Raw genomic sequence first — 55,682 nt, forward strand, 5'->3', positions numbered from 1 at the left:
GCGCCCGCCCCAGCGGCGCCGGCCGCCCCGGCGCCCGCACTGGCTCAACCGAATCCGGCCGTGCGCCCGACGGCTGCCACCAGCGGACTGCCCGAGGTGAAGACGCTGGCCGTGCTCGGCGGCGTGATCGCCATGGCGCTGGCCGCGGCCGGCTCCGGCGCGGTGAGTTTCCAGAGTGCCTCCGCCGCACAGGCGCGCATCGACGCCGCACGCGCGGAATTCTTCGGACCGAGGGCCTGAGGGGGCGCGAGATGACCGAGAGCCGGATTCAGACGGGCCGCTCCTACCGCCGCGTCGCCGCCGCCGTCGACGCGGTGTGCGCCGTCGCCGCCGATTTCGACGCCACCACCCTGGAAGAGGTGGTCCTCGCGATCGCGGCCGAACGCGGCCGCATGATCGAAATCGCCGATGCTCAGCTCGGTCCGGGCGTCTGCGGTCAGCGCCGCAGCTATCCGGACAAGGACGTGATCGTGCTGGCCGCGGCCCTGCCCAGCCGCGACCACACCCTCGCGCACGAACTGGGCCATGTGGTCTTCGACCACCCGGGTGAACCGGCCGCCGAGGTGACGCTCGAGGCCGGCGACGATCTGATCGCGTACATGCTGTCCCAGCGCGCGCATCAGCAGATCGTCGACGACGGGCAGGACGAACAGTACGAGTGGGAAGCCGAAACCTTCGCCGGCATGCTGATGACCCGCCTGCGCGTCTTCAACAACCGCGGCGCCGGTGTCTCGGTGCTCCGATTCGACGAGGCCCTCGGATGACGGAGGGGCCCGGAGGCGGCAGCTTGCGTAACCACGGAGGGCCCCTCGGTCATCCGACGAAGGCGCGGATGACGGAGGGGCCCGGAGGCGGCAGCTTGCGTAACCACGGAGGGCCCCTCGGTCATCCGACGAAGGCTCGGATGAATTGCGGTCGTTCGACGAGAGGGACAGGGTAGGTATGACGTTCTGGTTGACGGCCCTGCTGGTGTGGATGGCGGCCGGCGCCCGCATCGGTCGCGTCCTGGTGAAGCCCGCGACCACGGCCCGGGTGGCGATCGTGATCGCGGTCGCGGCGGTGGCCGCCGCGGCCACCCTCGGCATCCCCGAGATCGCGGTCGCGGTGGATCACGCACTGCCGCAGGGCATCAACGGCGCAGCGCTGGCCGACCGGCTGGTGGTGGCGACCTGGCTGCTGTTCGCGGTGGCCACGTCGGTGGTGGCGGCCGCCGCCTGGCCGGTGGTCTCGCGTCGAAATCTGCGCCAGATCGCCTGGATGGTCTACGGTTTCGGCGCGCTGGTCATCGCCGCCACCATCGGGTGGTCGATGGTGTTCGGCTGGGTCATGACCCTGCTCGGCTGCGCCTTCATCGCTGTCACCGGTCTGCGCAATCTGGACTGGACGGCGCTGGGACGCGGTATCGCGCTCTACACCACCGGCACGGTGGTCGCGGGTGTGCTTGCGGCGCTGTCGATTCGGCGGCTGGCGATCGGTGAACAACCCGTGCGGCCCGGCGATCCGGGCTGGTTCTGGCCGGCCTGGCAGCTCGCGAGCCTGCTGATCGCGGTCGGCGCGGTATGGATCGTGATCGAGCTCTGGGTGCGGGCGCGCCTGCTGCTGCGCCAGATTCGGGCCCTGCATCGCACGTTGATCAAGCGCTTCCCCGAGGTGGTGGCGCACGAGCAGACGGTGTCGGCCACCCAGCTCAGGGCTTCCGATCAGGTCGCGCAGATCATGGACGCGCTGTATCTGCAGACCGGCGGCGGCATGGAGCTGGCGGCGGCCGGTGTACCCGCCCGCTCGGTCACCGACCGCGCCGAACGGGTGGCCCGCTGGGCCCGCAATCCGCTCGGTGACGACATCGTCGACGCCCGTTGGATCGCACCGCCGGAGGGACTGAGCCCGCGCGGTTGGGTGCAGGCGATCGCCCGCGCCTTCGAGCGCACCGCGACCGACCGGAAATCGGCGGTCGCACAGGCGGATTGATCATCGACGCGACCGGACCGATTGGGCGGCGGTCCGTCTCAGGTCACAAGACAACACAGTGCGGTTCCGAGTGCCGCACTGTGTTGCCTTGTCCAACTTGCTATTCCGTGCCGTCCGGTGGAACCTCGGGCAGACCCTCACTCGCCCGGAGCTTTTCGGCCATCGAAGTCAGGAGGTTCTGCGACTCTTCGGAGAGATCGAACGCCCTGCTCGACAGCCGACGCAGTCCATAGCCCTGCAGCTGGGACAGCAACTCCAGATCATGGTCGATCTTGGCGGCGTAGATGTCGTTGAAGAAGTAGTCCGGTTTGACCTTGAAGAACTTTGCCAGTGCGGCAACCGTCTCATCTGAGGGGTTCGTCCGCTGACCCGACCGCAACTGCGAGAGATACGGTTTCGAGATCGGATGCCCGGAGGCGGTGAGCGCTGCCGCCACCTCGGCATTGGTGTGCGGCTTACGCCCCGGGGGATGCACGGTTTCGAACAGCTTGTTCAGCCGCGCCGCGAAATCAGCCACTGTGAGCCGCCCAATTCCCTTCGCTGTACTAACAGTCGTTATCTCGGATACGTATCATTGATATTAGCGGCTGAGTAACTGAAAACCTACGCCTGATTCAGGATTTCCTTGAAGCTTCCAGGTCGGCCGTCCGGGAACTGTTCAGCGTCGGCACGTTTGCGGGGCAACGCGCCCTCACTGGTCGAGGGGCAGTACGCTCCGGTTCTGGCCCGTCGAACGAGTCTCGTTCAACGGGCCATTGATAACCGGAAGATAGCTGACATCTCATCCGTTTGTCTGTATCGCAGTTTGTGTGGCGTACGACACGTCCAGGGGCTGTGAGGATGAACGTTCAACTAGGGAGGAAATCTGTTCGGTATTACAACCGCTCGATGATTGTCCCGGTCGCAAGTGCGCCACCGGCGCACATGAGGACCATTGCAATCGACTTGTCGGAGCGTTCGAGCTCGTGCAGGGCGGTGGTGATCAAACGTGACCCGGTGCTGCCGACCGGATGTCCGATCGCAATCGCGCCGCCGTTGACATTGACCCGATCCATATCCGGCTTGTGTACCGACGCCCACGACAGCGGGACCGAGGCGAAGGCCTCGTTGATTTCGAAGAGATCGATATCGGCGATGCTCATGCCCGACTTCTCCAGCAGGCGCGTGGTCGCCTGCACCGGACCGTCCAGGTGGAACTCCGGCTCGGCGCCGACGAGGCACTGGGTGACGATGCGAGCCCGCGGCTTCAGTCCGGCACGCGCCGCGGCCTGTTCGTCCATGAGCAGCACCGCGGCCGCGCCGTCGGAGATCTGTGACGAGGTGCCGGCGGTGTGAATTCCACCCTCCAGCACCGGCTTCAGCTTCGCCAGGCTCTCCCGGCTGGTCTCGCGCAGACCCTGGTCGCGGTTGACGTCGAGCGTCTCGCCGGTGAGGGTGCCCTCCTTGTCGACCTGCGGCGCGCCGGCGATGGTCAGCACCTCACGGTCGAAACGCCCTTCCGCCCAGGCCTGGGCGGCCAAACGCTGTGAGCGCACGCCGAATTCGTCGATGTCGTCGCGGGTGATGCCGCGCCGCTTGGCGATTCGCTCGGCCGCCTCGAACTGATTGGGCATATCGATATCCCAGCTCGCGGGGCGGCGGGGGCCGGCGTTCTCGCCCACGTTCGCGCCCAGCGGGACGTGGCTCATGGATTCGACGCCGCAGGCGACGCCGATGTCGATCGCGCCCTGGGCGATCTGCCCGGCGATCAGATGGTTGGCCTGCTGGGCGGAACCGCACTGGCAGTCGATGGTGGTCGCGCCCACCTGCCAGGGGAGTCCGGCGTGCAGCCACGCGGTGCGGGTGACGTTGTTGCTCTGCTCGCCGACCTGCATGACGCAGCCGCCGATGACCTGTTCGACCAGCGCCGGATCGAGCTGTGCGCGCTCGAGGACGCCGCGCTGGGCCGCGCCGAGCACCTCGGCGGCGTGCAGGCCGGCCAGCCAGCCGTTGCGTTTGCCGATGGGGGTGCGCGCGGCCTCGACGATGACGGGGGTGCCCATAACTTCAACCTTTCGAACAGGATCCGTATCAGCACAGAAACTGGAACAAGTTCTGTGGATGTACTGAGGGCGGACTATGGCTTCTTTACTACTGATACCACCTATGCTGCAATGAAGGTAGAACGTGTTTCAGTTAGTCGAAGGAGACAACTGGTGGTTGACACCCATGTAGCTCCGAACCTCCCCGAGGGGTTCGACGCCACAGATCCCGACATGTGGGCCCGCGGCATTCCCGTCGAAGAGTTCGCGGAGCTGCGCCGGGCCGCGCCGATCTGGTGGAACCCGCAGTCTCCGGAGGTCGGAGGGTTCCACGACGACGGCTTCTGGGTCGTGTCCAAGCACGCCGATGTCAAGGAGGTCTCGCGGCGCGACGATTTCTCCACCTACGAGAACACCGCGATTCCCCGCTTCAACGACGACATTCCGCGCGAGGCCATCGAGCTGCAGCGCCACATCCTGATCAACAAGGATGCGCCCGAACACACCAAACTGCGCAAACTGATCTCCAAGGGTTTCACCCCGCGCGCGATCAACGGCCTGCGCGCGGAGCTGTCCGCCCGCGCCAAGTCGATCGTCGACGCGGCCGCGGCCAGCGGCGCCGGCGACTTCGTCACCCAGGTGGCCTGTGAGCTGCCGCTGCAGGCGATCGCCGAACTCATCGGCGTCCCGCAGGAAGACCGGATGAAGGTCTTCCAGTGGTCCAACGAGATGACCGGCTACGACGATCCGGACAGCGATGCCGACCCGGCCGCCTCGTCGATGGAGATTCTCGGCTACGCCTGGCAGATGGCCGAGGCCCGCAAGGCCCAACCGGCCGAGGACATCGTCACCACCCTGGTCAACGCCGATATCGACGGTGAGGCGCTGACCTCGGAGGAGTTCGGCTTCTTCGTCATCCTGCTGGCGGTCGCCGGTAACGAGACCACCCGCAATGCCATCACCCACGGCATGATCGCGTTCCTGGAGAACCCGGAGCAGTGGGAGCTCTACAAGCGCGAGCGGCCCGCCACCGCCGCCGACGAGATCATCCGCTGGGCCACTCCGGTGAGCTCGTTCCAGCGGACCGCGCTGGTCGACACCGAACTGTCCGGGGTGCAGATCAAGAAGGGCCAGCGCGTCCTGCTGATGTACCGCTCGGCCAATTTCGACGAGGAGGTGTTCGAGAATCCGTACACCTTCGACATCACTCGCGATCCGAATCCGCACCTGTCCTTCGGTGGCACCGGCGCCCACTTCTGCATCGGCGCCAACCTCGCGCGGCTGGAGATCGACCTGATCTTCAACGCCATCGCCGACCACCTGCCCGATATCACCAAGCTCGGCGACCCCAAGCGCCTGACCTCGGGCTGGCTCAACGGCATCAAGGAATTCCAGGTCGACTACAAAACGAAGGCCTGATTCGCGCGCTGAAACACGAACAGGGCGGGCACCCGGTGGGTGCCCGCCCTGTTGTTCGTGCGGCGGTCTCACTGCTTGCGCATGGTGCCCATCGCGCGATCGGTTTCCCAGAAGGCCCGCAGCGCCACGATCTTCCCGGCGTCGTCGACCTTGTAGGTGAACACGCCCTCGGCGTCGATGACATGTCCGCCCAGCTGGGTGCGGATCAGCCCGGTGAAGGCCACCTCGCTGCCGCAGGCGAAGGAGTCGCCGAAGACGAAATCGATGGATTCGGTGGGGGCGATCGCCTTGTCCCAGAACGCCGCGATGGCGTCGCGGCCGCGATGGCCCACACCCTCGGGATCGAAGACCGAGGGGCCGATCGGATCCTCGACGATGCCGTCGGCGGCGAACAGCGCCAGCCACGCCTCCTTGTCCCGGGCGCGCACCGCGGCCTGTGAGGCCCGTCCGGCGAGGCGCGCCGGATGTTCGGTGGTGGTTGTGGTCATCTCGGACTCCCGGCTCGGTGGTTTCGGTGAATTTGCTGATGGAATTGCAAATGTGCTTTCCGCCGGCAATCCGGTGAACCGGAAATGCCGGCGGAATTGCGTGTCACCGTGGTTCCGAGCCCACTACCCACATCGAGAAGTACTGTGATCCGCCACCATAGGCATGGCCGAACGCTTTTCGGGCGCCCTCGACTTGGTAATCGCCCGCCCGGCCCATTACCTGCTTGGCCGCCTCCGCGAAGCGGATCATCCCGGACGCGCCGATCGGATTGGAACTCAACACGCCGCCCGAGGGGTTGACCGGCAGCTTCCCGCCGATCTCGGTCTCGCGCGCGTCGACCAGCTTCCAGCCCTCGCCCTCGGGAGTGAAGCCCAGGTTCTCCAGCCACATCGGCTCGAACCAGGAGAACGGGACGTAGATCTCGGCCGCGTCGATCTCCTCGAGCGGATTGGTGATCCCGGCCTGCTTCCACAGCGCGGCCGCGGCGTCGCGTCCGGCCTGCGGGTTGACCTGGTCGCGGCCGGAGTAGGCCAGCGGTTCGGTGCGCATGGCCGTGCCGTGCACCCACGCGACCTTCTTACCCGATGCCTCGGCCGCCTTCGCCGAGTCCTCGTCGCCGATCACGATCGCGCACGCGCCGTCGGAGGACGGGCAGGTCTCGTCGAAACGCACCGGGTCCCACAGCATTTGGGACGCGAGTACCGATTCCATGGTGATATCGGGCTGGCGCAGATGCGCGAACGGATTCTTCGCGCCGTTGCGGCGATCCTTCACCGCGACCATCGCGCCGATGTGCAGGGGAGCGTTGGCCCGCCGGATGTACGCGCGCACATGCGGTGCGAAGTACCCGCCCGCGCCGGCGCCGACCGGCATCGTGAACGGCACCGGATTCGACAGGGCCCACATGGCATTGGATTCGGACTGCTTCTCCCAGCAGATCGCCAGCACCCGGCGGTACACGCCGGCCTGCACGTGGTTGGTGGCGACCACGCCGGTCGAACCGCCGACCGACCCCGCGGTGTGCACGCGCAGCAGCGGTTTTCCGGTGGCGCCCAAGGCATCCGCCATGAACAGCTCGGGCATCATCGAGCCCTCGAACAGATCCGGCGCCTTACCGACGATCACCGCGTCGATATCGGCCATGGTCAGATCGGCATCTTCGAGTGCGCGATCGATTGCCTCGCGGCACATACCGGCCATCGAGACATCGGTCCGTTTCGTCACGTGATGGGTTTGTCCCGTGCCGAGTACGGCGGCTTGATTGGTCATCGTCCAGCCTCCAGGATGGCCACCAAGTTCTGCTGCAACGCCGGACCACTGGTGGCGTGTGCGAGGGCTCGCTCGGCGGTGCCGTTCATGATTTCGTTGGCCGCGTAGCCGATTCGTTCCAGACCGGCGGCGAACATCGGGTTGCCCGCCAGCGCACCACCCGAGGGGTTGATGCGGGTGGACTCGCTCAGCCCGATGGCCTGCTTCAGGATCAGCTGTTCGTGGCTGTAGGTCGCGTGCAGTTCGGCGACATCGAATCCGCTCGCATCCCCGCCGAGCACCGCCTTGGCCGCGGCCGCGGTGGAAGGGGAGGTGGTCAGATCGCGCGCGCCGAACATCGGGGTGTCGATGCGGTGCGCCATACCGGTCAGCCAGGCCGGCCGCTCGCACAGCTCGCGCGCCTTGTCGCCGCGGGCCAGCACGATCGCGGCGGCGCCGTCGGTGATCGGCGCGATGTCATGTTCGCGCAGCGGATTCGCGACATAGGGTGCGGCGAGCCGCTTCTCGATCTCGGCGTCGTCGGCGGCCGAGACCGCGGCCATATCGCGTTCGGTCCAGTTTCCGGCGTCGAGCCCGGCCCGGGCCTGCAAGCCGGCCACCGATACCGCGTCCGGCCACAGCGGGGCCACCAGGTACGGATCCATCTGCATCGTCAGCACCTGCCGCAGCGTGCCTGCCGACGGCTTGCCGAAGCCGTAGACCAAGGCGGTATCGGCCTGTCCGGAGCGCAGTTTCACCCACGCCTCGTACAGCGCCCAGGCCGCGTCCATTTCGACGTGCGATTCGTTGATGGGAGGCACGGCGCCGATCGAGTCGATCGCGGAGATGAACGAGAAGGCGCGTCCGGCAAGGTAATCGGAGGATCCCGAGCACCAGAAGTCGATATCGGACACGCCGATGCCGAGCTTGTCGTACAGCTGCCGGAAGCACGGGACCAGCATTTCGACACCGTTGGTGGTGCCGTAGGTTTCACGGACATGCGGGGCGTGGGCGAAGCCCACCACCGCGATATCTGTTGCGTTGTCGCTCAAGGTGTTTCGCTCCTAGAGGTGGTGCCGGTAGCTGTCGTAGTCCGCGTCCGGCTCGCCGTTGGGCTCGAAGTGGTCCACGTTCTCCAGCGTGTAACCCCACTCCTCGCGCGGCTTCCACACCGCCTTCACGCGCATACCCATGCGGACTTCGCTGGGGTCACAGCCCAGCACCCGGTGCAGCACCGGAATATCGGCGCCGTCGAGCAGTACGTACGCGGTGACGTACGGCGGCTTGATCTTCTGGCCCATGAACGGCACGTTCACGATGCAGAACGTGGTGATGGTGCCGGTATCGGGCAGATCGACCATCTCGTCGGTCGGGCGGCCGTCGATCGGGTCGGCGCCGCGGGGCGGGAAGTACACCTTGCTCTCGGCGTCGGCGCGACCGCCGATCAGGCGGCCCTCGACCAGAGCCTTCAGATACCGCGTCTCCGTCGGCGAGGCGGTGTGCTTGTACCGCAGGTCGATCGGGGTGACGATGCCGGTGACCGGCTCGGCCGCATCGGCATCCGACGAGGTGGAACCGGCTGGGGCCGAAGAGGTCTCGCCCGGTTCGACGCAGGCGATGTCGTGGATGCTGCCGCTGCGTTCGGCGGCCCAGCGCACCCGCACGCGCAATCCGCTGCGCACCTCGTCGGGAGACGACACGTCGAGGGCATGCAGCACCGCGGTGTCGGCGCCGTCGAATTTCACCAGCGCCCAGGCGAAGGGGCGGTCGAACGGCTGGCCGGGCAGCGGATCGGCGACCCAGCTCCAGCTCTGCACCGTGCCGACATCGGAGACGTCGACGAAGTCGGTCAGCCGCTCCGCGGTCACCGGATCGAATTCCGCCGGCGGCACGATCACCCGGCCGTCGCTGCCGCGGACGCCGACGATCCGGCCCTCGCGCAGTCCGGTCAGGAACCGGCCGATGGTCGGTCCGACCGATCGGGTGTAGTCGAACTTCATCCGCAGTTCGGCGCTGAGTACCTCGGGTGCGGGTTCCGCTTCCGGACCGCTGCCTTTCGCGATTACGCCGGTCATGGTGTTCCCATTGGTCACGATATCGAGTAGAACAGGTTCTTATTCTGGTGGCAAGAGCTACCTGGAAAGGTGTCCGGCGACGGGCTCGGCGGAAGGAGTCGACGATGCGGTTCGGATTGCAGCTCGGATATTGGGGTGCGGGGCCGCCGCCCAACGCCGGGGAGTTGGTGGTGGCCGCCGAGGAGGCCGGATTCGACGCGGTCTTCGCCGCCGAGTCCTGGGGTTCGGATGCCTTCACGCCATTGGCCTGGTGGGGCTCGTCCACCCAGCGGGTGCGGCTGGGAACCTCCGTGGTGCAGCTGTCCGCCCGTACTCCCACCGCGACCGCGATGGCCGCGCTGACCCTCGATCACCTCAGCGGTGGCCGCCACATCCTGGGCCTGGGCGTCTCCGGTCCGCAGGTGGTGGAGGGCTGGTACGGCCAGCCGTTCGCCAAACCGTTGCAGCGCACCCGGGAGTACGTCGGCATCATCCGCCAGGTGCTGGCCCGCCAGGCGCCGGTGGTGAGCCAGGGCGCGCAGTACCGGCTGCCCTACGACGGGCCCGGCTCGACCGGCCTGGGTAAACCGCTCAAGCCGATCACCCATCCGCTACGTGCGGATCTGCCGATCTGGCTCGGCGCCGAGGGGCCGAAGAACGTGGCGCTGACGGCCGAGATCGCCGACGGCTGGCTGGCGATCTACTACACCCCGCGACTGGCCGGAATGTACGACGAATGGCTCGACGAGGGGTTTGCCCGGCCCGGTGCCCGGCGTTCCCGGGAGGACTTCGAGATCGCGGCGAGCTGCCAGGTGATCATCACCGACGACGCCCGCGCCGAGATCGATCGGATCAAACCGGTGATGGCGCTCTACATCGGCGGCATGGGCGCCGAGGAGTTGAACTTCCACGCCCAGGTCTATCGCCGGATGGGTTACGGCGCCGAGGTCGACGAGATCACCCGGCTGTTCCGCTCCGGCCGCAAGGACGAGGCCGCCGCCGTGATTCCGGACCAGCTGATCCTCGATACCGCCATCATCGGCGACGAGGACCATGTGCGCTCCCAGCTGAAGGTCTGGGAGGCGGCGGGCGTCGGAATGCTGCTGGTGACGGTTCGTGACGTGGCGCAGCTGCATCGCCTCGCCCCCCTTGTTCAGATGTAGAACACGTTCTAGATTTGAGGAGTGACTTCGATGGAGCCGGCGCAGAAGCTGGGACTGTGGAATATCGCGGCCACCGACCCCGATCGGATCGCGGTCGTCGATCCGTCGGGGCGGGAGGTCGGCTACCGGGAGCTGTCCGATCAGGCCGACCGCATCGCACGAGGCTTGCAGGCCAAGGGTTTACAGCCCGGCGATGTGCTGGTGTCGATGGTGCACAACACCACCGAAGCGCTCGCCGTGTACTTCGCGGCCTATCAGGCCGGGCTGTACATCGTCGCGGTGAACTGGCATCTGACCGGTCCGGAGGTCGCCTACATCCTCGGCGACAGCGAGGCGAAGGTGTTCATCGCCGACGAGCGCTTCGCCGAGGCGGCGTCGATCGCCGCCGAGGAGGCGAATGTGCCTGCGAGCGCGCGGTATTCGGTGGGTGGCATCGACGGTTTCCAGCCTCTGACCGAACTGGGCGCGGGGGAGTCCGGGCGCCCCGACGTCCGGACCACCGGTGCGCCGATGCTCTACACCTCGGGAACCACCGGACGCCCCAAGGGAGTTCGGCGTCCGCTGACCGGCGCCGATCCCGATGTGGTGGGCCCGCAGGCGACCGGCTTCTTCGGACTGTTCGGCATCCAGCCCTTCGACGACCATGTGCACATCTGCGGCTCGCCGCTCTATCACACCGCCGTGCTGAACTTCGCCTCGATCTCGATTCAGCTGGGGCACACGGTGGTTCTGATGGACAAGTGGGATCCGGAGGAGATGCTGCGGCTGATCGACACGCATCGGGTGACCCACAGTCATATGGTCCCCACCCAGTTCCACCGTCTGCTCGCTCTCCCGGAGGAGGTGCGGGCGCGCTACGACGTCTCCTCGCTGCGCTGCATGATCCACGGCGCCGCGCCGTGCCCGCAGGAGACCAAGCGCAGGATGCTCGAGTGGTGGGGGCCGGTCGTGACCGAGTACTACGCGGCGACCGAGGGCGGCGGCACGTCGATCTCGGGCGAGGAGTGGTTGCGCAAGCCGGGTTCGGTCGGCAAGGCGTGGCCGTACGCGGTGGTCAAGGTGCTCGACGAGGACGGCAACGAGGTCGCGCCCGGCGAGGTCGGTCAGGTGTACATGAAGATGGGCGGCTCCAACTTCGAGTACCACAAGGACAAGTCGAAGACCGAGGACGCGCGGGTGGGCGATCTGTTCACCGTGGGCGACATCGGGCATATGGACGCCGACGGCTATCTGTTCCTGCACGACCGACGCTCGGACCTCATCCTGTCCGGGGGTGTGAACATCTATCCGGCCGAGATCGAGGGTGAATTGATCACCCATCCCAAGGTCGCCGACGTCGCGGTTTTCGGTATCCCGCATCCGGATTGGGGTCAGGAGGTGAAGGCGGTCGTGCAGCCGGCCGAAGGGGTCGCGGCCGACGGCGAGCTGACCCGGGAGCTGATGGAGTTCGCCGCGGCTCGCCTGGCGAAGTACAAGCTGCCCAAGAGCATCGACTACCTGCCCGAACTGCCGCGCGATCCGAACGGCAAGTTGTACAAGCGCAAGCTGCGCGAGCGTTACGTGCCCGCGTAGCCGCAGTCTCGCCGATCGAGTCCGGACGCCCTTACCGTCCTGCCCTGTGTGGGGCGTCCTCGATCGCGCGCCCTCGAGCCCGCCCGGCTGTGCCGGCGGGCTCGTCGGCGTTGCAGAATACGCGTTCCGGCAAAACCCGCTGCCGCTTCGGCGGAATTAGTAAACTGTGTAAATCAAGTCTTGTCAGGCGTGAGAACACGTTCTATTTTGGTCCTGTGAGCTACAACATAGCGGACCTTGTCGAACACACCATCGACCTCGTGCCGGACCGTGTCGCGCTGGCCGACGACGTCCGCTCGGTGACCTATGCCGAGCTGGAGGACCGGGCCAACCGATTGGCGCACTACCTGCAAGAACAGGGTGTGCAGCCGGGTGACAAGGTCGGCATCTACTCGCGCAACACGATCGAGGCCGTGGAGGCCATGGTCGCGATCTTCAAGGCGCGGGCAGTAATGATCAACGTGAACTTCCGGTACGTCGAGAACGAGTTGCAATACATTTTCGACAATTCCGATATGGTCGCGCTGATTCACGAACGTCGCTACAGCGACAAGGTGTCGGCCGTGCGGCCGAACACGCCGAAGTTGAAGACGGTCATCGCCGTGAACGACGGTACCGAAGCCGAGGTGCCGTTGCCCGCGGATTCGGTGGAATACGAAGCGGCACTGGCTGCTTCGCACGGCGAGCGCGATTTCGGCGACCGCTCCAACGACGACATCTTCATGATCTACACCGGCGGCACCACCGGCATGCCCAAGGGCGTGATGTGGCGGCACGAGGACTGGTGGCGGGTGCTCGGTGGCGGCATCAACTTCGTCACCGGTGAGGCGATCGAGGACGAGTGGCAGCAGGCCAAGGCCGGCGCCGCCGGTGGGCAGATGGTCCGCTACCCGATCCCGCCGATGATCCACGGCGGTTCGCAGTCGGCGACCTTCCACGGCCTGTTCGACGGCGGCAAGACGATCATGCTGCCGGAGTTCAGCGCCCACACCGTGTGGCAGGCGATCGACCGCCACGGGGTGAACCTCATCTTCATCACCGGTGACGCCATGGCGCGGCCGATGCTCGACGCCCTCAAGGAAGGCCATCCGGAAACCGGTGAGCCGTACCAGCATGCGAATCTGTGGGCGATGGCCAGTAGTGCGGCGCTGTTCTCGCCGGCGCTGAAGGACGAGTTCATCGAACTGCTGCCGAATACGGTCATCACCGATTCCATCGGCTCCTCGGAAACCGGTTTCGGCGGCCTGTCGGTGGCGGCCAAGGGGGCGACCCACACCGGTGGTCCCCGGGTCAAGATCGACGCCTCCACCGCCGTCATCGACGAGGAGGGCAACCCCGTCGCGCCCGGCTCCGGTCAGGTGGGCGTGCTGGCGCGCACCGGCAACATCCCGCTCGGTTACTACAACGACCCGGTGAAGACCGCCGCGACGTTCAAGGAGTTCAACGGCGTTCGCTACTCGATCCCCGGCGACTTCGCCCGGGTCGAGGAGGACGGCACCGTGACGATGCTGGGCCGCGGGTCGGTCAGCATCAACAGCGGCGGCGAGAAGATCTACCCGGAGGAGGTCGAGGGCGCGCTCAAATGCCATCCGGAGATCTTCGACGCGCTGGTGATCGGTGTGCCGGACGAGCGCTGGGGACAGCGGGTGGCCGCGGTCGTGCAGTGTCGCGGTGGCGACCGTCCGACGCTCGAGGAACTGCGTCCGGTGCTGACCAAGGAGATCTCCTCCTACAAACTGCCGCGCAGCCTGTGGTTCGTGGACGAGATCAAGCGTTCGCCGGCCGGAAAGCCCGACTACCGGTGGGCCAACGAACATGCCCGCTCGCGCCCGGCCGACGAGGAATCCCAGGCATCCTCGAAATAGCCACGCAGAAATAGATAGCTCGCCGAAGTAAATAACTGGCAATCGATATCGCCGCGCCCCGCGATCACAGTGAAGGCGCGGCGATTTCGTGTCGCCGCCGGCGGCGACGTTCGTCCGCCGTCCATCCGTCGAGCGCCATTGCATGGCTGCGGCCTGCTGAGCACGGCGTCCGTGTCCATGCCCCTACTTCCGGGGTGTTTTCTGTCGGTGCCCTGTGCCACAGTGATCCGCATGAGCGAACAAGCTTCCGCCGGCACCGTCGACGACGTGCTGCAGCAATTCGAGAGTTACCGGCGGGAGCTGTGTGCTTACGCCTATCGGATGTTGGGTTCCTCGTTCGAGGCAGAGGACGCGGTTCAGGAGACTTTCACTCGGGCCTGGAAGGCCTACGACTCGTTCGAGGGCCGGTCCAGCCTGCGATCGTGGCTGTACAAGATCACCACGAACATCTGCCTGGATATGCTCGACGGGCCCCAGCGCCGGGCTCGGCCGATGGATCTGTCCGGGCCGTCGAGTCCGGACAGTCCGCTGCCGCCGCCGCAGCCGGATTACGTGTGGGTGGAGCCGATTCCGAACGCGCTGGCCTTCGGCGCCGACCCGGCCGAACATGCCAGCACCAAGGATTCGCTGCGGTTGGCGTTCGTGGCGGCCTGTCAGCATCTGCCGGCCACCCAGCGGGCGATTCTCATCATGCGGGAGGTGCTGCGGTTCTCGGCCAACGAGACGGCCGAGATGTTGACGATGTCGCCCGCCTCGGTGAACAGCGCGCTGCAGCGGGCGCGCGCGACCATGTCGAAGGTGCAGCCCTCGGAGTCGAGCGGCTACGACGAATCCGACGACAGCCAGCGCAAACTCGTCGACGGTTTCGTGCGCGCCTTCGAGGCCTACGACATGGATGCGCTCACCTCGCTGCTGAAACAGGATGTGGCGCTGTCGATGCCGCCCATCGAGCTGTGGGTCTCCGGTCCGGAGAACGTCGCTCGGTTCATGCTGTCGGAAGGGCCCTCGGCCTGCCGGGGTTCGCGGTTGATCCCGCTGGACGGCGCCAACGGACTGCCGGCCTTCGGCCAGTACAAACCCACCGACGAGCCCGGGGTCTTCTCGCCGTGGTCGATCACGGTGCTGGAATTCGACGGTCCCGCGATCAGCGGGTTGAACTTCTTCCTCGACACCGATCGCCTGTTCCCGCTGTTCGGATTGCCGCCGGAACTGCGCGACTGATCCTTTCGGGATCGTGAAGGGCTCGCCGGTCGAATGACCGGCGGGCCCTTTTCCTTTCGCGGTCGCAGAGACGTCAACCTCGGAGGGTCATACCCCGAGGGGGTATGACTTGAATCACAACGGCGTTCCGTATCGGTCAGATACCCCTAGGGGGTATACAGAACGAGTCGGAAATTCCACGGGCGCAGCGGATGCGCCCGCAACCGAGGAGTGAGGATTCCTATGTCCACTCGGGTATCCGCGCCGCCGTCGCGGCGCTGGTTCGCATTGGCACTGATCGCGCTGGCGCAGTTCATGGTCATCATGGACACCTCGATCATCGGGGTGGCTTTGCCGAAAATGCAGGATTCCCTGGGCTTTTCGCAGGAGGGGCTGTCCTGGGTCTTCAACGCCTACGTCATCGTCTTCGGCGGCCTGCTGCTGCTCGGCGGACGCCTGTCCGACATCTGGGGTGCTCGCCGCATCTTTCAGACGGGCTGGATGGTGCTCGGCGCCGGGTCGCTGGTCGCCGGACTCGCCGGATCGCCCGCGGTCGAGCTGATCGGCCGGGGTGTGCAGGGTGCGGGCGCCGCACTGATCGCCCCCTCTGCGCTGACACTTCTGATGATGGTGTTCGGGTCGAATCCCAAGGAGCTGACCACCGCGTTCGCGTTCTACGGCGCCGCCGCCCCGGCAGGCGGTACCGCCGGCGTATTCCTCGGCGGGCTCATCACCGAGTACGCCTCGTGGCCGTGGGTGTTCTACATCAACATCCCGATCGCCGCGCTGGCCGTCGTCGCGGCCGCGGTGCTGGTTCCCGGCGGGGCGGCCGCGTCCGGCGGTTCGGTCGACGTGCTCGGTGCCCTGACCGCGACGCTGGGCCTGGGCGCGGCCGTCTTCGCGGTCGTCCGTGCCCCCGAGGTCGGCTGGGGTTCCGGATCGACGTGGGGCGTCCTGGCGCTCGCGGTCGTCCTGTTGGCGGCCTTCCTGGTGCTGCAGGCCCGTCGCCGGGAACCGCTGATGCCGCTGTCGATCTTCCGGGCGCCGAATCTCGGTGCGGCCAATCTGGCTCAGGTCCTGCTGGGCGCGGCCTGGGTGCCGATGTGGTTCTTCCTGAACCTGTATCTGCAGCAGGTTCTCGGCTACTCGGCGTTCCCGTCGGGTGCGGCTCTGCTGCCGATGGCCGCCCTGATCATGGTCGGCATGATCGCGGTGTCACCGAAGTTGTTCGCGCGCTTCGGCGCTCGCGCCATGATCGTCACCGGACTGCTGGTCCTGGGGGCCGGTCTGGTCTGGCTGACCTTCATCCGGGCCGACGGCAACTTCTGGATCGACGTGCTGCCCGGATCGCTGCTGGCCGCGTTCGGGATGTCGCTGGCCTTCGTCCCGTCGCTGCAGACCGCCATCTCCGCGGCGCGGCCGGAGCAGGGCGGCCTGGCGTCCGGTCTGGTGAACACCGGCTATCAGATCGGATCGGCGCTGGGCTTGGCGGTGGTGACCGCGATCGCCTCGGCCGCCGGAGCCGACCGTATCGGTGACGCCGATGCCCTCACCGACGGGTTCTCCGCGGCATTCGGTGCCGCGGCGGGGATCGCGGTGCTGGCGGCGGCGCTCGCGTGGACGACGTTCCGGTCGCCGGCTCGGCGTGAGCGAGTGCCTGCCGGTGCGTGACCGCGCAACCGCGTGTGGCCCCCGACCCGGTCGGGGGCCACACGCCTGTCAGTCGATTGCCTTGGCGGTCAACCAGATCGTGATGACGACCCCGGCCGCCACCGCCATGCCGATGTGGCCGGGGGAGCGTGCGTAGTCGTAGCTCGAGAGCGCCGCGACGGCCGCCAGGACGAACATCAGCAGACGTTTCACCGGGTACCCCCCAACCGCTCGGAGTTCAAGCATACGAGAGGCGGAAGTGGTTGTGCCACAGAAGGATACCGCGCTCACGTGGTACCGGTATTGCGAGATGTTCGCGGAGGGCCGCAGGGCTCGCGGGGCGCGCCGATAGCTCGGCTGAGACGGACGCAACGATCAGGTTATCGGTCGGTGACGGTGTGGCAGGCCTCGATGAGTGCGCGCAATTCGGCACGCGGCGGATCGGGCCGCACCACGAGATAGCTCGGCATCCTCGGCTCCGGGTTGCGCAGGGGACGCCAGACCACGCCCGGGAACGACGAATTCGCCGCCTGGGCCGCGTAGTACACCGTCCAGCTCGGCGCGCCGAAGCCGATGGCGGCCAGCGTGTCCTGTTCGGTGGTGAACTCCGGTCCGAAGGCGGGTGCGAAGCCGGCCTTCCGGCACGAATCGACGACCAGGTCGTAGAGGGTGGGATTGCGGGCCCGGCCGACCAATCGCAGTGGCAACTCCGCGAGGCGCGCGAGGTCGATCTCGCGCAACACCGCGAGGTCGTGCCGAGCGGGGATCGCGGCCACCAGGCGGTCGGACCACAGCGGCAGCAGTTCGAGGCCGGGATCGTCGCGCGGACCACGCACGATCGCCGCGTCCAGTTCCCCCGAGCGCACCCGCTTCATCCGACTCTCGGCGTCCGCGTCGACCAGTTCGAGGTGGGCGTGCGGGGCGCGGTCAGCGAAGGCCACGAGAATGTTTTCCAGGCGAGTGCCCAGACCGGTGCTGGTGCCCAGCCGGATCGTGCCGGTGCGTTCGACGCGCAAATCGTCGATGGCGGCACGGGCCTGGGTCACCGCGGCGAGGACCTGTTCGGCGTGCGGAAGCAGGCGCCGCCCGCCCTCGGTGAGGCGCACCGTGCGGGTGGTCCGCTCGAACAGCGCGACGCCCAATTCCCGCTCCAGCCGGGTGATCTGCTGACTGACGGCCGACTGCACGATGTGCAGCCGCTCGGCCGCGCGACCGAAGTGCAGTTCCTCGGCCACGGTCAGGAAGTACTGCAATTGGCGGAGCTCCACGGCGCGAGATTAATCAGTTTCGGTGAACAGTGCCAGCGTGGTTCCCTCATTTTTCGGCGCGGCCCAACGCGATTTCCTGGTCACAGCACATCGGAAACCGCACCGGGAAGTGATGACCATGCCGTATCTCACCGTCGACGACGTCCAGCTGTACTACGAGGATCAGGGAACCGGACAGCCGCTGCTGTTCCTGCACGGCTGGGGCACCAGCGGGCGGGTCTGGGGCGCTCAGCAGGCGGCGCTGGTCACCGAGTTCCGGGTGGTCACCGTCGATTGGCGTGGCTGTGGGCGTTCGGACCGGCCGGTCGCCGGCAACAACCTCGCCGGTGTGCTCGCCGATCTGGTGGAGCTCATCCGGCAACTCGGGTTGCCTCACCCCATCGTGATCGGATCCTCGGTCGGCGCGACCTTCGCGACCGAACTGGCGCTGGCCCGTCCGGATCTGCTCGGCGGCGTGGTCGCGGTCGACGGTCCGGCCTACTGGCCCGGGCAGGGCATGCCGCTGGCCGAGATCATCGACGAAATGCGGTATCGCCGAGCCGAATTCGTCGCGCGTTGGGTACCGAACTGGTATGCCCCGGGAACCTCGCCGGCGCTGGTGGACTGGACCGTGCGGCAGATCCTCGATTCGGGTGTGTACATCGACGAACTGTTCCACCTCTTCGCGACCTACGATCCCCGGCCGCGGCTGCCGCGGCTGCGTACGCCGATCCACTACCTGCACGGCGAGCTGGACGCCGAAATCCCGGTGGCGGTGGCGCGGGCCTGCGCGGCGCTCACGCCGGGCGCGCGGGTCGGCGTGATCGCCGGCGCGGGCCATATGCCGCAACAGGAGCGCCCCGCCGAGTTCACGGCGGCACTGCGCGCGGCGATTGCGAACTCAACTCTGCAGGCTGCGGCCTGACCACCGAACCGACTGCGACACAAGGATATTCGATGACATTCGCAACAGCCCGCATTCATGGGGGAACCGCAGAGGTCGCCTACGAGGTGACCGGAACGGGCCCGGCGGTCGTGCTGGTCCACGGCACGGCGGCCGCCCGCGATCAGTGGACACCGCTGACCGCGGCAATCGCTGACCGCTATACCGTTGTGGCACTGGACTATTCGGGCTCCGGCGACACCGTCGACCACGGCGGCACGCTCACCGTCGCCGATCTGGCCGCCGAGGTGCGCGCCGTCGCCGACCATGCCGGACTGGCCCGATTCCACCTGGTCGGGCATTCGCTGGGCGCGGTGGTGGCCGCGCACGTCGCGGCGACCGTCCCCGACCGCGTGCGCTCCCTGCTGATGCATGCGGGCTGGGCGCGCACCGACGCGCGGATGGACGCCGAATTCCGCTACTGGATCGAGGTGTTGCGCGCCGACGCCGCGTACGGCACCAGCCTGTTCGCGCATATGCTGCCGCTGATGGCATTCGGCCCGCGCTACTGGGAGCGGACGAGCGCGGAACAGAACGCGGCCCTGATCGAACAGCTGGCGAAGGTGATCGCGCGCGGCGCCGCACGGCAGACCGAGGTCGACCGCACCGTGGATCTCACCGATCTGCTCGGCAGCATCGCCGCGCCGACGCTGATCCTGGCCAGCGCGCACGACCGGGTCGTTCCGGCGGCGCAGCAACAGCACCTGCTCGCCGCGATACCCGACGCCCGCTATGCCGAGATCGATGCCGGCCACGGGGCTCCGGGCGAGGACCCGGCCGGTTTCCACGCCAAGATCATCAGCTTCCTGGACGCGCAGATGGCATGAACGCCCGGGTGAGCGGCCGCCGGTCGCTCACCCGGCGCGGATCAGTTGCCGCCGGGGTAATCCATCCAGAAGGCCTCCCAGTGGTGACCGTCGGGATCGACGAAGGCGCGGCTGAACATGCCCACCGCCTCCTCCTGGGCGCGTTTGTCCTCGCTGATCTCCTCGGTGGCGCCCGCACCCACCGCGGCGGCGATCAGCGACTCGACCTCCGCCCTGCTGCCCAGTGACAGCGCGTAGATCGAACCGGTGGCGGCCCGGGTGTCGGCGATCGGGCGGTTGGTGAAGGTGTCGAAGTACTGCCGGACCAGCAGCATCAGACAGATGTTGTCGTCGACCACCACGCAGGCGGCGTTCTCGTCGGTGAAGTCCGGATTCACCTTCCAGCCCAGCGCCTCGTAGAACGATGTGGACCGCTCCAGATCCTCGACGGGGAGATTGATGAAGATCATCTTGCTGGGCATGCTCGGTCCTCTCGCGGCATCAATACGTGTCGTCAGTAGAGACGCCGTGGGCGCGCCGAACTCATCGGGCGAATCGGCGGACCGGCCCTGACCTGCTTCGATGCTGCACCCAGGGTGAAAATCCCTCGCGGTCGGGTGCCCTGCGCGATACCGTCCGGCCATGTCGAGTGCCGTCTATCTCATCACCGGTATCCAAGCGGCCGGAAAATCGACGGTCGCGCAGGCCCTCGCCGAACGACTGCCCCGCTCCGCCCACGTCCACGGTGACGTGTTCCGTCGCTTCGTGGTCGGTGGCCGCGCCGAGATGTCGGGCGAGCCGAGTGAAGAAGCCATGCGGCAGTTGCGATTACGGCACCGTCTGGCGGCCGCGACGGCCGACGGCTACGCCGCCGCGGGATTCACGGCGGTGGTCCAGGACGTCGTCCTGGGCGAATCGCTGCCGTGGATGGTCGAGCAGATCCGTACCGACCCGGTGTACGTGGTCGTGCTGGCCCCGCGTCCGGACGCGGTGGCCCGGCGCGAGGCCGGTCGAGACAAGAAAGCCTACGGGGTCTTCACCGTCGAGCAGCTCGACACCGTGCTGCACGCGGAAACGCCTCGCATCGGATTATGGCTGGATACAACGGATCTCACGGTCGAGGAGACCGTCGGGGAAATACTCGCCCGGGCCGAACCGGTGGAGCGGCGGTTCGGCCCAGGCGAGCGCCTGCGTCAGTGGGCCTCGGCCAGGAGGGTGCCCAGAGCGCGCAGGTGATCGGTGGCGCCGCCGAGCGCGAACTCGTTGTGTTTGGCGGCGGTGAAGTAGCACTGAACGATGTGGTCGCGGTCGATGCCGACGCCACCGTGCACGTGCACGGCGGTGTGGGCGATGCGGTGACCGGCCTCGGCGGCCCAGAATTTGGCGGTGTGGATCTCCGCCTCCGCCGGTAGTCCCTCGTCGACCCGCCACGCGGCCTGGGTGACCGCCAGCCGCAGCCCCTGCAGGTCGATGTAGCCGTCGGCCAGCCGCTGCGCGACCGCCTGGAAGCTGCCGATCTTGCGATTGAACTGCTCACGCTCGCGGCCGTATTCGGCGACGAGGTCGACCGCGCGCTCCAGGGTTCCGAGCTGTTGTGCGGCCAGGCCGAGCCAGCCGTGGTTCAGCAGCCACGCGAGGATCTCGGCGCCGTCGTCCACGGTGCCGATCAATTCGGCGGGGGTGGAATCGAATTCGACCTCGGCCTGCGGGCTGCGGTCGACCACCTGCTGCGGCGTGACACGCGCGTCCGCCGGGTCGACCAGGAATACCGCGGCCTTGCCGGAAACCATGGCGGGCACCAGGATTCGCGCCGACTGTGCGGCGAAGGGAACAACGGTCTTGGCGCCGATCAGCTTCCAGCCGCCGTCCTCGGTCGCGGTCGTGGTGGGCTTCGCCGGCTCCCAGTTGCGTTCCTCCGACAGTGCCACGGTCAGAATCGTCTCGCCCGCACCGGCTTTCGCCGCCAGCTCGCGCTGCGCCTCGTCACCCCAGCGGGCCAGCGCACCGGCGCCGAGGACGATCGACCACAGATAGGGCACGGGGGCGGCGGATTTGCCGATCTCCCGCAGAATCGCGGTCTGTTCCAGGGCGCCGAGTCCGCTGCCGCCCACCGATTCCGGCAGCGCGGCCGCGAGCACGCCGGTCTCGGCCAGCGACCGCCAGAGTTGGTCGTCGAAGCGGACCTCGGCCTTGTCCAGTTCCCGCAGCCGGTCGGCGGTGACCAGTTTGGCGCAGACCTCGCCGGTCAGCCGCGCGAGATCCTGCTGCCCCTCGGTAAGTGTGAAATCCATCGTTGTTCCTAGTTCTTCGACGTTTCCGACCGGTCCGCGGCTCAGCGGGCGGCAGCGGGCTGTTTGAGGGCGGTCATCGCGATGATGTCGCGCTGCACCTCGTTGGTGCCGCCGCCGAAGGTCAGGATCAGGCACGCGCGATGCATCCGCTCGAGCCGTCCGCGCAGCTGCGCGCCGGGGGAGTCCTGCCGCAGATATGCCTGCGGTCCGAGAATCTCCATCAGCAGTCGGTAGGCCTCGGTGGCCAATTCGGTGCCGAGCACCTTGCAGGTGGAGGCATCCCACGGCCGGGGCGCGGCGTCGCCGCCCGCGTCGGCGCCGGAGGCGATCTCCCAGTTCAGCAGTTTGAGGAATTCCACCTGGGCGTGGACCCGCGCCAGATTCAGCCGCACCCACTCGCTGTCGATCACCCGCGCGCCGCTGGAATCCTTGGTGTCGCGCGCCCATTCGGTGGTCTGCGCGACCGCCAGCGCCAGCGGCGCCGCCGAGGTCAGCGCCACCCGCTCGTGGTTGAGCTGATTGGTGACCAGCGCCCAGCCGCCGTTCTCGGGGCCGACCATCGCCGAATGCGGCACCCGCACGTCCTGGTAGTAGGTGGCGCTGGTGTCGGGCCCGGCCATCGTGTGCACGGGGGTCCAGGAGAAGCCCTCGGCCGAGGTCGGCACGATGAACATGCTGATGCCCTTGTGCTTCTTGGCGGACGGATCGGTGCGGGCGGCCAGCCAGATGTAGTCGGCGTACTGGATGAGGCTGGTCCACATCTTCTGGCCGTTGATCACCCAGTCGTCACCGTCGCGGACCGCGGTGGTGCGCAGCGACGCCAGGTCGGTGCCCGCGCCGGGCTCGGAATAACCGATGGAGAAGTGCAATTCGCCCGCGGAGATCTTGGGCAGGAAGAACTTCTTCTGCTCCTCGGTGCCGTAGTGCATGATCGTCGGCGCCACCGAGTTGATGGTCAGGAACGGCACCGGCGCACCCGCGACGGCCGCCTCGTCGGTGAAGATCAGCTGATCCATCGTCGAGCGATCCTGGCCGCCGTACTCCTTGGGCCAGCCGAGGGTGAGCCAGCCGTCGTGGCCCATCTGCTGCACGACCTCGCGGTAGACGTTGCCGTGCCCGTACTCACCGGTCTGCGACGACAAGGCCTCGCGGCGCTCCGGCGTGATCAGCTTGGCGAAATATTCGCGGAGCTCGGCGCGCAGCTGCTCCTGTTGCTCGGTATAAGCAATCCGCATGGCGGTTACCTCGTACTCGGTGATGTGATGGCGGATGTGACGACATCGCCCCTGTGACGATCGGTCCGGCGACGGTCTGCGCTGGGCCGATCTGCCCTGACGTCGATCATTGCATATCTACTGAAACATGTTCCAGTATGGAAACCGAATCCGGCCGCTTCGGCCGCAGCGGCCCGGCCGGGCTTGTAGGCTCGGCACTACCTGGTGGTGAAGGAGTTATCAATGAAGGTCAGTGTGGATTTCGACCAGTGCGAGGCCAACGGAATCTGTGTCGGAATCGCCCCCGACGTCTTCGAACTCGACGATGAGGACCAGCTGCACATCCTCACCGCCGACGTGCCCGAGGACCGGCTCTCCGACGTCGAGACGGCTGTCGCGCAGTGCCCGAAGGCTGCCCTGCGGTTGCAGTGAAATGGATGCTTGCCGATAACTGGAACACGTTCTAGAGTCACGGCGTGAGTGAATCGTCGAATCAGCCGGGGACGGATCTGTCCGGCAAGGTAGCGATCGTGACCGGAGCCGGCGCGGGCCTCGGCCGGGCCGAAGCGCTGGCACTGGCCGGGGCCGGCGCCTCGGTGGTGGTCAACGATCTGGCCGAAAGCGATGCGGTGGCCGCCACCCTCGCCGATATTCGCGCGCTCGGCGCGAAAGCGGAATTCGTGGGTGGCAGTGTGGCCGAGCGCGCCACCGCCGACGCCCTGATTCGTACCGCGGACGAGACCTTCGGCGGTGTGGACATCGTGGTCAACAATGCGGGAATCGTCCGCGACCGCATGCTTTTCAATCTCTCCGACGAGGACTGGGACGCGGTCCTCGCGGTCCATCTGCGCGGCCATTTCCTGTTGTCGCGTAATGCCGCCGCCTACTGGCGTGGTAAATCGAAGGAATCCGGTGCTCCAATTTACGGGCGCCTGATCAACACATCATCGGAAGCCGGTTTGCTGGGTCCGGAAGGGCAGCCGAATTACGCGGCCGCGAAAGCCGGAATCACCGCGCTGACGCTGTCCGCCTCGCGCGGTTTGTCGCGATACGGCGTGCGTGCCAACGCCATCTGCCCGCGGGCCCGGACCGCCATGACGGAATCGGTCTTCTCCGCCGCTCCCGAAGGGGATGTGGACCCGCTGGCGCCCGAGCATGTCGCCCGCCTGGTCGCCTACCTGGCCTCCCCGGGCGCCGACGCGATCAACGGTCAAGTGTTCGTCGTGTACGGCCCCATGGTCGCGCTGATGGCCGCACCCGAAGTCGAGGCTCGCTTCGACGCCGCCGGCGCGGAATGGAGTGCGGACGCGCTGGCCGACACACTTGGCACCTACTTCGCCGAGCGCCCCGCCGGGCGTACGTTTTCTGCGAGTTCGCTGCACGATCTCGGCTGATTATCAGGTGCAGGTCGTCCGACCAACTCCGGTTGATCGGCGGTCTCGCACTTGGTAGACATGGGGGTCGATGGTTGTGGGGTGCCTCACAAAGGCGTTCTGTACACCGTATGAACCTGTTCTAGCTTCGGAGCTGAAGCTCGGATGAAAAGAGCAGGTCAAAAATGTCAAATTCTCTTCCGATTCGATGTGAACGTGTTCTAATCTTCGGAGCGGAAGAGGTGTGGAGGCTCGCTGGCGCAACGTTGCGCGCACGGGTCGGCAAGGAGGAATCGCGGAATGAACGAGGTTCTTGCCGTGCCGTTGCGTGCGGTCGGCGGGTTCTTCGAACTCGTGGCCGCTGTGGCGCGGGCCTTGATACGTCCGCCATTTCAGCGACGGGAATTCGTCGACCAGTCGTGGTTCGTCGCACGAGTGTCGATCATCCCGACCATCCTGGTCGCGATCCCGTTCACGGTTCTGGTGAGCTTTACGCTGAATATTCTGTTGCGCGAAATCGGCGCGGCCGATCTCTCCGGCGCGGGCGCCGCATTCGGAACGGTCACCCAGGTCGGTCCGATCGTGACGGTGCTGATCGTCGCCGGCGCCGGCGCCACCGCGATCTGCGCCGACCTGGGCGCTCGCACGATCCGGGAAGAAATCGACGCCATGAAGGTGCTCGGCATCGACCCGATCCATCGCCTGGTGGTGCCTCGCGTACTCGCCTCGATGTTCGTCGCGGCGCTGCTCAACGGCCTGGTCTCGACGATCGGCATCGCCGGCGGCTTCCTGTTCTCGGTGCTCCTGCAGGGAGTCAACCCCGGCGCCTTCGTCAACGGGCTCACCCTGCTCACCCATACGCCGGAGCTGGTGATCTCCGAGGTCAAGGCCGCGCTGTTCGGTCTGATCGCCGGACTGATGGCCTGCTACCTCGGCCTCAACGTCAAGGGCGGTCCCAAGAGTGTGGGTGACGCGGTCAACCAGACGGTGGTTTTCTCCTTCATGGCTCTGTTCGTGGTGAACGTCGTGGTCACCGCCGTCGGCATCAAGTTCACGGTGCGGTGATCCGATGGCGTTCGTAATCCAGTCCCGCTTCCCCCGTACTGTTCGACGCGTGCGGCGGGTTTCGAGTTCGATGGACGGAATCGGGCATCACGCCCAGTTCTACGGCAGGTCGTTGGCCTCGGTACCGAAGGCATTCACGCACTACCGCACCGAAACCATTCGCCTGATCGCCGAAATCAGCATGGGCACAGGCGCTTTGGCGGTGATCGGCGGCACGGTGGTGATCGTCGGCTTCCTCACCCTGTTCACCGGCGGCACCATCGCGGTGCAGGGCTACAGCTCGCTGGGCAATATCGGTGTCGAGGCGCTGACCGGATTCTTCGCCGCATTCCTCAATGTGCGGATCGCGGCACCGGTGATCTCGGGCATCGGATTGGCGGCGACCATCGGCGCCGGCGCGACGGCCCAGCTGGGCGCCATGCGGGTGGCCGAGGAGATCGACGCGCTGGAATCCATGGCGATCCGGCCGATGCCCTTCCTGGTCGGCACCCGTGTGCTGGCGGGCATGATCGCGATCGTTCCGCTCTACGCGCTGGCGGTCATCGCCTCGTTCGTCGCGAGCCGCTTCGCCACGGTCGTCATCTACGGCCAGTCGGCCGGTGTGTACGACCACTACTTCTCCACATTCCTGATTCCCAGTGACATCCTGTGGTCGTTCGTGCAGGCGATCCTCATGGCCTTGGCGGTCATGATGATTCACACCTACTACGGCTACAACGCGACCGGTGGACCGGTCGGTGTCGGAATCGCGGTCGGAAACGCGGTGCGCGCCTCGCTGGTGGCAGTGGTGTCGGTGACCCTGCTGATGTCGCTGGCGATCTACGGCACCTCCGGCAACTTCCATCTCTCCGGGTAGGCGGTATGGCGGCAAATAAACTCGTCGAAAAGGAAGGCGCCGGTAAGTTTTTCGGCGCCGGATGGGGTGTCAAGCTTTCGGGGGTGGCGCTGATTCTGTTTCTGGCCGCGATCGTCGCTGTCGCTCTGACGATGTTCGTGGGCGGATTCACCACCTCGAAACCGGTCTATCTCGACGCCCCGCGCGCGGGCCTGGTGATGGACAAGGACGCGAAGGTCAAGATCCGCGGTGTGCAGATCGGCCACGTCTCCGATATCGCGTACACCGGCGACCAGGCTCGGCTGACCCTCGCGATGGACCCCGATCAACTGAAGATGGTGCCGGCGAACTCGACCGTCGATATTCGGTCGACCACGGTCTTCGGCGCCAAATACGTGAACTTCGTCGAGCCGGAGGTCCCCTCCGCGCAGCATCTGCAGGCCGGCGCCACGTTGACCGCGCAGTCGGTGACCGTCGAATTCAATACGCTGTTCCAGCATTTGACCGAGGTACTCGGCAAGATCGCGCCGGAGAAACTGAACGCGACGCTGACCGCGCTCGGCACCGCATTGCAGGGCCGCGGCGACAAACTCGGTCAACTGCTGGTCGACAGTGACGAATATCTGCGCGATATCAATCCGAGCCTGCCGGATCTGCAGCGCGATCTGCAGACGTCGGTGGGAGTCACCAATCTGTACGCCGACACCGCGCCGAACCTGTTGCGCACGACCGACAATGCGGCCGTGACGAGCAGGACTCTCGTCGACCACAAGGACAGCCTCGACGCCGTGCTGCTGAATCTGATCGGCCTGGCCGACACCACGGGCGCGGTGCTGAAGGAGAACGAGAACGGCCTGTCGACGGCCCTGGATGTGTTGCGGCCGACGGCCGAACTGCTCAACGAATACAACCCGGCGTTGTACTGCCTCGTCGAAGGTGTCGCGGGCGCGATTCCGCGAGCCAACGAGATCTTCGGCGGAAACGGACCGTGGGTGAACCTGAACGCCAGCTTCATGCCGGGCGGCACGCCCTATTCCTATCCGAAGGATCTGCCGAAGGTGAATGCGACCGGTGGCCCGCACTGCGAGGGCATCCTCGACCGCCAACCCGGTAGCCACTCGAACTACCTGGTCACCGATACCAGCGAGGGACGGGTGTACACACCGGAACTGTCCACCCATCTGAACGGGCCCCGGGTCTTCCAGTTGCTGTTCGCGGGTCTGCCGGGGGTGGGTAATCCGTGAGGCTCAAACCACACGCCACCAGCGTCAAACTCGGGATCTTCACGCTCGTGATGGTGCTGGTACTGGCCCTGCTGGTCGTCATCTTCTCGCAGATGCGCTTCGCGCGGGAGAACGGCTACCACGCGGTGTTCACCAGTTCCTCGGGGATGCTGCCCGGGTCCAAGGTGCGCATCGCGGGTGTGCCGGTCGGCTCGGTGAAGAGTGTCAAGGTCGGCAAGGACCATCTGGCGCATGTCGATTTCGACGTCGACCGGCAGTACAAGCTCTATGTCAGCACCCAGGCCGCCGTGCGCTACGAGAATCTCGTGGGTGACCGGTATCTGGAGCTGATGGACGCCCCGGGCACCGCGCAGGTGCTGCATTCCGGCGGCACCATCGGCCTGGACAAGACCAAGCCGGCGCTGGACCTGGACATGCTGCTGGGTGGTTTCAAACCGCTGCTGCGCGGCCTGGACCCGCAGCAGATCAACTCCTTGACCGAGGCGCTGCTGCAGGTGTTCCAGGGACAGGGCGGCACCCTGGTGGCATTGCTGAACAGTTCCGGCTCGTTCGCCAAGACCCTGGGCGACCGCGACGCCCTCATCGGCAGTGTGATCGAGAATCTGAAGACGGTGCTGGCCACCATCGACGATCACAACAAGGATTTCGACACCACCCTGACCGAATTGCAGCGTCTGGTGAGTGGCCTGGCCGCGGACCGGGATCCGATCGGCGCGGCATTGCCGCGACTGGCCGGCGCCACCGGCGATCTCACCGATCTGCTGAAGCAGGCGCGCCCGGATCTCAAGGCGACCTTCGACCAGCTGGGCCGTGTCGCCGACAATCTCGACCAGAAGTCCGACGATGTCGAGTGGGTTCTGCAGAACCTGCCCTCGACCTACAAGGAGCTGGTGCGCCTCGGTGCGTACGGATCGTTCCTGAACATGTACGTGTGCGGAACGAATTTCCTCGTGGACGGCCCGGACGGTAAGCCGATGCATGTGAATCTGCCCGGTCTGCAGACGACCGGAAGGTGTTCGACGAAGTGAACCAGACCTCCCCGCTCATCAAACACGGCGTCGTCGGCGTCGTGCTGGCGGTCGCGATCGCGTTGTCCGCCTTGCAGTTCGACCGGCTTCCCTTCATTCGCAGTGGCGCCGAATTCACCGCGTACTTCGCCGATGCCGGCGGCCTGGTGACCGGTGACCAGGTGCAGGTCGCCGGTGTCCGGTCCGGGCAGGTCGAGGACGTCAGCCTCGACGGCCCCAAGGTGAAGGTCCGGTTCAGCCTCGACGAATCCATCGTGCTGGGGAAGAAGACGACCGCCGCGATCAAGACCAACACCGTGCTCGGGCGCAAATCTTTGGAGGTCGATCCGCAGGGGTCCGGTGCGCTGCGCAGTGATCAGCCGATTCCTTTGGACCGCACCACTTCTCCGTATTCGCTCAACGACGCCCTGGGCGATCTGAGCAATACCGTGAAGGGGCTGGACACCGACCAGGTCAACAAGACGCTCGACGCTCTGTCGGACACCTTCGCCGACACACCCGCGCCGCTACGGTCCGCCCTGGACGGCATCACGCAGCTCTCCCGCAGTCTGAACGCCCGCGACAAGGCGCTGACCGAACTGCTCTCGCACGCGCAGAACGTCACCAAGGTGCTCTCGGATCGGTCGAACCAGATCAACGCCCTGCTGCTGGACGGCAACAACCTGCTCGGTGAGCTGGACGCCCGGCGCACCGCGCTCAGCCAGCTGATCGTCTACGTCAACGGACTGGCGCAGCAGCTGACCGGTTTCGTCAACGACAACGAGCAGAGCCTGAAACCGACACTGGACAAGCTGAATTCGGTGCTCCAGCTGCTCGAGCGGAACAAGGACAACCTGACCAAGGCCCTGGACGCCCTCGGCCCGTTCGAGGCGGCGCTCGGTGAACAGGTCGGCAGCGGCCCGTACTTCCAGGCCTATGTCTCCAACGCCACGAGTATGACGTTGCAGCCGCTGGTGGACGCGCTGGTCTGGCCGCAGCATGTGCCCGAATCGTTCTGGAAGTACCTGACCACCCCGCCGCCCTCGATCGGGCCCGCGATCCAGGAGCCGCCGCGATGAACGCGATCCGCACGATCACGAAGGTGCCGAAATGGGTCCGCGTCGTGGCCGCCGCCCTGGTGGTGGCGCTGGCGGGCTGGATCGTCTACGGCGCGGTGACCAATATCGGCAAGACCCACATCACCGCCTATTTCCCGTCCACCACCGGGCTGTACGCCGGTGACGACGTGCGGGTGCTGGGCGTCAAGGTCGGCCGGATCGATGCGATCGAGCCGGGCCGGGACAAGACCAAGGTGACGATGACGGTCGACCGCGGCGTCGACATCCCGGCCGACGCCAAGGCCGTCACGGTCTCGCCGAACCTGGTCTCGGCCCGCTTCGTGCAATTGGCGCCGGTGTACACCGGTGGCCCGAAGATGCACGACGACGGCGTGATTCCGATCGAGCACACCGCCGTGCCGGTCGAATGGGACGACATCAAGGCCGAGCTGACGAAGCTGTCGAAGGCCCTGGGGCCGATCGGTGAGGATCAGCAGGGCTCGTTCGGACGGTTCGTCAACACCGCCTCCGACAATCTCGCGAACGGCAACGCCCAGGCGCTGCGCGACACGCTCCACGAGTTGTCGAGCACGCTGAATACGTTGTCCGACGGTCGCACCGATCTGTTCGGCACGGTCCGCAACCTGCAGCAGTTCGTCGACGTGCTGTCCAAGAGCAACGATCAGATCGTGCAGTTCGGCGGCCGGCTGGCCTCGGTGTCCTCGGTGCTGTCGGGCGTCTCCGACGATCTCGGCGCCGGATTGGACAACCTCGATTCGGCGGTGGCCGACGTCAAGCGCTTCCTGGACGAACGCGGTGGCCAGCTCACCGAGAGTGTGCAGAACCTGGCGCAGGTGACCCAGATCCTGGCCGACAAGCGTCCGCAGCTCGAGCAGGTCCTGCATTCGGGCCCGGTCGCGCTGTCGAACTTCTATCAGATCTACAAGCCCGCGCAGGGCACGCTGACCGGCGCCGTGGTGCTGCCGAACTTCCGCAATCCGTTCGCGTTCCTGTGTGGCGCCGTCGAGGCGCTCGAGGACAACGGTTCGCAGCGGACCGCGGACCTGTGCAAGCAACAGGTGGCACCGGTGATCAGCTCGCTGATGATGAATTACCCACCGCTGCTGGTGAATCCGGCGTCCGGGCAGCAGGCCTTCCCGAGTCAGCTGACCTTCTCGCCGCCGAGTCTGGCCGATCGCGTCGAATATCCGGCGCCCGGCGAGGCTCCGGCCGAGGTGCCGAGCGGTCTGGCCGGCCTCGCGATTCCGGGAGGAGGACGATGATGCGACGCGGACGAACGCGACTCGCCGGCGCCGCCGTCGGTCTGGTGATCCTGTTGGGCGCCACCGGATGTGAGTGGGACGGCCTGAACACCCTGCCGATGCCCGGCGCGGCCGGAACGGGGGAGGGCGCCTGGCAGATCAAGATCCAGATGCCGAATGTCACCACGCTGACCCGTAATTCGCCGGTGCAGGTGGACGACGTCACGGTCGGCACGGTGAAGAACATCCAGCTCGAGGATTGGCACGCACTGGTCACGGTGAGCCTCGAGAAGGGGGTGCACCTGCCGGCCAACACGGTGGCCGCGATCGGGCAGACCAGCCTGCTCGGCAGTAACCACGTCGAACTGTCGGCGCCGAAAGACGTTGCGCCGGAAGGCCAATTGAAGCCGGGCGATGTGATTCCGCTGTCGCGTGCGAGTGTGTATCCCACCACCGAACAGACGTTGTCGTCGTTGTCGGTGGTGCTCAACGGTGGCGGAATCTCGCAGCTCGAGACCATCACCCACGAGCTGAACAAGACCTTCTCCGGACGGTCCGATGCCATCCGCGACCTGCTGCCGCAGCTGGCGCAGCTGACCAGCACCCTGGACGCCCAGACCAAGGACATCATCGACGCGATGAGCGGGCTGGACCGCTTCGCCGGGCAGTTGAACAACCAGAAGGACCAGGTGACCCGGGCCGTCACGCAGCTGCATCCGGCCCTCACCGTCCTGGCCGACCGCCGCGAGAACATCACCAAAACCATTACCGCACTGGGTGATCTGAGTGATGTGGTGAGCCGGGTGATCGCCGAGAGCGGTGACAATCTGAAGGCGGATCTGGCCAATCTCCACCCGGCCCTGGAATCGCTGGCCAACACCGGAACGAAACTGGCCGACTCCCTGCAGATTCTGCTCACCTTCCCGTTCCCCATGCGGAACCTGAACAAGGCGCTCAAGGGCGACTACCTCAACCTGCTGATGACCGTCGACCTCACCGGAGCGCGGCTGGATTCGAACTTCCTCACCGGTACGCCGCTGGGCGGGCGTTTCGGCGGGGTCGAGGGCGCACTCGGCACGATCGCACCCGATACCGCGATGGGCAAGGGTGACCCGGTCACCGGGCCGATGCAGCCGCCGCCGCCCGCGCCGAACACGGCCGCGCCGACGCCGAGCATTCCCGGCCTGCCGCCGATTCCGAACCTGCCCGCCATACCCGGGCTGACGGTGCCCGCGCCGCAACAAGGGGGTGCGGGTCGATGAAACTCAGCAAATTCGTCCGGACCCAGCTGGTGATCTTCTCGATCCTGACCGTGATCGGCCTGGTAGTGATGGCGGGCGTCTACGTCCACCTGCCGGCCATGTTCGGTATCGGCCGCTACGGCGTGACCGTGCAGCTCGAGGCCACCGGCGGGCTGTACCCGACCGCGAACGTCGCCTACCGCGGCACCAACGTCGGCAAGGTCGAGGATGTGAAGCTCACCCCGGACGGGGTCGACGCCAAACTGTCGATCAGCAGCGACTTCAAGATTCCGAGCGATGTCGATGCCTACGTCAAGAGCGTGTCGGCGATCGGCGAACAGTACGTGGATCTGGTTCCGGCCGAGAACCCGCACGGCGGGAATCTGCACGACGGTTCGGTGATTCCGGTGCAGCGCACCAAACTTCCGCAGGACGTCGGCGATATGCTCGACCAGGCCGACCGGCTGCTCAGCAGTGTCGCCGACACCAAACTGCGCCAGGTCATCGACGATGCCTTCACCGCGTTCAACGGCGCCGGCCCGGATCTGCAGAAGTTCATCGACTCCGCCTCGCTGCTGGTGCAGGAGGCGAAGAAGAACACGAACGAGACGAAGGATCTGCTCGACAAGATCGGTCCGCTGCTCGACACCCAGAACCAGTCCGATGCCGCGATCCGTTCGTGGACGAAGGATCTGGCGACCGTCACCGACCAGTTGCGACAGCACGACCCCTCGCTGGGACAGCTGCTCGACCGCACGCCCGCGGCCGCGCAGAAGGTGTCGCAGACCTTCCAGGACTTGCAACCGACGCTGCCGCTGCTGCTGTCGAACCTGACCAGCGTCGGCCAGGTCGGGGTGACCTATCACGCCGGTGTCGAACAGATTCTGGTGATCTACCCACAGCTGGTGGCGGCGCTGCTGACCTCCATCCGCGGGCCCACGCAGTACGGCGCCATGGTCGACTTCATGCTCGGGCTCAACGATCCGCCGGGCTGCACCACGGGCTTCCTGCCGCAGGATCAGCGCCGCTCACCGGCCCTGAAGGACACTCCGGACACGCCGCCGAACCTCTATTGCAAGGTGGCGCAGAACGCGAAGGAAGCGGTCCGCGGTATCCGCAACACGCCGTGCGCGGACGTGCCGGGTAAGCGGGCCCCGAGTCCGGAGCTCTGCCATGACCCGCAGGGTTATGTGCCCGAGGGCGACAACCCGCCGTTCGGCGATCCGCATCCGGTCACCCCGTCCGGTGAGCCGGCGGCCAACCCGGGCGACGCTCCCGCCGCGCAGACCCAGCCGGCGGCGGCGCTGCGCACCTACGACCTGAAGAACCACACCTTCACCGGACCCGACGGCCGGACCTACCGACAGGGGGATGTGGGCCCCGACGGATCGGGCACTGTACCGTCCAGTTGGCAGGCGATGCTCGAGGAGCAACAGAAATGAGCGAATCGAATTCCACACCCACCGGTCGCGTCCGGCGGCGCGCCAGCAGGCAGGCCGGGGCGCCGACCGATGCGGTCGCGGTCGAGCGGGCCGAGAGCGCGCCGGCCGACGAGACGGTGAAACTGTCGACCGCATCGCCGGCGAGCGGGGCGAAGTCGTCCTCCGAGAGGCCATCGGACGCAGTCTCCGGCACTGACGCGGTCTCCGGCACCGACGCGGTGTCCGATTCCGCCGGCAAGCTCTCGGCGGCAGCCGATGACGACAAGACCGTGCGGCTCACCGATTCTCCGGAGGAGGCGGCAGCGGCGGACGCATCCGCCGACACCTCCGAGCCGGCGAAGCGCTCCCTCGGCCCGCTGGGCTGGGCCGCCGCGGTGGTGGCCGTGCTGTCGTTGATCCTGCTGGTCGGCTCGGGCGGCTTCTTCGCCTACCACCAGCATCAGGTCAGCGCCCAGGCCGACCAGCGCACGGAATATATCCAGACCGCCAAGCAGGCCATCCTCAATCTGACCAATATCAAGGACGACACCGCGAAGCAGGACATCGACCGGGTGCTCTCGGTCGCCTCGGGGCAGCTCAAGCAGGAATACTCCGAGCGCAAGGACGCCTACGCGCAGGTCGTGCAGCAGGCCAAGGTGAAGGCCAGCGGCGAGATCATCGAGACCGCGGTCGAGAGCCAGGACGACCACACCGCGAAGGTGCTGGTCGCGGCCAAGCAGACCCTGACCAACGCCGGTGCCAAGGATCCGCAGGAGCGCTACTACCGCTTCCGGGTCACGGTCGACCGCGCCGACAACGGTGGTATCACCGCCTCGCAAGTGGAGTTCGTGGCATGAGCGGCAAATTGCGCCCAGTCCTGTTCATCAGTGCGGCGGTGCTGTTCGTGGCCGCGGTCGCGATGGCCTCGGTCACCGGCTACAAGTACTGGTCCGACAAGCAGATCGAGCAGGCCCGCACCGACTCCGTCCCCGCGGCCCGGCATGCGGTGGAGTCGGTGTTCACCTACGACTTCAAGACCGTCGATGCCGAACTGCCGAAATCGGCGGACAACCTCACCCCGTCGTTCCGCAAGGACTATCTGAAGCTGATTCAGCAGGCGATCGCGCCCGGCGCCAAGGAGAAGCAGCTCACCGTGCAGGCGAACGCCACGGCCGGCGGGGTGGTGTCCGCGGACCGCTCGCACGCGGTCGTGCTGCTGTACCTGAATCAGGTGACCACCAGCAAGGATTCCCCGCAGGGGACGGTGACGCCGAGCCGGGTCCGCGTCGCACTGGACAAGGACGGCGGCCACTGGCTGGTCGACGCCATCACTCCGATCTGATCCGGCTTTTAAGCGAATCCCGTTATCCCCGTTAAGAGTTCGTCCCTACCGTCGACGGCACAGCGATTCCGAGGCGGGATCGGTGGTCGATACCGGCTCCGGTCGCGGCGCAGATCTCCCGCCGGTGAAGCGCGCCTGTGCCGCTCGGTTACGACCGTGCGGCGATCCGGCGGGTGCGGCGGAATCCGGGGTGGCGGTGTGCGGCGACCGCCGGCTCCGGCGGAGGCCAGGACCGAGATTCGGTGTGGGCGGCGCTCTCCGGCTGCCGGACGGTCGGTTCGAAGGGTGTAACCCGCCTCGGATCGCTGTCTAGCGCTCCGCGCCTCCGGGATCCACATCCGCGTCGGTGAGCAGGGCACTGCCCGCCACCCGATCCTGGGCCAGCGCGTCGAGGAAGGAGCGGGCCCAGCGGTCGACGTCGTGGGCGAGCACCTGGCGGCGCAGCGAACGCATCCGGCGGCGCTTGGTCTCCGGATCGTCCTCGATCGCGGACATGATCGCGTTCTCGACGCTGTCCAGATCGTGTGGGTTGCACAGATAGGCCTGCCGCAATTCGGCTGCGGCGCCGGTGAATTCGCTGAGCACGAGGGCGCCGTTGAGGCCACTGTGCGAGGCGACGTATTCCTTGGCGACCAGGTTCATGCCGTCGCGCAGCGGGGTCACCAGCATCACGTCGGCGGCGACGAAGAAGGCGACCAGCTCGTCGCGGGGGATCGGGCGGTGCAGATAGTGCACGAAAGGGTAACCGACGCGGGAGAATTCGCCGTTGATCCGGCCGACCTGTCGTTCGATGTCGCCGCGCATCTGGATGTAGCTCTCGACGCGTTCGCGACTCGGTGTGGCCAACTGCACCATCACCGTCTCGGCGGGGTCCAGCCGTCCCTCGTGCAGGAGCTCCTGCAGCGCCGCCAGGCGGATATCGATGCCCTTCGTGTAGTCCAGGCGGTCCACACCGAGCAGGATGTGCTTGGGATTACCGAGTTCTCTGCGGATCTGGGCGGCGCGCTCGCGCACCGAACGTCTTCGCGACAGCTCGTCGAGTTCGGCGGAGGCGATCGAGATGGGAAAGGCGCCGACCCGCACGGTGCGGAAACCGACCTGCACCACACCGAGTTTCGACCGCACGCCGACCGTGCCGCGCGAGGTGGGTTGCCCGGCAAGCCTTCTCGCCAGATACAGGAAGTTCTGCGCGCCGCCGGGCAGGTGGAAGCCGATCAGATCGGCGCCGAGCAGACCCTCCACGATCTCGGTGCGCCAGGGCAGCTGCATGAACAGCTCAACCGGCGGGAACGGGATGTGCAGGAAGAAACCGATGGTCAGATCGGGCCGCAGCATGCGCAGCATCTTCGGCACCAGCTGCAGCTGGTAGTCCTGCACCCACACCGTCGCACCCTCGGCGGCCACCTTCGCGGTGTACTCGGCGAAGCGCCGGTTCACGTCCACATAGGCCGTCCACCAGTCGCGGTGGTACTCCGGCCGCACGATCACGTCGTGATAGAGCGGCCACAGCGTGCCGTTGGAGAACCCCTCGTAGTAGGCGGCGACCTCCTCGGCGGTGAGCGGCACCGGATACAACTCCAGGCCGTCCTCGATGATCGGGTCGACATCCACGTCGGGGACGCCGGCCCAGCCCACCCAGGCGCCGTTGTTGTTGCGCAGCACCGGCTCCAGGGCCGTGACGAGGCCGCCCGGACTGCGCTTCCACCGCTTGGTTCCGTCGGGGAGACGTTCCAGATCCACCGGGAGCCGGTTGGCGACCACGACGAAACCGGAGCCGGCGCCCCCGGGACGGTCCGCTGGTGCGGATTCGGTTTCCGGCGAAGCGTCTCGAGATCGATCGCTGCGTATGTCGCGCATCTGGTCCACTGCTGGATCCTCCGGTCGCCGAAATGGCGGAGCTAGGCGTGGGTTTTAGTTGTCATGCGCGCTGCGGCGCGCTCGTCCTATTCGCTGCGCGCGCTGGGGCCGATCCCGAGCATCGACAGCAGCATCCGGCATTCGTCGGCATCGGTGGCGTAGGCGGCCACGACGCGCTGTGCCTGCCGTGCGGTCTCGTCGGCGAGCGGTTCCAGGTCGTCGTCCGCGATGTCGTTGGCGCTCTTCGCGGCCATCATCGTGTCCTCTCGGCTCGGGGTCGTGGCACGGCGGTGGGGTTCGACCGTCGTGGTGTCGGCGCCGTGCGGTGTCAATGGTATCGGTCGTCGCACCGGGGCCCGTCGGCTTGGTGCCGACCGCTGCCGAACCGCAACAGCGGTGCGCGACACCCGTCACACCGGCGAAACGCCGGAGCCCCGTGAACCTATAACGTTGGTAGGGAGGCGTATTTCGCCCGCCTCCTGTACCGAGCACCGCACGAACGAGTGGAAAGGGTCGCAGCACATGCCGTTGGCCACGGTGAATGGAATCTCGCTGAACTACCAGGTGAAGGGAGACAAGGCCAAAGGCACCGACACCAAGGGGGCCGCCCCGCTGGTCGTGCTGATCATGGGCACCGGCAGTCCCGGCCGGGTGTGGGAGCTGCACCAGGTTCCGGCGCTGGTGGCGGCCGGTTACCGGGTGTGCACGTTCGACAATCGCGGTATCGCTCCGTCCTATGAGGCGCCCGACGGGATGACCATCGACGAATTGGCCGCCGACACCGCGGCGCTGATCGAATTCCTCGACGAGGGCCCGGCCCTGGTCGCCGGCACCTCGATGGGGGCGCGGGTGGCTCAGGAATTGGCCCTTGCGCGTCCCGACCTCGTGCGTAAAGCCGTTTTCATGGCGGGACACGCGCGGCTCGACCAATTCCAGAAGACCCTCTCGCTGGGCGAGCACGAACTCGACGCCTCCGGCGTGCGACTGCCCGCCAAATACGACGCCGCCGTCACCGCGGTGATGAATCTTTCGCCCGCCACGATGGCCGATCCGAATTCTGCGCGCGATTGGCTGGATCTGTTCGAATTCACCGGCGGACCGGCATCGCCGGGAATCCGGGCCCAGCGCCGGATGGATCACGATTTCGATCGGTTGCAGGCCTATCGGGCGATCAAGGTGCCGTGCCTGTCCATCGGATTCGCCGACGATCGGATGATCCCCGCGTATCTGACCCGTGAGCTGGCCGAAGTCATTCCCGACGCCCGCTACCAGGAGATCCCCGACGCCGGTCATTACGGGTATCTGGAACGCCCGGAAGCGGTCAATAAGATCCTGCTCGATTTCTTCGCAGGCTCGAGGTAACCACCAACGCGTAACGTCGGTCTTGCTAGTGTCGACACATCGCTCGGGGGCTACGGCTCTGGTCGGTCGGTTTCGGCTCGTGCCCGCGCCCCGCGAGTTTCCGTACACAGCGCGTTCCCGTACACAGCGCCAGCATCCAGTGAGGTGAAATGAGCACCAACCCCTTCGACGACGAGGACGGCCGCTTCTTCGTTCTGGTCAACGACGAGGAGCAGCATTCCCTGTGGCCTGCTTTCGCCGAGGTCCCGGCCGGGTGGCGAGTGGTGTTCGGCGAGGACAGCCGGGCTGCCTGCGTCGAATACGTGGAGAAGAACTGGACGGATATGCGGCCCAAGAGCCTGCGTGACGCGATGGCCGCCGACGACGCGGCTCGCCAGGGCGCCCAGTCCTGATTCCGCGCCGGAACGCACGGCGCGGCGCGACGGTGATCGGCGGCTGTGTGATGCCCTGACCGGGCACACGCAGCCGCCGCAATCGCGTCGTTTTCCCTCCTGCGGTAATGCACGATTTTTCCGGACGGCCCACGCCCCGGTTATGATTGCACCGCTTCACCCGCCTCCTTAGCTCAGTGGTAGAGCACCGCTCTTGTAAAGCGAAGGTCGTCAGTTCAATCCTGACAGGGGGCTCTCCCGGCTTCGGCCTGCGACAGCAGGTCGGAGCCTTTTCTGTCGTCAGGGCAGATGCATCAGCTGCCGGGCCAGGCCGAACAGGCGGCTACCGAGCTTGAAGACGGGGATTCCCAGCGGAATCAACAAGATCGTCACGCACAACACCGCGCCGAGGATCCACACCACGACCGCGAGCAGTCCGACCACCGTGCCCAGCACGGCCGTCAGGATGCCCAACACCACGTCGAGCAGGCCCCGTATCGCGCCCATGACGACCTTTCCGATGTCCATTCTGCTCTTTTCTCGCGCCGTGTGCTCCGCTCCGGGCCGCCGCCGGATCCTGGCAACGACCGCCTTCGCCGCCCTCACGGTCTCGATCGCCGGCGCTACCGCCTCCGTCGCCTCGGCTGACACCCCCTCCGCCGCGCCGACGACCAGCAGCGCGCCGTCGGCTCCGAAGCTGTCCACGGGCTCGGCGTTCGGCGCCGACAAGCACGCCGAGCACAACGACGACGACGGTGACGACCAGCCGGCCGCGCCCTCCGTCGACGCGATCCAGAAGGTCCTGACCAAGATTCAGGACACCGACAAGCCGGAGGACCTCGAGAAGGCCCTCGACAAGGACATCGACACCCTCACCCACAACGAGGCCGCCGTGCCCGCCAAGGTGAAGAAGGAGTTCGACAAGTTCCGCCAGGAACTGCAGCAGGCCAAGGCGAAGAACAGCCTCGACGGCAGCTCCGCCGCCGACACCCTGAAGACGATCAAGGGTGACGCGAAGACGCTCGGCGCCGATCTGAAGGCCGCCGCATAAGAGCACAGGCCTGTCGACCCGCCGATCCGGGAGGCGCCGCCCGGATCGGCGGGTCGCTCGCTGTCCCGGCGCGCAGGCGGCTCGCAGGAAACTCCCAGACAACGTTCAGCGCATTCCGGGTTGCAGGAGAGACGATATCCAGCATGAGTGGAGTGGCTGGCGATCGAACCCCGGAGGCTCGGGTGCTGGTGGTCGACGACGAGCCGATGATCGTCGAACTGCTGTCGGTGAGTCTGCGCTATCAGGGTTTCGAGGTGGCCACGGCCGCCAACGGCGCCGAAGGGCTGGACCGGGCCAAGCAGTTCCGGCCCGACGCCCTCATCGTCGACGTCATGATGCCTGGTATGGACGGCTTCGGCCTGCTGCGCCGGCTGCGCGCCGACGGCATCGACGCTCCGGTCCTGTTCCTCACCGCGCGGGACGAGGTCGAGGACAAGATCACCGGCCTCACCCTCGGCGCCGACGACTACGTGACCAAACCCTTCTCGCTCGAGGAGGTGGTGGCGCGGCTGCGGGTGATTCTGCGCCGCTCCGGTCACGTGGTGGAGGAGACGAAGTCCTCGCGCATCCGCTTCGAGGACATCGAACTGGACGACGACACCCACGAGGTGTGGAAGGCCGGGGAACCGGTCGCGCTGTCGCCGACGGAATTCACGCTGCTCCGGTACTTCATGGTCAATGCCGGAACCGTCCTGAGCAAGCCGCGCATCCTCGACCACGTCTGGCGCTACGACTTCGGCGGCGAGGTGGGCGTGGTGGAGACCTATGTCTCCTATCTGCGAAAGAAGGTCGACACCGGCCCCGACCGGCTGATTCACACCCTGCGCGGTGTCGGCTACGTGATGCGCGCGCCCAGCCGCAGCCGGTCGTCGGCGAAATGAGCGATCCGCGCTCGGTGCGGGAACGCGCCGACCACGACGCGGCCGACATCGAATCGGTGCGCCCCGCCGGTGAATTCGAGCCGGGAACCGATCCCGGATCCGGCGACGTCGGCGAGCCCGGCGCGGGTGCCGAGGGCGTCGCACCGCCTCGGCGTGGAATTCGGCGCCGGATCTCGCGACGCCTGGCCGCGGTGCCGTTACGGGTCACCCTGGTGCTCGCGCTGGTCTGCCTGACCGGCCTCGGACTGCTGGTATCCGGTGTCGCGGTGACCTCCGCGATGCGAAATGTGCTGATGGACAAGGTCGATCGGCAACTGTTCGACGCCGCCCACAGCTGGGCCAGCCCCGATGCGCCACCGCCCCAGCATCTTCCGCAACCTCCGGGGCGGGAGCGTCCGCCCGCGCTGTTCTACGTGCAGGTGACCGGGTCCACCGGAAATCAGCGCCTGCTGCTGAGTTCGGGGCCTACCGTTCCGGACACGCCGTCGGATCTGTCGAAACATCCCGAGACCGTGGGATCGGTCGGTGACCCCAGCGAACATTGGCGCGCGATCAAGGTGGTGACGCCGCAGGGATCCAGCGTTGTCGCGTTGCGGCTCACCGAAACCGAGAACATCATCGACCGCCTGATCGGATTGCAGGTCGCGGTGGGCCTGATCGTACTGGCGGTGCTCGCGGTGGTGGCGCAGTTCGTCATTCGCCGGAGCCTGCGCCCGCTCGGTGAGGTGGAGAAGACCGCCGCGGCCATCGCGAGCGGCGATCTGCATCGCCGAGTTCCGGTGCAGGGCACCAACACCGAGGTCGATCGGCTCTCACAGTCGCTCAACGGCATGCTGTCCCAGATTCAGAGCGCCTTCGCCGCGACCGAGGCATCCGAGGAATCCGCGCGGCGTTCGGAGGCCCGGATGCGGCGGTTCGTCGCCGACGCCAGCCACGAACTGCGGACCCCGCTGACCACGATCAAGGGTTTCGCGGAGTTGTATCGGCAAGGGGCGCTGGCGGATCCGGCCCTGTTCATGGATCGGATCGAACGCGAATCCAAGCGGATGAGCCTGCTCGTGGAGGACCTGCTGATGCTGGCTCGCCTCGATGCGCAGCGCCCGGTGGAACAGCGGCCGGTGGATCTGCTCGCACTGGCCAGCGATGCGGTGCACAACGCCCGGGCCGTCGACGCGGCGCAGCGGTCCGAGGAGCCACGCCGGCCCATCGACCTCGAAATACGCCCGGGGACGGGAACGTTGGAGGTGCGCGGTGACGAAGCGCGGCTGCGTCAGGTGCTGGGCAATCTGGTCAACAACGCGCTGATCCACACCCCGCCGGAGGCCGCGGTCACCGTCGCGCTGACACCCGCGCCGGACGAGGTCGTCATCGAGGTCAGCGATACCGGACCGGGGCTGCCCACCGAGGACGCCGAGCGCATCTTCGAGCGCTTCTACCGCACCGACACCTCACGCAGCCGCGACAGCGGTGGCACCGGACTGGGGCTGTCGATCGTGCAGGCGCTGGTCGCCGCGCACGGCGGCACGGTCTCGGTGCGCAGCGCGGTGGGGCAGGGCACCACGTTCGCGGTGCGCCTGCCCCGTTCGCAGGAGTGATTCAGGCGGGGACGTTCGCGCCGTAACCGAGATCGCGCAGCGCCTGCTTGATCTTGTCCTGCGCTTCGTCCAGCGACTCCGCGCTCGGATCGGTGTCCGCGCCGGAGATGTTGAAATCGCCCAGCTCGAACGCCGGGAAGACGTGCACGTGCAGATGCGGCACCTCCAGCCCGGCGATCAGCAGGCCCGCCCGCGGCGCATCCCACGCCTTGCGCACCGCCTGGCCGATCTTCTGGGCGACCTCGTTGAGCCGCGCGAACGTGGCGGGATCCAGATCCTGCCACTGGTCGATCTCCTTGCGAGGAACCACGAGTGTATGACCCTGGGTGACCGGGGCGATGGTCAGGAAGGCGACGAATTCCTCGTCCTCCCACACGAACCGCCCCGGCAGCTGTCCGGCAATGATCGCGCTGAATACAGATGGCATGGGTTTCATAGTGCCCCGCCCGGGCGGGCGGCGGTGGCCGGGGCGGCCGGCTGTCCTCCCGGTACCCGCATCTGCTGTTCACCCGCGTCCCCTAAGCTGTCACGCGTGCGCGTACTCGTCATCGGATCCGGAGCCCGTGAACACGCCCTGGTGGAAGCCCTGCGGCGGGATCCCGGGGTCACCGCGATCGCGGCCGCGCCCGGTAATCCGGGGATCGGCCAGGTCGCCGAGGTGCGGGCGGTCGATCCGGCCAGTGCGGAGGCCGTCGTGGGCCTGGCCCGCGATTTCGCCGCCGATCTGGTGGTGATCGGTCCCGAGGTGCCGCTGGTGCTCGGTATCGCCGACGCGGTCCGGGCGGCGGGGATCGCCTGTTTCGGCCCGTCGGCCGCCGCCGCGCGGATCGAGGGATCGAAGGCCTTCGCCAAGGATGTGATGGCCGCGGCCGGGGTGCGCACCGCGCACAGTGAGGTCGTCGATCATCCGGGCGAACTCGACGCCGCGCTGGATCGCTTCGGGCCGACCTGGGTCGTCAAGGACGACGGGCTGGCCGCGGGGAAGGGCGTGGTGGTCACCGCCGACCGGTCGGCGGCTCGTGATCACGGTGCCGAACTGCTCGAACAGGGTCATCCGGTGCTGCTGGAATCGTTCCTCGACGGTCCCGAGGTCTCGCTGTTCTGCCTGGTCGACGGTGAGACCGTGGTGCCGCTGCTGCCCGCTCAGGATCACAAGCGCGTCGGCGACGGCGACACCGGTCCCAACACCGGCGGCATGGGCGCCTACACCCCGCTGCCGTGGCTGCCCCCGGAGACCGTCACCGAAATCGTCGACGACGTGGTGAAACCCGTTGCCGCCGAAATGGTTCGGCGTGGCGTCCCGTTCTCCGGACTGCTGTACGCGGGCCTCGCGATCGGCCAGGCCGGTCCCGCGGTCGTCGAATTCAACTGCCGCTTCGGTGATCCCGAGACCCAGGCCGTGCTCGCCCTGCTCGACAGTCCGCTCGGCGCGCTGCTGCACGCCACCGCGACCGGAACACTGGCGCAGGCGCAGCCGCCGGTCTGGAAGGACGGCGCGGCGATCACGGTGGTGCTGGCGGCGGAGAACTACCCGGGCCGTCCCCGCACCGGCGACGTCATCTCCGGCACCGAAAGCGCGCCGGCCGCGGGCTCGAATGCCGAAGTGCTGCATGCCGGTACGTCGCTGCGCGCGGACGGCGCGCTGCTGTCGGCCGGCGGTCGTGTGCTGAATGTCGTTGCGACGGGCGGTGATCTGACCGAGGCCCGGGCGAACGCCTACGAGCGCATCGCGGGAATCAAGTTGCCCGGTAGCCACTTCCGCACCGATATCGGCCTCGCCGCCGTGGAGGACCGGATCTCGCTGCCCACGCGGGTGTAGTCGTAGCAGTGGTCCAGGTCAGCCGACCTGGATGCCGTGCATGGCCAGCCACGGCTGCGGGTCCACGTGCTGTCCGCCGATGAGGATTTCGAAGTGCAGGTGCGGGCCGGTGGAATCGCCGCGGTTGCCGATGCGGGCGATCTGCTGACCGGCGCGCACCCGCTCGCCGACCGAGACCGAGAAGTCGTACATGTGGCCGTACACCGAGATGGTGCCGTCGTCGTGGCGGATGCGTACCCACAGTCCGAAGCCCTGCGCCGGCCCGGCGTCGATGACGGTGCCGTCGGCGACGGCGTAGATCGGTGAGCCGATGGGCGCGGCGATATCGATCCCGTAGTGGAAGGTGCCCCACCGGCCGCCGTACCCGGAGGTGAAGACCCCGCGCGCGGGTAGCGCGAAACCGCCGATGCCCGGGGCGATTCCGCCCGGAGCGATGCCGCCGGGAATCGTGGTGGCGGGTCCGGGCAGCCACGGTTGCGGCGTCCCGGCGACCGCCGCGGCGGCCTCGGCCTTCGCGCGGTCGAGGGTGGCTCGCGAGGCCGCGGCCACCACCTGCGCCTCGCGCATGCGCTCCCCGTTGTCGATGGCGGCCAGATAGCGCTTGCTGGTTTCGGGTTCGGCCTGCACCTGCAGCGGGTAGGCGACCGCGATACGTTGTGCCGCACCGGGTTTCGGTGTCGACTCGATCGGCTGCGGCGCCACGGTGTCGGCGGCGGCGAACAGTCCGACCACGACCATTCCGATCACCAGCACCCGATGGTCGCCGACCCAGCCGCGCAGCCGGGGCCACAGGGTCTCGGCTTCCTCGCGCCAGTCCCGATTCCGCAGCGCACGGCGCCACCGCCGCGACCGCCCGCGCCATTCGACCACCGCGGCCTGCCCCTGTTCGCGTGAGCGACGGGCCGAGGACCGTATCCGGCCGGCGATCGAGGGGCGGTCGCGGCGCAGCGTCGTTCGCCAGTCGGGGCGGATCACGGTCCAACCCCCCTGGTACGACTTCGCGCGGCGTGCCTGGTCAGGCATTCTGCCGACGATAACAGGGGCTCGCCCGGACGCGCAGGCAGGCGCGGCGGCGCACAGCAACGTCTCAGGCACCCGGCGCCGAGGACTACGCTGCGCGCCGGCCGGCGGACGCGGTGTTCTACCGTCGTCTGGTGCGCAGTGAATCCCGGCGGTCCACCGTTCCGACCTTCTATGTCATGGATGTCTGGAAGGCCGCGGCCGAACGCGCCCGCACCCACGGCGATGTGCTGGTCCTGGCGGCCGGTCAGCCCTCCACACCCGCCCCGGTGCCGGTGCGGCGCGCCACCCGGGTGGCCCTCGACGCCGAATTACTCGGCTACACCGAGACTTTCGGCATACCGGAACTGCGCAGCGCCATCGCGGCTCATCACCGCGACACCTACGGCGTCGAGGTCGAGGCCGACGACGTGGTGATCACGACCGGCTCCTCGGGCGCGTTCACGCTGATCTTCCTGGCCGCATTCGATGCCGGTGACACCGTCGTGGTCGCTCGCCCCGGTTATCCGGCCTACCGCAATACCCTGACGGCACTGGGCTGCCGGGTGATCGAACTGGACTGCGGGCCCCGGACCCGGTTCCAGCCGACGGTGGCGATGCTGGAGGAGCTGCCCGAACCGCCCGCCGGTGTGATCGTGGCCAGCCCGGCGAATCCGACCGGCACCATGATCGCCCCCGACGAGCTGGCGGCGCTGGCCCGCTGGTGCGACGACCACGGCACGCTGCTGATCTCCGACGAGATCTATCACGGCATCGCGTATTCCGGAGACGACGGCGATACCGAACCGGTGAGCTCGGCCTGGGAGACCTCGCGGGAATCGGTGGTGATCGGGTCGGTGTCGAAGTATTTCTCGATGACGGGCTGGCGGCTGGGCTGGATGCTGGCGCCCGCGCGGCTGCGCCCGGCGCTGCAGCGGCTGGCCTCCAATATGACCGTGTGCCCGCCGGCGATCTCGCAATTCGCGGCGGCGCACGCGTTCGGCGCGGAGGCGAAATCCGAACTCGACGGACACGTCCGCCGCTATGCGCGCAACCGGGCGCTACTGCTCGAGGGGCTGCCCGCCCTCGGGATCACCGATCTGGCGCCCGCCGACGGCGCCTTCTACGCCTACGCCGATATCGGTCACCTCAGCGAGGATTCGACGCGCTGGTGCGCGGATCTGTTGGCGCACACGGGTGTCGCCCTCGCGCCCGGGATCGATTTCGACACCCGTAACGGACACCGCACGGTCCGCTTCTCCTTCGCCGGCGCGACCGCGGATATCGAGGAGGCGCTCGTGCGACTGGGCCGATATCTGAGCTGACGCACAGACTTTCCGTACCGGCCCACCGGAGCGCGTGGATGCGGTACAAATGATTCGGGTTGTGATTTCAACCCTTGCTATTTCGAACCGGTCCCGGCTGTCCGCTCGGACCGGATCCCGGAAATTTGCGCGGTCCCATGGTCGATTGCACAGCAACGATTCGGCCGGGATTGCACAGACGCACAGATTTGCACAGATCGCACCGATTTGGCACGGATGAACCGATGATGACTGGCACGATGACACGGTGATCACCGCGACGACCCCGAAAGGCGAAAGGCGTCGCCAAGCGTTGGTTGCGGCTGCCGCGGAGTTGCTACTCGAAGGCGGCTTCGATGCCGTGCGCCACCGTTCGGTGGCGACGCGCGCGGACCTGCCCCTGGCATCCACGACCTACTATTTCGAATCGCTCGAAGATCTGATCGCGCGCGCGGTCGAGTTCAGCGGCAATGCCGAACTGGAGTCGATGCGCCGCCGGATCGGCGAGGTCACCCACCGCAAGCGCGGCGCCGAGGCGACCGTCGATCTGGTCGTGGATCTGATGGTCGGCACCGACGGACCCGACGAATTCGCGCGCGGGCGGCTGATCGCCCGTTACGAGCGCTCGGTGGCCTCGGCCCGGCATCCGGAACTGCGCGAGGTGCAGCTGCGGTTGCGCGCCCAGCTCGAGGACCTGCTGGCCGATGTGCTGCGCCGATCCGACCGCATGGTGCGCACCGATCAGTTGCGCCGGCTGGTGGCGGTGGTCGACGGGGCGGTGGTCGCCGCGCTGGCCGAATCCGATCCGCAACCGCGCCGCACCGCCCGCGGCGCGCTACTGGAACTGATCGATGTGATCGCGCCGCCGGTGCCGCAATCGCTGATGGCGCCGCAGACCGTGCCGTCGGCAGCGGCACAGCATCTGCCCGCGGCCATGCCCCAGCAACCGAGCAGGCATCGAACACTAGACTGACTGTTCGTGAGTCTTGTCCCGAACGTCCTCGCCACCCGGTACGCGAGCCCGCAACTGGTGCAGTTGTGGTCGCCCGAGAACAAGATCGTGCTGGAGCGCCGGCTGTGGCTCGAGGTGCTGCGGGCCCAGACCGAACTCGGCGCCGCCGGTACCGAGGCGGTCACCGCCGAGGTTCTCGAGGATTACGAGCGGGTGCTGGGCGAGGTCGATCTGGCCTCGATCGCCGAGCGCGAGCGGATCACCCGCCACGATGTGAAGGCGCGCATCGAGGAATTCAACGCCCTCGCCGGTCATGAGCAGATCCACAAGGGCATGACCAGCCGGGATCTGACCGAGAACGTCGAACAGTTGCAGATCCGGCTCTCGCTGGAACACGTCTACGAACACGGTGTCGCGGTCGCCGCCCGGCTGGCCGAGCGGGCCGCCGAGTATCAGGCGCTGGTGATGGCCGGTCGATCGCACAACGTGGCGGCGCAGGCCACCACGCTGGGCAAGCGGTTCGCGAGTGCGGCCGACGAGGTGCTGATCGCATTGCGCCGGGTGGGCGAGCTGATCGACCGGTATCCGCTGCGCGGGATCAAGGGCCCGATGGGCACCGCCCAGGACATGCTCGATCTGTTCGACGGCGACGCCGCCAAACTCGCCGAGCTGGAGCAGAAGGTCGCCCGGCATCTGGGCTTCGCGACCGTGCTCACCAGCGTCGGCCAGGTCTACCCCCGCTCACTGGACCACGACGTGATCTCCGCGCTGGTCCACTTGGGCGCGGGCCCTTCGTCGTTCGCGCACACCGTGCGCCTGATGGCCGGCCACGAACTGGTCACCGAGGGTTTCCAGCCCGGCCAGGTCGGCAGTTCGGCGATGCCGCACAAGATGAACACCCGCTCGTGCGAGCGCGTCAACGGTCTGCAGGTGGTGCTGCGCGGCTACGGCTCGATGGCGGCCGAACTGGCGGGCGCGCAATGGAACGAGGGCGATGTGTTCTGTTCCGTGGTGCGCCGGGTCGCGCTGCCGGATGCCTTCTTCGCCATCGACGGCATGATGGAGACCTTCCTGACCGTCCTCGCCGAATTCGGTGCCTATCCGGCCGTGATCGAGCGCGAACTCAACCGCTACCTGCCCTTCCTGGCCACCACCCGCATCCTGATGGCGGCCGTACGGGCCGGGGTCGGGCGCGAGAGTGCGCACGAGGTCATCAAGGAGCATGCGGTCGCGGTCGCGCTGGCCATGCGGGAGCAGGGTCGCGAACCGGATCTGCTGGACCGCCTCGCGGCCGACGACCGGATGCCGCTGGACCGCGCCGGGCTGGAGGCCGCCCTGGCGGACCGGACCGCGTTCATCGGCGCCGCCGAGGCGCAGGTGAGCGATGTGGTGGCCCAGGCGCAGAAGCTGATCGACGCGCATCCGGAGGCCGCCCGCTACACCCCCTCGCCGATTCTGTAACCGCCACCGGCCCGATGGTCGCGGCACCGAATCCGCCCGGCGCCGCCGTGCGCGCGGTGGTGTCGCGCGTGCTCGGTGCGGTGGTCTCGCGCGTGCTCGGTGCCGTGCGAATGGTGCGGCGGCGCAGGCGAAATCGCCGACTAGGGTTGCCGGATATGGACCCCTATACGATTTTCGCCGATATCGTCGCCGGGCGGGCGCCCTCGTCCAAGGTCTACGAGGACGACGACGTTCTCGCCTTCATGGACATCCGTCCCATGACGCCCGGTCATCTGCTGGTGATTCCGAAGGTGCCGGCGCGCAGCCTGGCCGAACTCGATCCGGTGATCGGCGGCAAGCTCTTTCAGGTCGCGCAGCGCCTGGCGGCCGCGCTGCGGGAGTCCGAGGTGCGCTGCGACGGGGTGAATCTCTTTCTCGCGGACGGTGTTACGGCCGGGCAGGAGGTCTTCCACGTCCATCTGCACGTCATTCCGCGCACGCCCGGCGACGGCTTCGGGCTGCGCAATCGAGCGACGACCCCGCCGCGTGCGGACCTGGACTATCTGGCCGCATCGATCCGGGGTGCGGCCGGGCGGGCGCAACCGAATGCGGCGGGCGGACAGGACGGAAAGTGGTGGCTCACCTGAGTCGTGGTGCGGACCGGGCGGTTTGCTGAGGAAACGCCATGAGGTCGAAAGCTCCGCACGGCACCACAGTGTGCGTTACTTTAAGTAGCAGTTGTGGTGGGTCGACGGAGGTGGGGAGATGCGGCGTTCACTCGTTGCTGCGGTTGTGCTGACAGTCGGGCTGGGCGTCTTCGGTCCCTGGATGGGCCCACAGCCACGCGCATCGGCGGCGCGGGTGGTCGGAGAAAACGATATGAGCCCGACCCGGACGGCGCTGTTCATCGACTCGCCAGCCATGGGACGCACCATTCAGGTCCAGGTCCTGCATCCGGCCGGCGGGGGTGCGCGGCCCTCGTACTATCTGCTCGACGGGCTCGATCCCGGTGTGCAGCAGAGCACCTGGACCAACGCCACGGATGCCGAACCCTTCTTCCACGGTAAGAACGTCAATGTCGTCCTGCCGATCGGCGGGCAGGCGAGCTACTACACCGACTGGCAGCGCGACGATCCGCATTTCGGCCGCTACCGGTGGGAGACGTTCCTGACGCGCGAACTTCCGCCGATCATCGACGCCACCTTCTCCGGCAACGGCGTGAACGCGATCGGCGGCCTGTCGATGGGCGGAATCGCGGCGTTCGTTCTGGCCGTTCGCCATCCGGAGCTGTACGAGGCGGTGGCGGGCTACAGTGCGTGCCCGGATCTGGGTATCGCGCAGGGGGCGATCATGTTCTCGATCGCCAACCGCGGCGGCAATCCGTTCGATATGTGGGGTGCGCCGGGAAGTCCGGAGTGGGGTGCCCACGATCCGGCGCTGCTGGCGGATCGGCTGCGCGGCAAGACTCTCTACCTGTCCACCGGCACCGGTATCCCCGGTCCGCACGAGACCGAGATCAAACCGCAGCTGCCGGAGAACATCGTCCTGGGCGGGCCGATCGAGGCCGGCGTGGACGTCTGTGTCACCGCCTTCGAACAGCGACTGCGCGGTATGCGAATTCCAGCCCGGGTCGATCACAGCCCGGTCGGGACACATTCGTGGTCGTACTGGCAGGACTATCTGCACGCGTCCTGGCCGACCGTCGGCGCGGCGATCGGAGCCTGATCGCCGGCTGTCCGATCGGCGCGGGCCCGGGGCGGCCCGCGCGACCGGATTCCCTCAGGGCTCGGTTCAGTGCGGCTGGGCGCCCGGGCGGTTGAATTCGCCGTCCTTGGCGCCGGCGACGAAGGCCCGCCACTCGCCGGGAGTGAAGATCAGCGCCGGCCCATCCGGATTCTTGGCATCGCGCAGCCCGATATTGCCGCTGGCCAGGAAAGCCACCTCGACACCGCCCTCCCCGTCGCCGCTGCGCTGCCAGACCGCCCCGGGCTCGATCTCGCGATTCTTCGCTTCCAACCTGTGCTCCTGCATCGATGTGATCGCCCGCCGGAATCCGCACGGGCGCTGCCGTCCCCGAGCGTAGGCGGTCGCAAGCCGCCGCACCGGCGTCGTTTCCGAATCCGCGCGTACGGGCATGGCCGGAATCACACCGATATGCCGACCTGCGGAATGTGGCATTCGTCCACCCGTTCCTGCAACACCACTGGTTTACGCCGCAACCTGATCGGAAACCCCATGCACTGTGGCAGTTGGATGGCGTCGACTGGTCAAGAGACCGAGAGGGCGTGCCCTGCCGCACTGAAGGGACGACAAGGATGGAGCACCGCATGGCACCCGTCTTCGACAGTTGCGCGGTGGTGCCCCGGCACCTCACCGTCGAGCAGGCACACAACATCCTGCACAGTCACAGCAGCTGTCCCACCGACCAATGCCCGCGCCGCAAAGCCGCACTGTTCTTCCTGATGGAATCTCGTCGTTCGGCCCGCGGCAACGGGCGTGACCTGCGTCGGCCTGCACCGCGGACCACCGGCCTGGGGTAGCGCGGACCGAGGTCGCGCCCCCGTGCTCGCCGATCTGCTCGTGTCGGCGGGCGTGGGGGTGCGCGCCCGGACCGGGCCACCGCGATTACGGTGGTCACCATGGCTCTCGACAGTGGTACCGGAACCATCCAGAACGCCGGCGACGACGCGGCGGCGGTAACCCCGCCGGTGGCCAAGAAGGTCCCGGCCGAACGCACCCATCACGGTGACACCTTCGTCGATTTCTACGAATGGCTGCGGGACAAGGACGATCCCGAGGTCATCGCCCATCTCGAGGCCGAGAACGCCTACACCGACGCCCAGACCGCCCACCTGGCCCCGCTGCGCGCGCGGATCTTCGACGAGATCAAATCGCGCACCCAGGAGACCGATATGTCGGTTCCGGCGCGGCTGGGCGACTACTGGTACTACTCGCGCAGTTTCGAAGGCAAGCAGTACGGCGTGCACTGCCGCTGCCCGATCGCCGACCGCGACGACTGGACTCCGCCGCAACTCGAGGTCGACATCGAGATCCCCGGCGAGGAGATTCTGCTCGACAGCAACGTGCTGGCCGAGGGGCACGACTTCTTCGCCCTGGGCGCCTATTCGATCAGCCACGACGGCACCCTGCTGGCCTATTCCACCGACACGGTCGGCGACGAGCGATATGTGCTGCGGTTCAAGGATCTCCGCAGCGGCGAACTGCTCGGCGACGAGATCCCCGCCACCGCGCCGGGGGCGACCTGGTCACTGGACGGAACCCACGTCTTCTATCAGACCGTCGACGAATCCTGGCGGCCCGACACCGTGTGGCGCCACCGCCTCGGCACCGCGAAGACCGACGACGTCACGGTGTTCCACGAGCCCGACGAGCGCTACTGGGTCAGCATCGGCGCCACCCGGTCCGAGAAGTACCTGATGATCTGGGTCGGGTCGAAGATCACCACCGAGGGCTGGATTCTCGAATCCGACGATCCGGAGGGCGAGTTCCGGGTGCTGCTGCCGCGCCGCGAGGGCGTGGAGTATTCGGCCGAACACGCGGTGATCGGCGGGCAGGACCGGCTGCTCATCCTGCACAACGATGTGGTCGACGGCGTGAAGGCCGAGAATTTCGTCCTCACCGAGGCCCCGGTGGACGATCCGGCGGCGATGACCATGCTCATCGGCCATCGCGACGATGTGCGGCTCGAGGACGTCGACTGCTTCCGCGATCACCTCGTGCTCTCGTATCGGCGCGAGGCGCTGCCGCGAGTCGCGGTGTGGCCGTTGACTTCCGAAGGCTATGGCGAACTGCGCGAACTGGACTTCGGTCTGGAACTGTTCTCCGCCGGCGTGGGCTCCAACCCGGAATGGGCGCAGCCGACGCTGCGGCTGGGCGTGACCTCGTTCATCACCCCGATGCAGGTCTTCGACTACGTGCCCGCCACCGGTGAGCTGATGCTGCGCAAGCAGCAGCAGGTACTCGGCGGCTACGACCCGGACGACTATGTGCAGCACCGGGATTGGGCGACCGCGGCGGACGGCACCCGGATTCCGATCTCGGTGGTGCGCCGCCGCGACAGTGAGGGTTCCGGTCCGAAACCGTTGCTGCTCTACGGATACGGCTCCTACGAGGCCAGTATCGACCCCGGTTTCTCGGTGTCGCGGCTGTCGCTGCTCGACCGCGGCATGGTGTTCGCGGTCGCCCATGTGCGCGGCGGTGGTGAGATGGGCCGGCTGTGGTACGAGAACGGCAAGACGCTCACCAAGAAGAACACCTTCACCGATTTCGTCTCCTGCGCCCGCCATCTCGTCGACACCGCCGTCACCACGCCGCAGGTGCTGGTGGCCGACGGTGGCAGTGCCGGTGGGCTGCTGATGGGCGCGGTGGCCAATCTGGCTCCCGAACTGTTCGCGGGCATCCTCGCCAACGTGCCGTTCGTGGATCCACTCACCTCGATCCTGGACCCGTCGCTGCCGCTGACGGTCATCGAATGGGACGAGTGGGGCAATCCGCTGGAGGATCCGCAGGTCTACGCCTATATGAAGTCCTATTCGCCGTACGAGAACGTGGCGGCCGTGGACTATCCGGCGATCCTGGCGATCACCAGCATCAACGACACCCGCGTGCTCTACGTCGAGCCCGCGAAGTGGGTCGCCGCGCTGCGGGCCACGAAAACCGGCGATGCCCAGCTCCTGCTGAAGACGGAGATGAGCGCCGGGCACGGTGGCGTCAGCGGCCGCTACGAGAAGTGGAAGGAAGTCGCCTTCGAATACGCCTGGGTGCTCGACCGGGTCGGTCTCGGCGAGGTCGGCTGAGGACAGGTTTCGGCCGGACCGTGCGGCCGGGTGCCCGCGCCGGGAATTCGTCGGGGCGTCACTTCGGCTGCACGGGGCCGACACCTGCCGCGCGCACAGTGGAGGCATGAGCGGCAACGACCGGGGGTTCGGGCAGCTGATCGTCTCGGTGTCGGGTATTCGCGACACCACACTGGACCAGGCCCGTGCCTTCGCGGCCGAGATGGACGGCCGCGGGGTACGGCTGTCGCTGCTGGTGGCGCCGCGGTTGAAGGGGAAATACCGGCTCACCGAGGATCCGCGCACCCAGCAGTGGCTGCGGGATCGGCGTGCCGCGGGCGACGCGATCGTGCTGCACGGCTACGACCAGGCCGCGACCAAACGTCGCCGCGCCGAATTCGCCGCGCTGCCCACCCACGAGGCGCGCCTGCGCCTGACCGCCGCCGATCGGGTGATGGAGCAGATCGGCCTGCGCACCCGGCTGTTCGCGGCACCGCGCTGGACGGCCTCCGAGGGCGCCGTCGCAGCCCTGCCCGAGGTCGGCTTCCGGCTGGCGCTGGGGTTGACCGCCATCCACGATCTGGAACGGGACACGACGCAACGCTGCTGGGTGCACGGCGTCGGTGAGGGTTTCCGGGCCGAACCGTGGTGGTGCCACGCACTGATCATGAGCGCGGCCCGCATCGCGCGGCGCGGCGGAACGCTGCGGCTGGCCGTCTCGGCCGCGCAACTGTCCCGGCCAGGACCGCACCAGGCCATGCTGGACGCGGTCGATCTGGCGTTGTTCCACGAAGCGGTTCCGGATGTCTACCGGTGGGAACCGTACGCCATGCCGCACGCGGCGTGAGCAGGCTCGATCTCAGCGGACGTCGGCCTGGTCCTCGCCGGCCGCGCGCCGCATGTCCTGCACTTCGGTGACGATCGCCTCGTCCGACACGACGGCGGTGGCGTCGTGGGTGAAGCCGCCCGCCTCCCTACGGGTGAGTGAGGTGGACAGCGGATGCTTCTTCAGCTGGTCGACGCAGCGGTCGATATCGGCCAGCAGCAGATCGGCCATATCGTGGGTGAAGCCGTGCCGGACGACCGCGCGCATGATCGTCTCGTCCTGCCGGTCGGCGGGGAGCGGATAGGCGGCGATCAGCCAGCCGCGCGAGCGCAGCCGTTCCGACAGGTCGTACAGATTGAAGCCGGGATCCTCGCGCAGCCGCCACGACACCGCGCTGATGCCCCGGGTGGGGGTGCCGTCGTGGATCGTCTCGAACATCCCGGTCTCGGTGAGTCCGTGGGCCAGATGTTCGGCGACGCGGTAGATCGCCGACTGCAGCCGGGTGTAACCCGTGCGGCCGAGCCGGATGAAGTCGTAGTACTGGGTGATCGCCTGGCCGCCGGGACGGGAGAAGTTCAGATTGAAGGTGGCCATACTGCCGCCGAGGTAGTCGACGTTGAACACGAGTTCGTCCGGTAGGTCGGCGGCCGTGCGCCAGAGCGCCCAGCCTGCGCCCAGCGGGGCCAGGCCGGTCTTGTGCCCGGAGGCGTTGATCGACTTCACCCGCGCCAGCCGGAAGTCCCACACCAGATCCGGCGCGGTGAACGGGGCGAGGAATCCACCGCTGGCGGCATCGACGTGCAGCGGGATGTCCAGGCCGGTGCGGGCCTCCAGATCGTCGAGGGCCGCGCTCATCGCGGCGACGTCCTCGAACAGTCCGGTGAAGGTCTGTCCCATCGTCGCGACGACCATGATCGTATTCGAATCACAGTGTGCGGCAATGTCATCCGGCTCCAGCGTGTACCGGTTCCCGCGCAGCGGCACCTGCCGGATCTCGACGTCGAAATATCGCGCGAACTTCTCCCAGCACACCTGCACCGGGCCGCAGACGAAATTGGGGATGCCCTGGCCGCCGTTCTTACGCCAGCGCGTCTTCGCGGCGAGCCCGCCGAGCATCGCCGCCTCACTGGACCCGGTGGTGGAGGTGCCGCGCGTCGAACCGGGATCGGGGCAGTGCCACAGGTCGGCCACCATGCGCACGCACCGGCGCTCGAGTTCGGCGGTCTGCGGATATTCGTCCTTGTCGACGATGTTCTTCGCCAGGCTCTGCGCCATCAGCCGCCGGGCATTGTCGTCGATCCAGGTGGTGCAGAAGGTGGCCAGATTCATCCGCGACACGCCGTCGAGCATCAGCTCGTCGTGCACGATCTGATAGGCCTCCGGGCCCGGCATCTCGCGGTGCGGAAAGTGGTGTTTGGGTGCGCCGCGATC

At 67.3% G+C, this 55,682-nt stretch carries 55 protein-coding genes, 1 tRNA gene and 1 pseudogene (1 of these 57 running past the window's edge); 39 read left to right on the forward strand and 18 right to left on the reverse strand.

Features of this window, described 5'->3' with window-relative positions:
- The 3 genes and pseudogenes from AC5592_RS27335 to AC5592_RS27345 all read left to right on the forward strand — a co-directional run.
- A pseudogene (locus AC5592_RS27335) lies at window positions 1-240 on the forward strand (cell surface protein); the annotation flags it as partial.
- A gap of 11 nt (window positions 241-251) precedes the next feature.
- Window positions 252-764, forward strand: coding sequence for an ImmA/IrrE family metallo-endopeptidase (locus AC5592_RS27340; protein ID WP_063065902.1), 513 nt, complete (start codon window positions 252-254; stop codon window positions 762-764).
- Between the two features lie 178 nt (window positions 765-942).
- Complete coding sequence (locus tag AC5592_RS27345) at window positions 943-1,968, forward strand: hypothetical protein (protein ID WP_036497644.1); 1,026 nt, start codon at window positions 943-945, stop codon at window positions 1,966-1,968.
- 100 nt (window positions 1,969-2,068) lie between these two features.
- Here the strand turns inward: AC5592_RS27345 and AC5592_RS27350 are convergent, their stop codons facing one another.
- Window positions 2,069-2,485: a helix-turn-helix domain-containing protein gene (locus tag AC5592_RS27350; RefSeq protein ID WP_014348820.1), complete on the reverse strand. Its 417-nt coding sequence runs from the start codon at window positions 2,483-2,485 to the stop codon at window positions 2,069-2,071.
- Between the two features lie 358 nt (window positions 2,486-2,843).
- Complete coding sequence (locus AC5592_RS27355; RefSeq protein WP_036497647.1) at window positions 2,844-4,010, reverse strand: steroid 3-ketoacyl-CoA thiolase; 1,167 nt, start codon at window positions 4,008-4,010, stop codon at window positions 2,844-2,846.
- A gap of 213 nt (window positions 4,011-4,223) precedes the next feature.
- On the opposite strand from AC5592_RS27355, the gene AC5592_RS27360 reads away from it, so the two are divergent.
- Window positions 4,224-5,408, forward strand: coding sequence for a cytochrome P450 (locus tag AC5592_RS27360; RefSeq protein WP_051024169.1), 1,185 nt, complete (start codon window positions 4,224-4,226; stop codon window positions 5,406-5,408).
- Window positions 5,409-5,476: 68 nt separating this feature from the next.
- On the opposite strand, the gene AC5592_RS27365 is transcribed toward AC5592_RS27360, so the two are convergent.
- The 4 genes from AC5592_RS27365 to AC5592_RS27380 form a co-directional block, all read right to left on the reverse strand.
- Window positions 5,477-5,896: a nuclear transport factor 2 family protein gene (locus AC5592_RS27365; protein WP_036497651.1), complete on the reverse strand. Its 420-nt coding sequence runs from the start codon at window positions 5,894-5,896 to the stop codon at window positions 5,477-5,479.
- Window positions 5,897-5,999: 103 nt separating this feature from the next.
- Complete coding sequence (locus tag AC5592_RS27370) at window positions 6,000-7,166, reverse strand: thiolase family protein (RefSeq protein ID WP_036497652.1); 1,167 nt, start codon at window positions 7,164-7,166, stop codon at window positions 6,000-6,002.
- Entirely contained in the window at window positions 7,163-8,197 is a 1,035-nt protein-coding gene (locus AC5592_RS27375; protein ID WP_036497653.1) for a thiolase family protein, read from the reverse strand. Before AC5592_RS27375 ends, AC5592_RS27370 begins: the two co-directional genes overlap by 4 nt.
- Window positions 8,198-8,209: 12 nt before the next feature.
- Window positions 8,210-9,220, reverse strand: coding sequence for a Zn-ribbon domain-containing OB-fold protein (locus tag AC5592_RS27380; protein ID WP_051024170.1), 1,011 nt, complete (start codon window positions 9,218-9,220; stop codon window positions 8,210-8,212).
- A 104-nt stretch (window positions 9,221-9,324) separates the two neighbouring features.
- On the opposite strand from AC5592_RS27380, the gene AC5592_RS27385 reads away from it, so the two are divergent.
- The 5 genes from AC5592_RS27385 to AC5592_RS27405 all read left to right on the forward strand — a co-directional run bounded on the left by AC5592_RS27385 (window position 9,325) and on the right by AC5592_RS27405 (window position 16,670).
- Window positions 9,325-10,362, forward strand: a complete 1,038-nt coding sequence (locus AC5592_RS27385; RefSeq protein WP_036497654.1) for an LLM class F420-dependent oxidoreductase — start codon at window positions 9,325-9,327, stop codon at window positions 10,360-10,362.
- Window positions 10,363-10,392: 30 nt separating this feature from the next.
- On the forward strand, window positions 10,393-11,934 hold the full coding sequence (locus AC5592_RS27390; protein WP_063065903.1) for an acyl-CoA synthetase: 1,542 nt from the start codon (window positions 10,393-10,395) through the stop codon (window positions 11,932-11,934).
- Window positions 11,935-12,149: 215 nt separating this feature from the next.
- Window positions 12,150-13,799 (forward strand): acyl-CoA synthetase, encoded by a 1,650-nt coding sequence (locus AC5592_RS27395; protein ID WP_036497659.1) that lies wholly within the window; start codon window positions 12,150-12,152, stop codon window positions 13,797-13,799.
- Window positions 13,800-14,030: 231 nt separating this feature from the next.
- Window positions 14,031-15,020 carry a sigma-70 family RNA polymerase sigma factor gene (locus AC5592_RS27400; RefSeq protein WP_063065904.1) on the forward strand — a complete coding sequence of 330 codons (990 nt, stop codon included), beginning with the start codon at window positions 14,031-14,033 and terminating at the stop codon, window positions 15,018-15,020.
- A 222-nt stretch (window positions 15,021-15,242) separates the two neighbouring features.
- Window positions 15,243-16,670, forward strand: coding sequence for an MFS transporter (locus AC5592_RS27405; RefSeq protein WP_063065905.1), 1,428 nt, complete (start codon window positions 15,243-15,245; stop codon window positions 16,668-16,670).
- A gap of 48 nt (window positions 16,671-16,718) precedes the next feature.
- Here the strand turns inward: AC5592_RS27405 and AC5592_RS27410 are convergent, their stop codons facing one another.
- A complete protein-coding gene (locus AC5592_RS27410) occupies window positions 16,719-16,862 on the reverse strand; it encodes a hypothetical protein (RefSeq protein WP_156511190.1) in 144 nt (47 codons plus the stop codon).
- Between the two features lie 167 nt (window positions 16,863-17,029).
- Window positions 17,030-17,917 carry a LysR family transcriptional regulator gene (locus AC5592_RS27415; RefSeq protein WP_063065906.1) on the reverse strand — a complete coding sequence of 296 codons (888 nt, stop codon included), beginning with the start codon at window positions 17,915-17,917 and terminating at the stop codon, window positions 17,030-17,032.
- A gap of 37 nt (window positions 17,918-17,954) precedes the next feature.
- Between AC5592_RS27415 and AC5592_RS27420 the strand changes: the two genes are divergently transcribed.
- On the forward strand, window positions 17,955-18,821 hold the full coding sequence (locus AC5592_RS27420) for an alpha/beta fold hydrolase (protein WP_198163952.1): 867 nt from the start codon (window positions 17,955-17,957) through the stop codon (window positions 18,819-18,821).
- Between the two features lie 32 nt (window positions 18,822-18,853).
- Entirely contained in the window at window positions 18,854-19,666 is an 813-nt protein-coding gene (locus AC5592_RS27425) for an alpha/beta fold hydrolase (RefSeq protein WP_063065907.1), read from the forward strand.
- Between the two features lie 41 nt (window positions 19,667-19,707).
- On the opposite strand, the gene AC5592_RS27430 is transcribed toward AC5592_RS27425, so the two are convergent.
- Window positions 19,708-20,127: a VOC family protein gene (locus AC5592_RS27430; RefSeq protein ID WP_063065908.1), complete on the reverse strand. Its 420-nt coding sequence runs from the start codon at window positions 20,125-20,127 to the stop codon at window positions 19,708-19,710.
- Between the two features lie 160 nt (window positions 20,128-20,287).
- Between AC5592_RS27430 and AC5592_RS27435 the strand changes: the two genes are divergently transcribed.
- Window positions 20,288-20,881: an AAA family ATPase gene (locus tag AC5592_RS27435; protein WP_084507283.1), complete on the forward strand. Its 594-nt coding sequence runs from the start codon at window positions 20,288-20,290 to the stop codon at window positions 20,879-20,881.
- Here AC5592_RS27435 and AC5592_RS27440 read toward each other — a convergent pair.
- Window positions 20,839-21,936: an acyl-CoA dehydrogenase family protein gene (locus tag AC5592_RS27440; RefSeq protein ID WP_036497677.1), complete on the reverse strand. Its 1,098-nt coding sequence runs from the start codon at window positions 21,934-21,936 to the stop codon at window positions 20,839-20,841. The two genes, AC5592_RS27435 and AC5592_RS27440, sit on opposite strands and share 43 nt — an antisense overlap.
- Window positions 21,937-21,977: 41 nt before the next feature.
- Window positions 21,978-23,171, reverse strand: coding sequence for an acyl-CoA dehydrogenase family protein (locus AC5592_RS27445; RefSeq protein WP_063065909.1), 1,194 nt, complete (start codon window positions 23,169-23,171; stop codon window positions 21,978-21,980).
- Between the two features lie 222 nt (window positions 23,172-23,393).
- Between AC5592_RS27445 and AC5592_RS27450 the strand changes: the two genes are divergently transcribed.
- The 12 genes from AC5592_RS27450 to AC5592_RS27505 all read left to right on the forward strand — a co-directional run bounded on the left by AC5592_RS27450 (window position 23,394) and on the right by AC5592_RS27505 (window position 34,998).
- Entirely contained in the window at window positions 23,394-23,582 is a 189-nt protein-coding gene (locus AC5592_RS27450; protein ID WP_030518642.1) for a ferredoxin, read from the forward strand.
- 44 nt (window positions 23,583-23,626) lie between these two features.
- Window positions 23,627-24,544, forward strand: coding sequence for a 3-oxoacyl-ACP reductase (locus AC5592_RS27455; RefSeq protein WP_036497707.1), 918 nt, complete (start codon window positions 23,627-23,629; stop codon window positions 24,542-24,544).
- A gap of 279 nt (window positions 24,545-24,823) precedes the next feature.
- On the forward strand, window positions 24,824-25,588 hold the full coding sequence (locus tag AC5592_RS27460; protein ID WP_030518640.1) for an MlaE family ABC transporter permease: 765 nt from the start codon (window positions 24,824-24,826) through the stop codon (window positions 25,586-25,588).
- A 4-nt stretch (window positions 25,589-25,592) separates the two neighbouring features.
- Window positions 25,593-26,444, forward strand: a complete 852-nt coding sequence (locus tag AC5592_RS27465) for an ABC transporter permease (protein WP_036497709.1) — start codon at window positions 25,593-25,595, stop codon at window positions 26,442-26,444.
- Window positions 26,445-26,449: 5 nt separating this feature from the next.
- Entirely contained in the window at window positions 26,450-27,667 is a 1,218-nt protein-coding gene (locus tag AC5592_RS27470) for an MCE family protein (protein WP_051024178.1), read from the forward strand.
- Window positions 27,664-28,695, forward strand: coding sequence for an MCE family protein (locus AC5592_RS27475; RefSeq protein WP_084507286.1), 1,032 nt, complete (start codon window positions 27,664-27,666; stop codon window positions 28,693-28,695). The genes AC5592_RS27470 and AC5592_RS27475 overlap by 4 nt, the downstream gene beginning before the upstream one ends.
- Window positions 28,692-29,753, forward strand: coding sequence for an MCE family protein (locus tag AC5592_RS27480; protein WP_036497716.1), 1,062 nt, complete (start codon window positions 28,692-28,694; stop codon window positions 29,751-29,753). The genes AC5592_RS27475 and AC5592_RS27480 overlap by 4 nt, the downstream gene beginning before the upstream one ends.
- Window positions 29,750-31,015: an MCE family protein gene (locus tag AC5592_RS27485; protein ID WP_039775973.1), complete on the forward strand. Its 1,266-nt coding sequence runs from the start codon at window positions 29,750-29,752 to the stop codon at window positions 31,013-31,015. The genes AC5592_RS27480 and AC5592_RS27485 overlap by 4 nt, the downstream gene beginning before the upstream one ends.
- The gene (locus AC5592_RS27490) at window positions 31,012-32,256 is read left to right on the forward strand and encodes an MCE family protein (protein WP_063065910.1); all 1,245 of its coding nucleotides are present in this window, start codon (window positions 31,012-31,014) and stop codon (window positions 32,254-32,256) included. Before AC5592_RS27485 ends, AC5592_RS27490 begins: the two co-directional genes overlap by 4 nt.
- The gene (locus tag AC5592_RS27495; protein WP_036497722.1) at window positions 32,253-33,677 is read left to right on the forward strand and encodes an MCE family protein; all 1,425 of its coding nucleotides are present in this window, start codon (window positions 32,253-32,255) and stop codon (window positions 33,675-33,677) included. The genes AC5592_RS27490 and AC5592_RS27495 overlap by 4 nt, the downstream gene beginning before the upstream one ends.
- A complete protein-coding gene (locus AC5592_RS27500; protein WP_063065911.1) occupies window positions 33,674-34,513 on the forward strand; it encodes an Rv1363c family protein in 840 nt (279 codons plus the stop codon). Before AC5592_RS27495 ends, AC5592_RS27500 begins: the two co-directional genes overlap by 4 nt.
- A complete protein-coding gene (locus tag AC5592_RS27505) occupies window positions 34,510-34,998 on the forward strand; it encodes an Rv1363c family protein (RefSeq protein WP_063065912.1) in 489 nt (162 codons plus the stop codon). Before AC5592_RS27500 ends, AC5592_RS27505 begins: the two co-directional genes overlap by 4 nt.
- Window positions 34,999-35,307: 309 nt before the next feature.
- On the opposite strand, the gene AC5592_RS27510 is transcribed toward AC5592_RS27505, so the two are convergent.
- Both AC5592_RS27510 and AC5592_RS27515 read right to left on the reverse strand, forming a co-directional pair.
- On the reverse strand, window positions 35,308-36,855 hold the full coding sequence (locus AC5592_RS27510; RefSeq protein WP_036497736.1) for an alpha,alpha-trehalose-phosphate synthase (UDP-forming): 1,548 nt from the start codon (window positions 36,853-36,855) through the stop codon (window positions 35,308-35,310).
- Window positions 36,856-36,941: 86 nt separating this feature from the next.
- Window positions 36,942-37,109: a hypothetical protein gene (locus AC5592_RS27515; protein ID WP_167331836.1), complete on the reverse strand. Its 168-nt coding sequence runs from the start codon at window positions 37,107-37,109 to the stop codon at window positions 36,942-36,944.
- A gap of 268 nt (window positions 37,110-37,377) precedes the next feature.
- Here AC5592_RS27515 and AC5592_RS27520 point away from each other — a divergent pair, with 268 nt between their 5' ends.
- The 3 genes from AC5592_RS27520 (at window position 37,378) to AC5592_RS27530 (ending at window position 38,843) form a co-directional block, all read left to right on the forward strand.
- Window positions 37,378-38,217, forward strand: a complete 840-nt coding sequence (locus AC5592_RS27520) for an alpha/beta fold hydrolase (RefSeq protein WP_036497726.1) — start codon at window positions 37,378-37,380, stop codon at window positions 38,215-38,217.
- A 149-nt stretch (window positions 38,218-38,366) separates the two neighbouring features.
- Window positions 38,367-38,609 carry an MbtH family protein gene (locus AC5592_RS27525; RefSeq protein WP_011207082.1) on the forward strand — a complete coding sequence of 81 codons (243 nt, stop codon included), beginning with the start codon at window positions 38,367-38,369 and terminating at the stop codon, window positions 38,607-38,609.
- Window positions 38,610-38,771: 162 nt separating this feature from the next.
- Window positions 38,772-38,843: transfer RNA gene (locus tag AC5592_RS27530), tRNA-Thr, on the forward strand.
- A gap of 45 nt (window positions 38,844-38,888) precedes the next feature.
- On the opposite strand, the gene AC5592_RS27535 is transcribed toward AC5592_RS27530, so the two are convergent.
- The gene (locus tag AC5592_RS27535; protein ID WP_036497739.1) at window positions 38,889-39,095 is read right to left on the reverse strand and encodes a hypothetical protein; all 207 of its coding nucleotides are present in this window, start codon (window positions 39,093-39,095) and stop codon (window positions 38,889-38,891) included.
- Between the two features lie 13 nt (window positions 39,096-39,108).
- Between AC5592_RS27535 and AC5592_RS27540 the strand changes: the two genes are divergently transcribed.
- The 3 genes from AC5592_RS27540 to AC5592_RS27550 all read left to right on the forward strand — a co-directional run bounded on the left by AC5592_RS27540 (window position 39,109) and on the right by AC5592_RS27550 (window position 42,115).
- The gene (locus AC5592_RS27540; protein WP_157122259.1) at window positions 39,109-39,639 is read left to right on the forward strand and encodes a hypothetical protein; all 531 of its coding nucleotides are present in this window, start codon (window positions 39,109-39,111) and stop codon (window positions 39,637-39,639) included.
- A 143-nt stretch (window positions 39,640-39,782) separates the two neighbouring features.
- Window positions 39,783-40,520 (forward strand): response regulator transcription factor, encoded by a 738-nt coding sequence (locus AC5592_RS27545; RefSeq protein ID WP_030517397.1) that lies wholly within the window; start codon window positions 39,783-39,785, stop codon window positions 40,518-40,520.
- A 191-nt stretch (window positions 40,521-40,711) separates the two neighbouring features.
- Entirely contained in the window at window positions 40,712-42,115 is a 1,404-nt protein-coding gene (locus AC5592_RS27550; protein ID WP_063065946.1) for a sensor histidine kinase, read from the forward strand.
- Between the two features lies 1 nt (window position 42,116).
- On the opposite strand, the gene AC5592_RS27555 is transcribed toward AC5592_RS27550, so the two are convergent.
- Window positions 42,117-42,542: an HIT family protein gene (locus tag AC5592_RS27555; protein WP_036497809.1), complete on the reverse strand. Its 426-nt coding sequence runs from the start codon at window positions 42,540-42,542 to the stop codon at window positions 42,117-42,119.
- A 105-nt stretch (window positions 42,543-42,647) separates the two neighbouring features.
- Here AC5592_RS27555 and purD point away from each other — a divergent pair, with 105 nt between their 5' ends.
- On the forward strand, window positions 42,648-43,934 hold the full coding sequence (gene purD, locus AC5592_RS27560; RefSeq protein WP_063065914.1) for a phosphoribosylamine--glycine ligase: 1,287 nt from the start codon (window positions 42,648-42,650) through the stop codon (window positions 43,932-43,934).
- An 18-nt stretch (window positions 43,935-43,952) separates the two neighbouring features.
- Here the strand turns inward: purD and AC5592_RS27565 are convergent, their stop codons facing one another.
- Window positions 43,953-44,957 carry a M23 family metallopeptidase gene (locus tag AC5592_RS27565; protein ID WP_036497746.1) on the reverse strand — a complete coding sequence of 335 codons (1,005 nt, stop codon included), beginning with the start codon at window positions 44,955-44,957 and terminating at the stop codon, window positions 43,953-43,955.
- A 131-nt stretch (window positions 44,958-45,088) separates the two neighbouring features.
- On the opposite strand from AC5592_RS27565, the gene AC5592_RS27570 reads away from it, so the two are divergent.
- From AC5592_RS27570 to AC5592_RS27590, 5 genes are all read left to right on the forward strand, one after another.
- Window positions 45,089-46,258 (forward strand): pyridoxal phosphate-dependent aminotransferase, encoded by a 1,170-nt coding sequence (locus AC5592_RS27570; protein WP_036497811.1) that lies wholly within the window; start codon window positions 45,089-45,091, stop codon window positions 46,256-46,258.
- Window positions 46,259-46,505: 247 nt separating this feature from the next.
- On the forward strand, window positions 46,506-47,210 hold the full coding sequence (locus AC5592_RS27575) for a TetR/AcrR family transcriptional regulator (RefSeq protein ID WP_084507292.1): 705 nt from the start codon (window positions 46,506-46,508) through the stop codon (window positions 47,208-47,210).
- A gap of 6 nt (window positions 47,211-47,216) precedes the next feature.
- Complete coding sequence (gene purB, locus AC5592_RS27580; protein WP_036497748.1) at window positions 47,217-48,650, forward strand: adenylosuccinate lyase; 1,434 nt, start codon at window positions 47,217-47,219, stop codon at window positions 48,648-48,650.
- A 155-nt stretch (window positions 48,651-48,805) separates the two neighbouring features.
- Entirely contained in the window at window positions 48,806-49,276 is a 471-nt protein-coding gene (locus AC5592_RS27585) for an HIT family protein (RefSeq protein WP_051024205.1), read from the forward strand.
- A gap of 118 nt (window positions 49,277-49,394) precedes the next feature.
- Window positions 49,395-50,354: an alpha/beta hydrolase gene (locus AC5592_RS27590; RefSeq protein WP_036497749.1), complete on the forward strand. Its 960-nt coding sequence runs from the start codon at window positions 49,395-49,397 to the stop codon at window positions 50,352-50,354.
- A 66-nt stretch (window positions 50,355-50,420) separates the two neighbouring features.
- Here AC5592_RS27590 and AC5592_RS27595 read toward each other — a convergent pair whose 3' ends face one another.
- Window positions 50,421-50,645 carry a DUF397 domain-containing protein gene (locus AC5592_RS27595; protein ID WP_223273481.1) on the reverse strand — a complete coding sequence of 75 codons (225 nt, stop codon included), beginning with the start codon at window positions 50,643-50,645 and terminating at the stop codon, window positions 50,421-50,423.
- 311 nt (window positions 50,646-50,956) lie between these two features.
- Here AC5592_RS27595 and AC5592_RS27600 point away from each other — a divergent pair, with 311 nt between their 5' ends.
- The 3 genes from AC5592_RS27600 (at window position 50,957) to AC5592_RS27610 (ending at window position 54,272) form a co-directional block, all read left to right on the forward strand.
- Window positions 50,957-51,169, forward strand: a complete 213-nt coding sequence (locus AC5592_RS27600) for a hypothetical protein (protein WP_063065915.1) — start codon at window positions 50,957-50,959, stop codon at window positions 51,167-51,169.
- Between the two features lie 99 nt (window positions 51,170-51,268).
- Window positions 51,269-53,446: a S9 family peptidase gene (locus AC5592_RS27605; protein WP_063065947.1), complete on the forward strand. Its 2,178-nt coding sequence runs from the start codon at window positions 51,269-51,271 to the stop codon at window positions 53,444-53,446.
- A 106-nt stretch (window positions 53,447-53,552) separates the two neighbouring features.
- Entirely contained in the window at window positions 53,553-54,272 is a 720-nt protein-coding gene (locus AC5592_RS27610) for a DUF2334 domain-containing protein (protein WP_036497753.1), read from the forward strand.
- Between the two features lie 12 nt (window positions 54,273-54,284).
- Here the strand turns inward: AC5592_RS27610 and gad are convergent, their stop codons facing one another.
- Window positions 54,285-55,682, reverse strand: partial view of a glutamate decarboxylase gene (gene gad, locus AC5592_RS27615; RefSeq protein ID WP_063065916.1) — the 3' portion only. 48 nt of this gene lie beyond the right edge of the window; the window shows 1,398 of its 1,446 coding nt (coding positions 49-1,446); the start codon falls outside the window, past its right edge — the gene reads right to left on this strand; its stop codon occupies window positions 54,285-54,287.

Origin of the sequence: Nocardia violaceofusca NBRC 14427 (assembly GCF_963869435.1) — a bacterium.
Classification (GTDB): domain Bacteria; phylum Actinomycetota; class Actinomycetes; order Mycobacteriales; family Mycobacteriaceae; genus Nocardia; species Nocardia aobensis.

What these genes read in the sequence shown, in the direction of transcription:
- AC5592_RS27340 (WP_063065902.1), top strand. Translation starts at nt 252, where the DNA reads ATGACCGAGAGCCGGATTCAGACGGGCCGCTCCTACCGCCGCGTCGCC.
- AC5592_RS27345 (WP_036497644.1), top strand. Translation starts at nt 943, where the DNA reads ATGACGTTCTGGTTGACGGCCCTGCTGGTGTGGATGGCGGCCGGCGCC.
- AC5592_RS27355 (WP_036497647.1), bottom strand. Translation starts at nt 4,010, where the DNA reads ATGGGCACCCCCGTCATCGTCGAGGCCGCGCGCACCCCCATCGGCAAA.
- AC5592_RS27360 (WP_051024169.1), top strand. Translation starts at nt 4,224, where the DNA reads ATGTGGGCCCGCGGCATTCCCGTCGAAGAGTTCGCGGAGCTGCGCCGG.
- AC5592_RS27365 (WP_036497651.1), bottom strand. Translation starts at nt 5,896, where the DNA reads ATGACCACAACCACCACCGAACATCCGGCGCGCCTCGCCGGACGGGCC.
- AC5592_RS27370 (WP_036497652.1), bottom strand. Translation starts at nt 7,166, where the DNA reads ATGACCAATCAAGCCGCCGTACTCGGCACGGGACAAACCCATCACGTG.
- AC5592_RS27380 (WP_051024170.1), bottom strand. Translation starts at nt 9,220, where the DNA reads ATGACCGGCGTAATCGCGAAAGGCAGCGGTCCGGAAGCGGAACCCGCA.
- AC5592_RS27385 (WP_036497654.1), top strand. Translation starts at nt 9,325, where the DNA reads ATGCGGTTCGGATTGCAGCTCGGATATTGGGGTGCGGGGCCGCCGCCC.
- AC5592_RS27390 (WP_063065903.1), top strand. Translation starts at nt 10,393, where the DNA reads ATGGAGCCGGCGCAGAAGCTGGGACTGTGGAATATCGCGGCCACCGAC.
- AC5592_RS27400 (WP_063065904.1), top strand. Translation starts at nt 14,031, where the DNA reads ATGAGCGAACAAGCTTCCGCCGGCACCGTCGACGACGTGCTGCAGCAA.
- AC5592_RS27405 (WP_063065905.1), top strand. Translation starts at nt 15,243, where the DNA reads ATGTCCACTCGGGTATCCGCGCCGCCGTCGCGGCGCTGGTTCGCATTG.
- AC5592_RS27425 (WP_063065907.1), top strand. Translation starts at nt 18,854, where the DNA reads ATGACATTCGCAACAGCCCGCATTCATGGGGGAACCGCAGAGGTCGCC.
- AC5592_RS27430 (WP_063065908.1), bottom strand. Translation starts at nt 20,127, where the DNA reads ATGCCCAGCAAGATGATCTTCATCAATCTCCCCGTCGAGGATCTGGAG.
- AC5592_RS27435 (WP_084507283.1), top strand. Translation starts at nt 20,288, where the DNA reads ATGTCGAGTGCCGTCTATCTCATCACCGGTATCCAAGCGGCCGGAAAA.
- AC5592_RS27440 (WP_036497677.1), bottom strand. Translation starts at nt 21,936, where the DNA reads ATGGATTTCACACTTACCGAGGGGCAGCAGGATCTCGCGCGGCTGACC.
- AC5592_RS27445 (WP_063065909.1), bottom strand. Translation starts at nt 23,171, where the DNA reads ATGCGGATTGCTTATACCGAGCAACAGGAGCAGCTGCGCGCCGAGCTC.
- AC5592_RS27450 (WP_030518642.1), top strand. Translation starts at nt 23,394, where the DNA reads ATGAAGGTCAGTGTGGATTTCGACCAGTGCGAGGCCAACGGAATCTGT.
- AC5592_RS27460 (WP_030518640.1), top strand. Translation starts at nt 24,824, where the DNA reads ATGAACGAGGTTCTTGCCGTGCCGTTGCGTGCGGTCGGCGGGTTCTTC.
- AC5592_RS27465 (WP_036497709.1), top strand. Translation starts at nt 25,593, where the DNA reads ATGGCGTTCGTAATCCAGTCCCGCTTCCCCCGTACTGTTCGACGCGTG.
- AC5592_RS27470 (WP_051024178.1), top strand. Translation starts at nt 26,450, where the DNA reads ATGGCGGCAAATAAACTCGTCGAAAAGGAAGGCGCCGGTAAGTTTTTC.
- AC5592_RS27485 (WP_039775973.1), top strand. Translation starts at nt 29,750, where the DNA reads ATGAACGCGATCCGCACGATCACGAAGGTGCCGAAATGGGTCCGCGTC.
- AC5592_RS27490 (WP_063065910.1), top strand. Translation starts at nt 31,012, where the DNA reads ATGATGCGACGCGGACGAACGCGACTCGCCGGCGCCGCCGTCGGTCTG.
- AC5592_RS27495 (WP_036497722.1), top strand. Translation starts at nt 32,253, where the DNA reads ATGAAACTCAGCAAATTCGTCCGGACCCAGCTGGTGATCTTCTCGATC.
- AC5592_RS27500 (WP_063065911.1), top strand. Translation starts at nt 33,674, where the DNA reads ATGAGCGAATCGAATTCCACACCCACCGGTCGCGTCCGGCGGCGCGCC.
- AC5592_RS27505 (WP_063065912.1), top strand. Translation starts at nt 34,510, where the DNA reads ATGAGCGGCAAATTGCGCCCAGTCCTGTTCATCAGTGCGGCGGTGCTG.
- AC5592_RS27510 (WP_036497736.1), bottom strand. Translation starts at nt 36,855, where the DNA reads ATGCGCGACATACGCAGCGATCGATCTCGAGACGCTTCGCCGGAAACC.
- AC5592_RS27515 (WP_167331836.1), bottom strand. Translation starts at nt 37,109, where the DNA reads ATGGCCGCGAAGAGCGCCAACGACATCGCGGACGACGACCTGGAACCG.
- AC5592_RS27520 (WP_036497726.1), top strand. Translation starts at nt 37,378, where the DNA reads ATGCCGTTGGCCACGGTGAATGGAATCTCGCTGAACTACCAGGTGAAG.
- AC5592_RS27525 (WP_011207082.1), top strand. Translation starts at nt 38,367, where the DNA reads ATGAGCACCAACCCCTTCGACGACGAGGACGGCCGCTTCTTCGTTCTG.
- AC5592_RS27535 (WP_036497739.1), bottom strand. Translation starts at nt 39,095, where the DNA reads ATGGGCGCGATACGGGGCCTGCTCGACGTGGTGTTGGGCATCCTGACG.
- AC5592_RS27540 (WP_157122259.1), top strand. Translation starts at nt 39,109, where the DNA reads ATGTCCATTCTGCTCTTTTCTCGCGCCGTGTGCTCCGCTCCGGGCCGC.
- AC5592_RS27545 (WP_030517397.1), top strand. Translation starts at nt 39,783, where the DNA reads ATGAGTGGAGTGGCTGGCGATCGAACCCCGGAGGCTCGGGTGCTGGTG.
- AC5592_RS27555 (WP_036497809.1), bottom strand. Translation starts at nt 42,542, where the DNA reads ATGCCATCTGTATTCAGCGCGATCATTGCCGGACAGCTGCCGGGGCGG.
- AC5592_RS27565 (WP_036497746.1), bottom strand. Translation starts at nt 44,957, where the DNA reads ATGCCTGACCAGGCACGCCGCGCGAAGTCGTACCAGGGGGGTTGGACC.
- AC5592_RS27585 (WP_051024205.1), top strand. Translation starts at nt 48,806, where the DNA reads ATGGACCCCTATACGATTTTCGCCGATATCGTCGCCGGGCGGGCGCCC.
- AC5592_RS27590 (WP_036497749.1), top strand. Translation starts at nt 49,395, where the DNA reads ATGCGGCGTTCACTCGTTGCTGCGGTTGTGCTGACAGTCGGGCTGGGC.
- AC5592_RS27600 (WP_063065915.1), top strand. Translation starts at nt 50,957, where the DNA reads ATGGCACCCGTCTTCGACAGTTGCGCGGTGGTGCCCCGGCACCTCACC.
- AC5592_RS27605 (WP_063065947.1), top strand. Translation starts at nt 51,269, where the DNA reads ATGGCTCTCGACAGTGGTACCGGAACCATCCAGAACGCCGGCGACGAC.
- AC5592_RS27610 (WP_036497753.1), top strand. Translation starts at nt 53,553, where the DNA reads ATGAGCGGCAACGACCGGGGGTTCGGGCAGCTGATCGTCTCGGTGTCG.